At 59.8% G+C, this 42,294-nt stretch carries 47 protein-coding genes and 1 pseudogene (1 of these 48 only partly in view); 30 read left to right on the top strand and 18 right to left on the bottom strand.

The window, feature by feature from the left end; all coding sequences use genetic code 11:
* Positions 1-141 precede the first annotated feature (141 nt).
* The 3 genes from ABIB57_RS24020 to ABIB57_RS24010 form a co-directional block, all read right to left on the bottom strand.
* Entirely contained in the window at positions 142-987 is an 846-nt protein-coding gene (locus tag ABIB57_RS24020) for a hypothetical protein (RefSeq protein WP_354043803.1), read from the bottom strand.
* A 251-nt stretch (positions 988-1,238) separates the two neighbouring features.
* Entirely contained in the window at positions 1,239-1,910 is a 672-nt protein-coding gene (gene scpB, locus ABIB57_RS24015; protein WP_354043802.1) for an SMC-Scp complex subunit ScpB, read from the bottom strand.
* A gap of 11 nt (positions 1,911-1,921) precedes the next feature.
* Positions 1,922-2,839, bottom strand: a complete 918-nt coding sequence (locus ABIB57_RS24010) for a DUF1403 family protein (RefSeq protein ID WP_354043800.1) — start codon at positions 2,837-2,839, stop codon at positions 1,922-1,924.
* Positions 2,840-2,985: 146 nt separating this feature from the next.
* Here ABIB57_RS24010 and ABIB57_RS24005 point away from each other — a divergent pair, with 146 nt between their 5' ends.
* From ABIB57_RS24005 to ABIB57_RS23995, 3 genes are read left to right on the top strand one after another with little or no spacing between them, the layout of a single operon-like run.
* On the top strand, positions 2,986-4,599 hold the full coding sequence (locus ABIB57_RS24005; protein ID WP_354043799.1) for a TnsB C-terminal domain-containing protein: 1,614 nt from the start codon (positions 2,986-2,988) through the stop codon (positions 4,597-4,599).
* 12 nt (positions 4,600-4,611) lie between these two features.
* Positions 4,612-5,493 (top strand): TniB family NTP-binding protein, encoded by an 882-nt coding sequence (locus ABIB57_RS24000; RefSeq protein WP_354043798.1) that lies wholly within the window; start codon positions 4,612-4,614, stop codon positions 5,491-5,493.
* A complete protein-coding gene (locus ABIB57_RS23995) occupies positions 5,490-6,356 on the top strand; it encodes a TniQ family protein (protein ID WP_354043796.1) in 867 nt (288 codons plus the stop codon). Before ABIB57_RS24000 ends, ABIB57_RS23995 begins: the two co-directional genes overlap by 4 nt.
* A gap of 952 nt (positions 6,357-7,308) precedes the next feature.
* On the opposite strand, the pseudogene ABIB57_RS23990 reads toward ABIB57_RS23995, so the two are convergent.
* Positions 7,309-7,506: pseudogene (locus ABIB57_RS23990) on the bottom strand (ATP-binding protein); the annotation flags it as partial.
* Between ABIB57_RS23990 and ABIB57_RS23985 the strand changes: the two are divergent.
* The 3 genes from ABIB57_RS23985 (at position 7,483) to ABIB57_RS23975 (ending at position 9,608) form a co-directional block, all read left to right on the top strand.
* A complete protein-coding gene (locus ABIB57_RS23985) occupies positions 7,483-7,701 on the top strand; it encodes a TIR domain-containing protein (RefSeq protein WP_354043795.1) in 219 nt (72 codons plus the stop codon). The pseudogene ABIB57_RS23990 and the gene ABIB57_RS23985 sit on opposite strands and share 24 nt — an antisense overlap.
* A gap of 38 nt (positions 7,702-7,739) precedes the next feature.
* A complete protein-coding gene (locus ABIB57_RS23980; protein ID WP_354043793.1) occupies positions 7,740-8,576 on the top strand; it encodes a site-specific integrase in 837 nt (278 codons plus the stop codon).
* A 78-nt stretch (positions 8,577-8,654) separates the two neighbouring features.
* A complete protein-coding gene (locus tag ABIB57_RS23975) occupies positions 8,655-9,608 on the top strand; it encodes a hypothetical protein (RefSeq protein WP_354043792.1) in 954 nt (317 codons plus the stop codon).
* 15 nt (positions 9,609-9,623) lie between these two features.
* Here the strand turns inward: ABIB57_RS23975 and ABIB57_RS23970 are convergent, their stop codons facing one another.
* On the bottom strand, positions 9,624-10,544 hold the full coding sequence (locus ABIB57_RS23970; RefSeq protein ID WP_354043790.1) for an S-4TM family putative pore-forming effector: 921 nt from the start codon (positions 10,542-10,544) through the stop codon (positions 9,624-9,626).
* Complete coding sequence (locus ABIB57_RS23965) at positions 10,544-11,407, bottom strand: SMODS domain-containing nucleotidyltransferase (RefSeq protein ID WP_354043789.1); 864 nt, start codon at positions 11,405-11,407, stop codon at positions 10,544-10,546. The genes ABIB57_RS23970 and ABIB57_RS23965 overlap by 1 nt, the downstream gene beginning before the upstream one ends.
* Before the next feature lie 131 nt (positions 11,408-11,538).
* Between ABIB57_RS23965 and ABIB57_RS26885 the strand changes: the two genes are divergently transcribed.
* The 4 genes from ABIB57_RS26885 (at position 11,539) to ABIB57_RS23950 (ending at position 13,705) form a co-directional block, all read left to right on the top strand.
* Positions 11,539-11,931, top strand: a complete 393-nt coding sequence (locus tag ABIB57_RS26885; RefSeq protein WP_502914472.1) for a hypothetical protein — start codon at positions 11,539-11,541, stop codon at positions 11,929-11,931.
* Between the two features lie 129 nt (positions 11,932-12,060).
* Entirely contained in the window at positions 12,061-12,357 is a 297-nt protein-coding gene (locus ABIB57_RS23960) for a type II toxin-antitoxin system RelE/ParE family toxin (RefSeq protein ID WP_502914471.1), read from the top strand.
* Between the two features lie 11 nt (positions 12,358-12,368).
* Positions 12,369-12,701, top strand: coding sequence for a helix-turn-helix domain-containing protein (locus ABIB57_RS23955; protein ID WP_354043786.1), 333 nt, complete (start codon positions 12,369-12,371; stop codon positions 12,699-12,701).
* Between the two features lie 47 nt (positions 12,702-12,748).
* A complete protein-coding gene (locus ABIB57_RS23950) occupies positions 12,749-13,705 on the top strand; it encodes a toll/interleukin-1 receptor domain-containing protein (RefSeq protein ID WP_354043784.1) in 957 nt (318 codons plus the stop codon).
* A gap of 214 nt (positions 13,706-13,919) precedes the next feature.
* On the opposite strand, the gene scpB (ABIB57_RS23945) is transcribed toward ABIB57_RS23950, so the two are convergent.
* Both scpB (ABIB57_RS23945) and ABIB57_RS23940 read right to left on the bottom strand, forming a co-directional pair.
* Positions 13,920-14,609, bottom strand: a complete 690-nt coding sequence (scpB, locus tag ABIB57_RS23945; RefSeq protein ID WP_354043783.1) for an SMC-Scp complex subunit ScpB — start codon at positions 14,607-14,609, stop codon at positions 13,920-13,922.
* Between the two features lie 8 nt (positions 14,610-14,617).
* Entirely contained in the window at positions 14,618-15,556 is a 939-nt protein-coding gene (locus ABIB57_RS23940; protein WP_354043781.1) for a DUF1403 family protein, read from the bottom strand.
* A 549-nt stretch (positions 15,557-16,105) separates the two neighbouring features.
* Between ABIB57_RS23940 and ABIB57_RS23935 the strand changes: the two genes are divergently transcribed.
* The 3 genes from ABIB57_RS23935 (at position 16,106) to ABIB57_RS23925 (ending at position 19,383) form a co-directional block, all read left to right on the top strand.
* Entirely contained in the window at positions 16,106-17,035 is a 930-nt protein-coding gene (locus tag ABIB57_RS23935; RefSeq protein ID WP_354043780.1) for a recombinase family protein, read from the top strand.
* Positions 17,036-17,990: 955 nt separating this feature from the next.
* Complete coding sequence (locus ABIB57_RS23930; protein ID WP_502914474.1) at positions 17,991-19,043, top strand: tyrosine-type recombinase/integrase; 1,053 nt, start codon at positions 17,991-17,993, stop codon at positions 19,041-19,043.
* Positions 19,044-19,119: 76 nt separating this feature from the next.
* Positions 19,120-19,383, top strand: a complete 264-nt coding sequence (locus ABIB57_RS23925) for a hypothetical protein (RefSeq protein WP_354043777.1) — start codon at positions 19,120-19,122, stop codon at positions 19,381-19,383.
* Positions 19,384-19,702: 319 nt separating this feature from the next.
* Here ABIB57_RS23925 and ABIB57_RS23920 read toward each other — a convergent pair whose 3' ends face one another.
* Entirely contained in the window at positions 19,703-19,948 is a 246-nt protein-coding gene (locus tag ABIB57_RS23920; protein ID WP_354043775.1) for a hypothetical protein, read from the bottom strand.
* A gap of 398 nt (positions 19,949-20,346) precedes the next feature.
* Here ABIB57_RS23920 and ABIB57_RS23915 point away from each other — a divergent pair, with 398 nt between their 5' ends.
* Together ABIB57_RS23915 and ABIB57_RS23910 are read left to right on the top strand one after the other, a co-directional pair.
* A complete protein-coding gene (locus tag ABIB57_RS23915) occupies positions 20,347-20,544 on the top strand; it encodes a hypothetical protein (protein ID WP_354043774.1) in 198 nt (65 codons plus the stop codon).
* An 83-nt stretch (positions 20,545-20,627) separates the two neighbouring features.
* Positions 20,628-20,909 carry a DUF6894 family protein gene (locus ABIB57_RS23910; RefSeq protein WP_354043772.1) on the top strand — a complete coding sequence of 94 codons (282 nt, stop codon included), beginning with the start codon at positions 20,628-20,630 and terminating at the stop codon, positions 20,907-20,909.
* A gap of 29 nt (positions 20,910-20,938) precedes the next feature.
* On the opposite strand, the gene ABIB57_RS23905 is transcribed toward ABIB57_RS23910, so the two are convergent.
* The 8 genes from ABIB57_RS23905 to repA form a co-directional block, all read right to left on the bottom strand.
* Positions 20,939-21,160, bottom strand: a complete 222-nt coding sequence (locus ABIB57_RS23905) for a hypothetical protein (RefSeq protein ID WP_354043771.1) — start codon at positions 21,158-21,160, stop codon at positions 20,939-20,941.
* Positions 21,157-21,339, bottom strand: a complete 183-nt coding sequence (locus ABIB57_RS23900) for a hypothetical protein (protein ID WP_354043769.1) — start codon at positions 21,337-21,339, stop codon at positions 21,157-21,159. The genes ABIB57_RS23905 and ABIB57_RS23900 overlap by 4 nt, the downstream gene beginning before the upstream one ends.
* Positions 21,340-21,850: 511 nt before the next feature.
* A complete protein-coding gene (locus tag ABIB57_RS23895) occupies positions 21,851-22,096 on the bottom strand; it encodes a DUF6894 family protein (protein ID WP_354043768.1) in 246 nt (81 codons plus the stop codon).
* A 710-nt stretch (positions 22,097-22,806) separates the two neighbouring features.
* Positions 22,807-23,331: an RES family NAD+ phosphorylase gene (locus ABIB57_RS23890; protein ID WP_354043767.1), complete on the bottom strand. Its 525-nt coding sequence runs from the start codon at positions 23,329-23,331 to the stop codon at positions 22,807-22,809.
* Positions 23,324-23,689, bottom strand: a complete 366-nt coding sequence (locus ABIB57_RS23885; RefSeq protein WP_354043765.1) for an antitoxin Xre-like helix-turn-helix domain-containing protein — start codon at positions 23,687-23,689, stop codon at positions 23,324-23,326. Before ABIB57_RS23885 ends, ABIB57_RS23890 begins: the two co-directional genes overlap by 8 nt.
* Before the next feature lie 131 nt (positions 23,690-23,820).
* Entirely contained in the window at positions 23,821-25,164 is a 1,344-nt protein-coding gene (gene repC / locus ABIB57_RS23880; protein WP_354043764.1) for a plasmid replication protein RepC, read from the bottom strand.
* A gap of 158 nt (positions 25,165-25,322) precedes the next feature.
* Positions 25,323-26,330 carry a plasmid partitioning protein RepB gene (gene repB / locus ABIB57_RS23875; protein ID WP_354043763.1) on the bottom strand — a complete coding sequence of 336 codons (1,008 nt, stop codon included), beginning with the start codon at positions 26,328-26,330 and terminating at the stop codon, positions 25,323-25,325.
* Between the two features lie 71 nt (positions 26,331-26,401).
* Positions 26,402-27,586 carry a plasmid partitioning protein RepA gene (gene repA / locus ABIB57_RS23870; protein WP_354043761.1) on the bottom strand — a complete coding sequence of 395 codons (1,185 nt, stop codon included), beginning with the start codon at positions 27,584-27,586 and terminating at the stop codon, positions 26,402-26,404.
* Between the two features lie 299 nt (positions 27,587-27,885).
* On the opposite strand from repA, the gene trbB reads away from it, so the two are divergent.
* The 15 genes from trbB (at position 27,886) to ABIB57_RS23795 (ending at position 42,171) form a co-directional block, all read left to right on the top strand.
* Complete coding sequence (gene trbB / locus ABIB57_RS23865) at positions 27,886-28,908, top strand: P-type conjugative transfer ATPase TrbB (protein ID WP_354043760.1); 1,023 nt, start codon at positions 27,886-27,888, stop codon at positions 28,906-28,908.
* Positions 28,898-29,260 carry a TrbC/VirB2 family protein gene (locus ABIB57_RS23860; RefSeq protein WP_354043758.1) on the top strand — a complete coding sequence of 121 codons (363 nt, stop codon included), beginning with the start codon at positions 28,898-28,900 and terminating at the stop codon, positions 29,258-29,260. Before trbB ends, ABIB57_RS23860 begins: the two co-directional genes overlap by 11 nt.
* Complete coding sequence (locus tag ABIB57_RS23855; RefSeq protein WP_354043757.1) at positions 29,253-29,552, top strand: conjugal transfer protein TrbD; 300 nt, start codon at positions 29,253-29,255, stop codon at positions 29,550-29,552. Before ABIB57_RS23860 ends, ABIB57_RS23855 begins: the two co-directional genes overlap by 8 nt.
* 6 nt (positions 29,553-29,558) lie before the next feature.
* Positions 29,559-32,009: a conjugal transfer protein TrbE gene (locus ABIB57_RS23850; RefSeq protein WP_354043756.1), complete on the top strand. Its 2,451-nt coding sequence runs from the start codon at positions 29,559-29,561 to the stop codon at positions 32,007-32,009.
* The gene (trbJ, locus tag ABIB57_RS23845) at positions 31,981-32,781 is read left to right on the top strand and encodes a P-type conjugative transfer protein TrbJ (protein ID WP_354043754.1); all 801 of its coding nucleotides are present in this window, start codon (positions 31,981-31,983) and stop codon (positions 32,779-32,781) included. The genes ABIB57_RS23850 and trbJ overlap by 29 nt, the downstream gene beginning before the upstream one ends.
* Positions 32,782-32,942: 161 nt before the next feature.
* The gene (gene trbL, locus ABIB57_RS23840) at positions 32,943-34,094 is read left to right on the top strand and encodes a P-type conjugative transfer protein TrbL (RefSeq protein WP_354043753.1); all 1,152 of its coding nucleotides are present in this window, start codon (positions 32,943-32,945) and stop codon (positions 34,092-34,094) included.
* 18 nt (positions 34,095-34,112) lie between these two features.
* Positions 34,113-34,772: a conjugal transfer protein TrbF gene (gene trbF, locus ABIB57_RS23835; RefSeq protein WP_354043751.1), complete on the top strand. Its 660-nt coding sequence runs from the start codon at positions 34,113-34,115 to the stop codon at positions 34,770-34,772.
* Between the two features lie 20 nt (positions 34,773-34,792).
* Positions 34,793-35,617 carry a P-type conjugative transfer protein TrbG gene (gene trbG, locus ABIB57_RS23830; RefSeq protein ID WP_354043750.1) on the top strand — a complete coding sequence of 275 codons (825 nt, stop codon included), beginning with the start codon at positions 34,793-34,795 and terminating at the stop codon, positions 35,615-35,617.
* A 4-nt stretch (positions 35,618-35,621) separates the two neighbouring features.
* Entirely contained in the window at positions 35,622-36,086 is a 465-nt protein-coding gene (trbH, locus tag ABIB57_RS23825; RefSeq protein ID WP_354043748.1) for a conjugal transfer protein TrbH, read from the top strand.
* Entirely contained in the window at positions 36,083-37,372 is a 1,290-nt protein-coding gene (trbI, locus tag ABIB57_RS23820; RefSeq protein ID WP_354043746.1) for an IncP-type conjugal transfer protein TrbI, read from the top strand. The genes trbH and trbI overlap by 4 nt, the downstream gene beginning before the upstream one ends.
* A gap of 184 nt (positions 37,373-37,556) precedes the next feature.
* Positions 37,557-38,264: a LuxR family transcriptional regulator gene (locus tag ABIB57_RS23815; protein ID WP_354043745.1), complete on the top strand. Its 708-nt coding sequence runs from the start codon at positions 37,557-37,559 to the stop codon at positions 38,262-38,264.
* Positions 38,265-38,508: 244 nt separating this feature from the next.
* A complete protein-coding gene (locus ABIB57_RS23810; RefSeq protein ID WP_502914470.1) occupies positions 38,509-39,255 on the top strand; it encodes a helix-turn-helix transcriptional regulator in 747 nt (248 codons plus the stop codon).
* An 82-nt stretch (positions 39,256-39,337) separates the two neighbouring features.
* Positions 39,338-39,997, top strand: coding sequence for an acyl-homoserine-lactone synthase (locus tag ABIB57_RS23805; protein ID WP_354043743.1), 660 nt, complete (start codon positions 39,338-39,340; stop codon positions 39,995-39,997).
* Between the two features lie 75 nt (positions 39,998-40,072).
* A complete protein-coding gene (locus tag ABIB57_RS23800; protein ID WP_354043742.1) occupies positions 40,073-40,789 on the top strand; it encodes a response regulator transcription factor in 717 nt (238 codons plus the stop codon).
* A complete protein-coding gene (locus ABIB57_RS23795; protein ID WP_354043741.1) occupies positions 40,789-42,171 on the top strand; it encodes an amidohydrolase family protein in 1,383 nt (460 codons plus the stop codon). The genes ABIB57_RS23800 and ABIB57_RS23795 overlap by 1 nt, the downstream gene beginning before the upstream one ends.
* 22 nt (positions 42,172-42,193) lie before the next feature.
* On the opposite strand, the gene ABIB57_RS23790 is transcribed toward ABIB57_RS23795, so the two are convergent.
* On the bottom strand, positions 42,194-42,294 hold the end of the coding sequence (locus ABIB57_RS23790) for an MmgE/PrpD family protein (RefSeq protein ID WP_354043740.1). Its footprint extends 1,246 nt past the window's final position; the window shows 101 of its 1,347 coding nt (coding positions 1,247-1,347); its start codon lies beyond the right edge, outside the window — the gene reads right to left on this strand; its stop codon occupies positions 42,194-42,196.

Below are 42,294 nucleotides of genomic sequence, written 5' to 3'. Positions count from 1 at the left end.
TCCCCCGGCAAACAGCCTGGGAACGATCAAAACATGGGTCAAATCTCAGTGAAAATTTACGCCCTCAGAGGGTCAGTTCTCAGTGGCAATCAACACCCTTGGACTCCATTTTATAGAGCGCTGGCCGTGGCAGGGCATTGATCAATGGATCAGCCCGGCTTTTTGAGTACGCAATAGGTCCATGAGTTTCGAATATATGCTCACTGGCGCGTGGGCCCTAAGTGTCACCTCGGGGTTGGCCTCCGACCTATCATTCTGCCAAAACGCTACCCCTAGTAAAAGGCGGTCGGCAAGTGCCCCTCGCTCAGTTAGCGCCGAAACCCCTCCTCCACTCATCCCGCCATAATTCTTTAGGGGTGGGATCCCCATGTCTTCATTGATATGCAATATCGCGACATCTAGTTCTCCGGATTGAAAGCCTAGGTACTGGTAACGGCCGGTTGCATAGACGAAGTTGTGCCGAGTTGTAACAACATCCTCGGTACGATTTACCTCAGCGCTTAGCGCTGCGGGCATGCCGGCGACGACAATTTTGATTTCGCTCGTCGGCAGCGTGAAATTTCGTTCAATTTCGTCAAGACGCTGGTCAAGGTTGTGAAAGTTCCAATTATGCAATTGCTCAGTGATCAGCGAAGGAAGCTCAAGAAAACCGATGTCCGGTCCGTTCGGCGCATTCCTGTCCTCTCCTCCAATTCGAGTGACATTGCAGACCATAAGGTCAGCATCCACATATGTCGCCTCCCCCTTTATCGGGTGGACCAGTAACAGTTTAAAACCGCGACTGGCGTCCTTTTCGAGCTCGTAGAGCACATGTCCCGCGGTCAGAATGCCCTTCCTTCCTGCCATCGTGACGAAGGTCCCAGAGCCGCTTGGAACCCACTCGCTAGTGGCCGCGGCAGTGGGCACTTCTAACAGAAAACCGACAGTGTACTGGACCAAATTAGCAAGCGCTGGGTCATCCGAGATAGGGCGCAAGGTGCTGGGCATGTATCAATCGGCCTCTGGTTAAGCCATCGCTGTTCGTAAATTTGCTCTCATTGGAAGCACGGCTACGCAAAGCGGCAGGCCTTCAATCAGCGTGCTCGTCACCGCTAAGTCTTTGTGACAAAGCCGCAGCAGTCTGGTCAACGATTTTAAGGCGGAAGCATCGAGTGAAATGCGAATGACCCGACCGATGGCCACACGGGTATTCACCGTCTCAGTCCGGAAAGTCGATTTACTTTGACAATCACCCGGCATCACAAATCCTCGGCGGAAATGCCAAAATCTGCGACCTCGCTTCGAGGAAGCTGTCCAGCGTTGGCTTCGCCACTCAGCAATCCGGCGTCCTGCATCGCCTCTAGATCGGGCAAGTCGCGGAGCGTGTCGAGCCCGAAATGCTCCAAAAATCCCTTGGTCGTCACGTAGGTGAACGGCGCCCCCGCCGTCGGGCTGCGCGGCCCGGCCGCTATCATGTTCTTGTCCCGCAGGGCGCCAATGACGTCGCGCGACACCTCCCGCCCTAGGATTTCCGACACCCCGGCCCGAGTCACCGGCTGATGATAGGCGATCGATACCAACACCATGGCTTCGTTCTGAGTCAGATCAATACCTCGGTCCGGCACCGCAGCAGACGTGGCGATGGCATCGGCATAGGCGGTTCGGGTCCGAAACGCCCAGCCCCCAGCGACACCGACCACGTCATAGGGTTTGCCGCGCAGCGCTTCGCGGATGTCATCGATCAGTAGGTCAATGCTGGCGTCGCGGCCGATCACTCGCGCCAGGGCCTCACGTTCCAATGGTTTTGGCGCCGCGAACAGCACGGCTTCGATACGGTTCATCCATTCGCGCCAGCGCAGGCCGGCCGGCATATCGGCCAGCTCGGTATCGAAGATTGGTGGTTCAGCATCTGCCCGTTTGCGCCTGGCCATCTGTTTTGCCCTCACAACCCGTACAGCCGAAACGTCGGCCGGCCAGTGAGCTCACGCACCGCACCGAGCTCCCCCAGCCGATCGAACAGCCGCCTAGCCCCGCGCGCCGACAGTTTTGGACTCGACCAGGACCCCGGCACCGCGTCATCCGACAGCAGCAGTTTGATAACGTCGCCAGAACCCTTGGCGCGCAACTTCGGCACCACCGTCGTCAGTTTTGCCGCCCGCTGGGCCAGCTCTATCCCGAGATCGCAGGCCTCCGCCGCGGCGGCCGCATAGGCCAAAAACACCGCCCTGCCCCACCCTTCGCCTCCCGGCCGGATGCGCTTGCGGTTGTCGCCCGATTTGAAGACCGCCGAGGCCACCTGGCCCATCAGCAGCGGCACCGGAATGGGCCAGCGAAGCTTTTGGGCGAGCAGGGCATCGGCCAACCAGAACGCCAGCAGTTCCGCATCCGGCCGGGCCCGATAGACGGCGGCGGCGATCTCGGCCGCCAGCACCGGCGCCGGCCGCGACGACACCACCATATCTTCCGCATTGGCGATGACCTCGGCGAGTCCGTCATCCCATTGCAGAGCAAAATGCTGTTCGGCGACCGGGCGCACGATCTCCGCGTCACAGCCGGTCGTGCGGTTGGCCAATCGTCGCCAGGCCATTAGGAACTGACCGGAGGGGCCAGGATCGTCGCCGGCGCCGCGCAGAAAATGGGTATCGCGCAGCGCGGATTCGTCCTCGCGCCGACCCGTCAAATTCACCGCTGCAGTAGCACTCTGGAGGGCCAGCCGTTGGCGCCAGGCGCCGACCCAGACAAAGTCGCCGCGGACCAGATTATCCAACGAATTCAATGCCACCCCGGCCAAATAGGCCGCATCGGCATCCTGTAAAGTCACGCCACGCGGCCGCGCCCAAACCGGTATGTCGCTTTCCATTTAATTGCGAGAATCTGATCTCAACGATTTCAGATAGTTGAGCCAGCACTTAATTTGAGAATGGGCAGTTAATTTGATAATGCGGCTTGGGTTTTGGCACTTAATGTGAGAATTTTGCTCTTGGAGTTTTTTCTCGAGAGTCTGCCATGATTGACCCGTTTCCTGAAGAAATTGACGAGGCGCTTTGGGATGAAGCGTGTCGGCGGGCAGACGCTGTCCGTGAGTTTCTGAAGCGTCGGGCCATCAGCGCGACAACCAGCGACATTACGGACCTCGCTTCGGAGCTTGGCCTTAGTCAGGCAACAGCGTACCGGCTGATCAAGCTGTTCAGGACGGGCGGGACCGTTCTATCCTTGGTGGATCGCAAACGCGGGCGCCCGCAGGGACATCGCACGCTGGATGAGGAACTGGAAGAGATCGTCCGCGCAACGATCAACGTTTATTACCTGAAGCGAACTCGCCCACCGGTCTCACAACTCGTCCGTGACGTGCAGGCAAGTTGCATTTCGGTTGGGCTGACGCCGCCGCATCGCCGGACGATAGTCGCCCGGCTCGAGGATATTGACCTCCAGAAGCGCGCCAAACGCCGCGGTGAGCAGAAGATCGTAAAAGAGACAACGGCTGTTCCGGGGACCTTCGGCGCTGCCCGACCTCTGGATGTCGTCCAGATTGACCATACCAAGGCTGACGTCTTCGTCGTCGACGAAGAAACTAGGCAGCCGATCGGTCGACCGTGGCTGACACTGGCGATGGACGTCTGCAGCCGCATGGTCACCGGATTCTATCTCACGATGGATGCCCCGTCCCGACTGTCTACCAGCCTGTGCTTGCTCCATTCCGTCTTCGACAAGTCGGCATGGCTGAGAGAGCGCGAGATCACGGAGCCCTGGCCCGTCGCCGGCTTGCCGAGCATTGTGCATGTCGATAACGGCGCCGACTTCCGCAGCCGGGCGTTCAAGCGCGGATGCGAAGACGCCGGCATCGCCATTGAGTGGAGGCCACCGGGTGAGCCGCGCTTCGGTGGTCACATCGAGCGTCTAATCGGCACGCAGATGGGAAAGTTGCACCTGCTACCCGGAACGACATTCAGCAACGCGCAGGAGCTAGGCGAATATGACTCGAAGCGGCACGCAGCTTTGACACTGCGTGAGCTGGAGCAGTATATCGCACTCGACATTGTCGGCTCCTACCATCAGTCGATCCACGGCACCCTCGGGCGACCGCCGATTGCTGTATGGCGGGAGCATGAGGGCGAGATTCCACTCCGGTTGCCGCAGGATCGCCTGCGCTTCTGGCTGACCTTCCTGCCTGAGCAGGAGCGGACATTGCGCCCGACTGGCATTCATCTTTTCGGCCTGCGCTATTGGTCTGCAGCGCTCAGCGCCGACGTGGGGCGCTCCGACCGGCGCCTGCTTGTCAAATACGATCCGCGCGATATGGCGCGTATCTTCATCAGACGGCCTTCGGGGAACTTTGTGGAGGCCCGCTACGCAGATCTGACGCTGCCTTCAATCACCCTGCACGAGGCAGTGACCGCCAGACGCACACTTCTGGCAAAAGGCCGCCGTGAAGTGGACTCGCGCGCTATCGTCAGCACCGCCATAGCGCAGCGGGAATTGATCGAGGCGGCAACCAAAAAGACTGCCGCCGCACGACGCGGCAAAACCTCGTCGAAATCGAAAGTGGATGATCGGGGATGGGGCTCGCTCCGCGGTGTCGACTCCAGCAAACCTGTACCCTTTGTTGAGGATACAGATTGAACCGGAGTGACCATGAACGATGCAATTGCCCATCTGACCACCGGCGCCGCTGCGCTGCTTAATGAAAACGACGAGCGACGCGTTCGTGCGATACGATCACGTCGCTGGGTGCTCTACCCTCGCGCCAAACAGGCGCTCGACCGGCTGAGCGCGCTGCTCGATCACCCCCGAGGTACGCGTATGCCCTCTGTCGCAATTTATGGCGATAGCGGTATGGGCAAGACCATGATCATGAAGCGGTTCCGTGACAAGCATCCACCGAGCTTCAACACGGTGACCGGCACCTTGAAGACGCCTGTTCTTGCCATGGAAATGACCAGCCGACCCGGCGAGCGGCGCTTCTATGCCGAACTGCTCACCCTGCTCGGTGCACCGCAACGGCCGCGCGCCGACATCGCCCAGATGGAGCAGGCTGCTCTGCGCATCATGGACGCCATCGGCGTGCAGGTGCTGGTCATCGACGAGGTCCACAACATCCTCGCCGGAACCTATCGCGAGCAGCGCATTGTGCTCAACACCCTGCGGTTCCTCAGCAACCGTCTCCAGATCTCGCTTGTCTGCTTCGGTGTTAACGACGCACGTGAGGCCATCGGAGGCGACGTCCAACTTGCCCGGCGGTTCGAGCAGTTCACCTTGAATAGGTGGGCGGCCAACGAGCAGTTCGAGACCCTGATAGTCTCGATTCTGCGCAATACGCCCCTGCGCAAATCCTCAGTTCTGGCGCCGAAATCGCTGCGACGAATTTTGCAGATCACCGAGGGTATCACCGCCAATATCTTTCACATGACCAATAGTCTCGCCGTCGAGGCCATCGAGAGTGGCCGCGAGCATATAACCGACGAAGCGGTCGAGAACTGGGAGCCGGAGTTCGATGCCGAAGCGGCATTCGCATGATGGATATCACGCTGGCCGGGCGATTGCCCGTGCGGTTCCGGCCGCACTTTGACGAACTCCTATCGTCCTGGATCAGAAGGCACGCAGCCTTCTACGCGGTTCCACCCCTGGTCATGCTGCGGCATTGCCTGCCGGAGGCGTCCTCGCTTCGGGCGGCCGATCTCAATCTGAGCAGTGATCAGGAAGCCCGCCTGGCCAACATATTTGCTATGGAGCCGACTGAGGTGCGTCGAATGACATTCACGAAAGTCGCACAATCATCGCTTCGCCTCATCGCTACGCGGCCCACCCAGTGTTGTTTGCACTGTGCTCGTGCTGTCGATGAGACGGCGCCAATCTTGCGAATCCAGCTACTGGGATGGCGCATCACATGCCCATTGTGTGGCGACCAATTGCTGGAGGTAGGCGGCCGCCACCTCCCCTCCCCCTTCAAGCAATATCGCGCTGCAGCTGTTCACGGCGAAAAGCTGCTCGATGATGAAGCCGAACGCAGCATCCGCACCTGGGCATCGCCAGCGGACATTGCTCGACTTCTGCTAATGCGCAGGATTCCAAGACCGATACCCCGTGAGCATGACCTTTGGCGGTTCCGCGTGCTCGGCGCCATCATCCCCGATCTCGACCACGTCGTTGCCGAGCTAGAAGAAAATCTGCCCACACCAGCCAATCCGATCCTGCCGCTTCATCTGCGGCCCGCACTTCTGGCAGGGGTTGCCATGGTGGAGCGTGCCGGCCCGGAGATGCTCCGAATGCTTCAAGGTCAGATGATGGGAGACAACCGGGTCCGCTTTGCCGACACCGTCAAAGATATGATAGCCCGATCGTGCGTGACGAAGGCGGCCACTCAGATCCAGCTAATGTGAGAATCCTGCCACTTAAATTCTCATAATTAACTGCCAACTTCGAACCGAACCGGCGCATTCTCACAATTAAGTGCCAAACGACACCCGTTCAGTTATTTCGGCTGAAAGCGTATCGTCATCCAGCACCACGATGACGTGTCCTCGATAGTAGCAAGCACTCGGCACCTCGTTCGCTGTTGCACGAACAGGATACGGAGAATTAAAGGCAGGGTTTCGACCGTGCTGAGCAATGCGAAAACGTTGTGTTAACGCGCGTTGGTTCCATGCGCTGGCCACATTCGGACTATTGCTATGGCAGCATTCACCTGTCCAAGCGTCGATTCACCTTTAGCCCGTTGAGCGACTGCTTCAATTCTCGCTGGAGCTCCGCCTCTTTCGCGCGGCACTGAGGGCTGTCCGCCCCTTGCCCCGTGCAACCTGCGTACGTTCCAGCCCGTCACCGCAGGCGCCCTGCATTGGCACTTAGTCCGCTTGGATTGTGTCGAGCCTACCGAGCGTTCGGAAAGACGCAGTTGTGGTTCAAGGGCTGCGCGCAACCTCCCCCACGTCAGCGCCGTTGATCGACGAATCCGCAAACGGAGAACCCCATGTCCTTCCCACCGCTTGAACCAACCACACCAGTTCCTGGCCCCGGCGAAGATATGCCACTGCCCCCAACTTTCCCGGTACCGGGTATTCCCGATCCAGATGACGTGCCCCGCCCACCGCTGCCAGGCGGTGATGATCCGCTAGATAGCCCACCGAGGGGCCCGCGTGACGATCCAATGCCAGCGTAGTTGCCCATGGCTAGATTCCTCCGGATCGCATCTTTAATTGAAATGCGGCTTCAAGTTCCGCCCTGACCGCGAACTACTGATATTGAGGCGTCGATGAGTGAACCGTATTTGCTGGAGCGAGCATTACTCGTCGCGACAAATGCGCATGCAGGGCAAGTAGACAAAGCCGGCGAGCCCTACATCCTGCATCCGCTCCGCATCATGGCGAGCATGTCGACCGAGACAGAGCGGGTAAGCCGGTCGAGTAGCGCCGTGGTCATCTTGGCGTCGCCGAAGACGGACGGCCATTCCCCGAAGGTCAGGTTGGTGGTGACGATGACCGAGGTCTGCTCGTAGAGGCGGCTGATCAGGTGGAACAGCAACTGGCCGCCTGTGAGCTGGGCTACTTTATTGGCCGGCTAGGCCGCCCACGGGTATGTGCGTTGAAACGCGGGAACGTCGAAATTCCGAGCGATTTCACCGGCGTTGTGTGGACAGAAATGGACGCGGCGAACGCATGGCGAACATCGCTCGCCAAAGAGCTTGCGGCGGCAGGTTATGACATCGACTGGAATACGGTGATGAAATGAACGAGCTAGTCCTTAGCTCAGCTGCGTCGCTGCCAGCCATGGTACGGGCAGCCGGCCCGCAGCCATCCACCAGATTTCTTGAGTTTTTCGTCTCGCATATCCGCGACGCGAACACGCGCCGCGCCTATGGCCGCGCTGTGGGTGACTTCATGACTTGGTGCGCTGACGCCGGCGTGCCGTCGATCGCGCTCGTGCAGCCGCTGCATGTCGCGGCGCGGGTGGAAATGCTGTCCGCCAGCCATTCGGCGCCGACTGCCAAGCAGCGTCTCGCAGCGGTGCGCATGCTCTATGACTGGCTCGTTGTGAAGCAGGTCGTGCCGGTCAATCCGGCCGCATCGGTGCGCGGACCCAGCCACAGCGTCAAGCGCGGCAAGACGCCGGTGCTGGACCCGTCAGAGGCCCGCTCCCTGCTTGATGCTATTGATTGCACCACCATCGTGGGTTTGCGCGATCGGGCGCTGATCGGCCTGATGGTTTATTCGTTTGCCCGCATCGGCGCCGTTACAGGCATGAAGGTGGAGGACGTCTGCACGCAGAGCCGCCGCCTATGGGTGCGGCTGAATGAAAAGGGTGGCGAACGGCATGAAATGCCGTGCCATCACAACCTCGAGGAATACCTGCACGCCTATATCGACGCTGCAGGCATCGCTGACGACACCAAAGATGCTTTGTTCAGGACGGATCGACCGGTCCACGAAAACGCTGTCCAAGCGCCCAATGCACCAGGCCAATGCCTACTCTATGGTGCAGCGTCGCGCCACGGCGGCCGAAATTGGCACCAAGATCGGCAACCACACCTTTCGCGCGACTGGCATCACGGCTTACCTCAAAAATGGAGGTACGCTCGAGCGGGCCGCCACGATGGCAAAGCATAGTTCGACCAGGACAACGCAGCTTTATGATCGTCGGTCGGACGAAGTGACATTGGACGAAGTGGAAAGAGTGTTGATCTGATGGGCACCGGCAGCGACCGATCTGCGGATAGTCCCGAGTGGGCCGCCAAATATCAGAGCGCTGAAGCGTGCGCGTTTTGCAAAAAAGAGGCTGCGCTCCAGTCTAGCCACATACTTCCAGCATTCGTGTTCAAGTGGCTCAAGGACACTGGCGGCACCGGCTACCTTCGTAGTGCCAAAATGCCCAATCGGCGAGCCCAGGACGGGCAAAAAATGCCCATGTTGTGCAGAGACTGCGAGCAGCTGTTCAGCAAGTATGAGCGCGAATTTGCCGGGAAAGTTTTCCAGCCGTATATCGCTGATGACGGGCTACGGGTGGCTTATGGGGACTGGCTTAGCCGGTTTTGTGCGACGATTTCTTGGCGCGTGCTGGCGTTGATGGTCCGCGAAGGACACTTAGCGCAACTGGACCCTGCAAGGCAGGAGGCATCAAAGCTAGCTCTGGAGCATTGGGAGCAGTTTATCACTGGCGAGCAACCCACCCCGGGGCGCTATGAGCAGCATCTGCTTCCTTTCTCAGGGGTAAGCAGTTCCACCGTATCCAAGATGCCGACCAACATGAACCGGTACTTGCGCAGGTGCGTCGAGATCGACCTACCCCAAGGAACCGACAGCGGCATGGCGATGACCTATGCCAAAATCGGCCCCATGATGATTTTTGGCTATATCGCACCTCCAGCCGATAAATGGCTTGGCACCCGCGTGGCTGTGAATTTCGGCCGCTTAGAGCCTGGCAAGTTCGTCTTGCCTGTGTCTCTGATGGACTATTTTTTCTTCCGAGCAGGAAAATACGGTTCTGCTCACGCCGCTATTTCACAGACGCAGCGGCGCAAGATCGAGGCAGACGTCACTAAGAACATCGATCGCTTCAAATCCTCTGACCAGTTCAAAGCCATCATGGAGGATCTCGAAATGTTTGGCGAAGAGGCCATTATCGATCGAGATTTCGACTAGGGCCCAGCCGGCTGCTTAAGCGGTTGCTGCAGCTGATTTCTGATACTGCGCGAGGAAATCATTTGCTGCATTGTTCATTTCGTCCTCAAGGTACGGCCTCGAGAGCTGGTAAATGAGTGGAACGATCAACGGGCTCGACACCCGCCGCGCATAGATAGCATCCTGAAATTCCCGGGTCTTAAGAGTGCATTCCGGCTCGAGACATTGACCCGACAAAGCCTGTTCCCACAGCTTTTTGGCAGACTTCATCAGATCTTCCAGCTGGTCGGCCGTGTCCTGCTGCCGGTAATATTCGCGGATCGACCAGCTGAGCAGCGGACTGAGCGACGCCAGAGTGAGAACCCACTGCGGGAACATAAGAGACTGGAATAGCCCGATTGCCCCCACCAGGACGGCCACGGCGGCCGCCAGCCCTATCAAAAGGCCGCTGTAAAACCGCCGCAGCTGACTGTCATAGCGCAGATTGGTCCGCTGGCAGATCAGCCGGGCCAGATGCAGAGGTGCCTCACCGGCCGCGACAGGATACCAGTCCACAAGCATTTCATCCGTGTGACGCGCGCTATATTTCGTCGCAGCACGATGGATGTCCTCGACGTCGACCGGGTCGCTGGCGACAAATTGGTTCCACCTCATCTCCAGCACGGTACAGTCAAAGCGTTCGCAGATGCGCGCCGCACGCTTCAAAAGCGCCTTGTAGCGCCGGTCTAGCCATAGAGGATCGGCGATCAGTACAAGCAGAGCCAGGGCGGCGAAATTCGTGCGCACACCGGGATCAAATCCCGCCCATATTGCTCCCACCACCGGAATTAGGACTGTCAGGCACAACTGCACCACCATGTAGCGCGTGGCCAGGGAATAGGTCCGCGTGCGGGCGCGCAGCAGCTTGAGCTGCGGCTCCAGCATCTGGACAATCGGAATCTGGTTGAGCATGGCCATTAGCCGAAGCTCGGGAAATGGTTAGGTGCGATCAGCTTCCAGCGTTCGATCGCTTGAGCAGTCTGGCCAGCCTTAGCAAAGGCCTCTGCCTCGAGTGCCCTTTGATGGGCCCAGCTGAACCAGCTCGCCAGATACTGTATTTTCTCAGTGGTGTTAACGTGCGCGGCGACGTCGTCACTGTACCCGGCCGGATCGGCCAGCTTAACCTTCACCAGCTCGACGCCCTTGCCGAAAACGTAGCGCATGCCGCTCGGAAAATCGCTGATTGTGATGCCTTGCAAGGATTGCAGGATCAAGGTCTCCAGATGAAACGACTTGATAAAGTCCCTGCCCTGATTGCAGCTTTTGATCATCTTGATCAGCGGCACCAGGTTGCCGTTGTGCGCCTTATTGGAGGCGGTCCACAAATCAACGTGCTTTTTTGGGTCTGTACTGATCCACCTAGCCATCTGTCCGTCGGGGATGAGGTAACCGCCGCCCTGGCGATTGAAGCTTGGTACGACGTCCACCTTAAAGTCGGTGAAGGTAATCGTCACAGCGGACCCGTCAGGCCGAATTTTGGGCGTGGACTTATAGGTTTTCAGCAGCGTCGTCCGAACCTGCTCAAGCAGTTTTTGCTGGTTATTGGCTGCAAAATACTTGGGGTCTAGGACGATGAAAATGTCCACGTCCGCTGTCGAAAGCGGAGAAATCATAGTGTGCCGGCGGTAAGAGCCGGTCAGGAAGCTGTCGAGTACAGTAAAGTCCTGTGCTACCGCCGCTCGCACGTTAGTCTGTCGTTTCGACACGGTTTGTTCCTGCAGGTCTGTAATCCCCAGATTGCTCCGGAAATCTCGAAATGCCTGCTCTATCGTTCTTGCCATGCCTCACACTAACCGAATGTAATCATACGTCCAATACTTGCATGACTTTTCCACGGTCTGGCAGCTAAGGGGCCCTGCCCCTCGCGTCGGTCAAGGGGTGTCCCCACCCTTCCGCGCTGCGCTTGTGCAGGGTGAGCGATCCCCCTCCCTATGACCTCTACACCCCCGGTCTCGCCGACGGGCAAGGTTTCTGCGTGACAGAAACCAAACCCAAAGGAGAGACCACCCATGAGCGAACGCATCAACATCGTCTGGCACGGCATTGCCGCCGAAATCCACTGGCGCCGCGACTACAACATCATCAAGAGTCTGGGCTTCCATATCTCCCACCTCGAGCTGCGCCAGGACGGGACGCCCCCCTGCCCATCACGGCAACCGGCTACCTGTCGCACTTCGTCTATCCCGAAGAGGTCGACGCGTGGGGCGGGCCGGAAGCCTACGTACAGGCGTGGCTGGACGCCGAGGGCGGCAAACCGGAATGGCAGCAGGTTGAGGAAGACTTGCGGCAGCCGAGCATGTTTTAGATACCCTGTCAGTCAGACTGCTTGACAAAATATGAGTACGTACTCATAATATCAAGTGTAATGGAAAACTTGCCACACCCCGAACATCCTCTTTATTGGATAGCGTCCAGCAGGAAGGACTACGGGGAATTGCCGCCCGAAGTGCAGGAATTGTTCGGTTTTGAACTCTTTCTCGCGCAGACGGGGCAGTTTCCGCCATCCGCCAAACCCCTCAAGGGTCTGGGCAGCGGGGTTGTGGAGCTTGTCGGAAACTTCGACGGCGACACCTACAGGGCCGTTTACACAGTCCGCTTTGCGCGGGCCGTCTATGTGCTGCACGCTTTCAAAAAGAAGTCGAAGGCCGGCATCAAGACCCCCCAGAGCGATATTGACCTCATCAAGCGCAGGCTTCGCGACGCGGAAGCCCATTACGCTTCGATAGAATAGGAGAGCAAACGATGACCGAGCATACCGACGTTCACGTCAGCGCCCCGAATATCTTTGCGGAATTGGGGCTTCCGGACGCGGGCACGCACTACCTGAAAGCGCAGATCGTGGCCGAACTCTACCGGCTCACGACCGCCGATAAACTGACCCAGGCCCAGGCGGGCGACCGCATGGGCATCAGCCAGCCCGAAGTCTCACGGCTGTTCAAAGGCAACTTCCGTGAATACTCCGTAGAGCGGCTGATGGCTTTTCTCACCGACTTTGACCAGGATGTCGAAATCGTCGTCCGGCCGAAAAGTGGTGGCGACCGGGGACACATCACCTTCAAGCACGCGTTAGCGTAAAAATCGCAGGGCCCCCCGGGCTCTGTTTTTAAAGGGACGGAAGATCCATGACCGACTTTTTTATCAGCTACACGGGCGTCGACGAATCTTGGGCGGAATGGATCGGCTATGTGCTCGAGGAGGCCGGCTTCACGACCATCATCCAGGCCTGGGACTTCCGGCCGGGCAGCAATTTCATCCTCAACATGCAGACGGCCGCCAGTTCGGCCGACCGCACTATCATGGTGTTGTCACCCGATTATCTGAAATCGCAGATGGCCGCGCCTGAATGGGCTGCCGCCTTCTTGCAAGACCCGCAGGCCGTTGAAAACCGCCTGTTGCCTGTGATGGTACGGGCTTGCCAGCCAAGCGGCATGCTCGCAGCGATCGTGCAGATCCGCATCCACGAACTCGAGGAGCCAGATGCCAAAAAGGCTCTCCTCGCAGGGGTGAATAGCAAACGCGCCAAGCCCTCGAACCCGCCAGCGTTTCCCGGCCGGCCGGTTGCCGGAATTGCACACAAGGATTTCCCGGGCACCAGTGCGCCTGCAGCTGCAGCACCCCCTGCCCCCCGCGCATCCATCATTCCCAAGCTGCGCCAGGCACCCACCGACGTCGACCGCCGCCGCTTTCTAAAACAGGGCATCGAAACGATCCGGCAGACGTTTGAAGCCAACTTGAAGCAGGCCGCGCAGGACGAACCACGGCTCGAGCCGGACTTCACAGCAGCCACGTCGGTCGACTTCACGGCCGAGCTGTTCCTTGACGGCCAGAGCAAGTGCCGCACCCGTATCTGGCTGTCTAGCGAATCCAGGTCAGAAAGTATCGCCGTTCAGGAAGGCCGGGCATCCGGTAACGCGATGACCGAAATTCTCTATGTGTCCAGCGAGGGCGACCTCAGCTTTTCCTCCACTATGCCTTCCGGCTATAACGGTGACGAACAGAAATTCGATTTGAAGCACCTCAGTGCCGAAGATGCTGCCGCTTATCTATGGCAACGCTTCGTGCGGCCGTTGTCCTATTAAAGCCTTACCATCAAGTGCCGGACGAGGATCAATGCCATCTGCCTGAATACCACGCCCCCAGATTGACCTTCATCTCGGGCGTTTGGGACGCCTTCGCGCGATGTGCATCTAGGGGCATATTGGAGGCAGTGTCTGAGCGCTCTCCTTGGCGCGTTTGAACCCTTCACGGATGCCGGGCGTTTTAACTGCGATACAAAAGGGACAGCGCATCGCCTCAGTCTTCGTCGCCGAAGCTCGTCTCGATGCCAACTTTATCAGCGAGGGACTGCCCAAGCTGCCCCGGACTTTCAGCACCTTGGCCGCCGCCCAGCATTCCCGCGTCCTGCATCGCCTCTAGATCGGGCAAATCCCTTAACGTATTAAGGCCGAAATGCTCCAAAAACCCCTTGGTCGTCACATAGGTGAACGGCGCCCCCGGCGTCGGGCTGCGGGGACCCCCAGTGATCATGTTCTTGTCCCGCAGCGCCCCGATCACGTCGCGCGACACCTCTCGCCCGAGGGTTTCCGACACCCCAGCCCGCGTCACCGGCTGGTGATAGGCAATCGACACCAGCACCATGGCCTCGTTCTGGGTTAGATCGACCCCGCGGTCAGGCACGGCAGCAGAAGCGGCAATCGCATCGGCATAGGCTGTCCGGGTGCGGAACGCCCAGCCCCCAGCAATACTGACCACGTTATAGGGCTTGCCGCGCAGCCCGTCGCGGATGTCATCGATCAGCAGGTCGATGCTGGCGTCGCGACCAATGACGCGGGCCAAGGCGTCGCGATCAACCGGTTTGGGCGCTGCGAATAGCACTGCCTCAATCCGGTTCATCCATTCGCGCCAGCGCAGGTCGGCCGGCAGATCGACCAGCTCAGTATCAAAGACCGCCGGTTCAGCCCCTGCTCGCTTGCGTCTCGCCATGGTTGCTCTCACAACCCGTAGAACCGAAACGTCGGCCGGCCGCTGAGCTCGCGCACTGCACCCAACCCGACCAGCCGCTCAAACAGTCGCCTGGCGCCGCGCGCCGACAGCTTTGGGCTCGACCAGGATCCCGGTACCGCGTCATCCGACAGCAGCAGTTTGATGACGTCGCCAGATCCCTTGGCACGGAGTTTTGGCGCCACCCCCGTCAGTCTTGCGCCTCTTTGCGCCAAATCGGCGCCGAGTTCGCACGCATCCGCCGCCGCGGTCGCATAGGCCAAGAACACCGCCCTGCCCCAGCCCTCTCCTCCCGGCCGGATGCGCCTGCGGCTCTCACCTGGCTTGAAGACCGCCGACGACACCTGCCTCATCAGCAGCGGCACCGGCAGTGGCCAACGGAGTTTTTGGGCCAGCAAAACGTCGGCAAGCCAGAACGCCAGCAGCTCGGCATCCGGCCGGGCCCGATAGACGGTGGCGGCGATCTCGGCTGCCAGCACCGGCGCCGGTCGCGCCGACGCCACCATATCCTCAGCATTGGCAACGACCTCGGCGAGACCGTCATCCCACTGCAAAGCAAAATGCTGTTCGGCGACCGACCGCACCATTTCTTCGTCGCATCCGGTGGTCCGGCTGGCCAATCGGCGCCAAGCCATCAGCAGGTGCCCAGCGGGCCCAGGATCGTCGCCGGTACCACGCAAATAGTGGGTGTCGCGCAGGGCGGATTCGTCCTCGCGCCGGCCGGTCAAATTCACCGCTGCCGATGCGGCCTGGAGCGCCAGCCGCTGGCGCCAGGCGCCGGCCCAGGAAAAGTCCTGGCGCACGAGATTATCCAGCGAATTCAAAGCCGCACCGGCCGCGTATGCCGCATCGGAGTCGTGCAAAACAAGACCACGTGGTCGGGCCCAAACCGGCACTTTGGGCACCGGTGGGGGATCGAAAATCAGCAAATCAGCGCGTGATTTCATGCCGGGAGGCTAACATGCAACGGCGCTTCGTGCTATCAATAGCGCACATAAACGCCTCACCTGTCGACACTTAATAATGAATGATAAGATTGCATTATCATTCATTTTGCTCATTATAGAGAACATGGCCCATGTCGTTCGGCCGAGATAGCCGGAATAGCCCGGAAACCCGTCGTTTTCGGCCTTGGGCGGCGCTGGATCGATGGATTCCTCTGCCTAGTTGAGTGGAGCATGCTTCCTAGATCGGCGGATAGGCGACGCTGATAGGCCCTTCGGCCGGCGCGCCGGCGGCGACTGGGAGCCCAAGCCGGCCGAGACCACGTCTCGGCGGCTCTTAAGGCCCCAAACTCGGCCATTTTCCGCATAAACGCCCGCAGAGGGCCTTCCGGGCGCTTTTGGTACCTTGGCTCATCCGGAACCCTTCATCGGCCTCCACGGCCTTCTGGCGCGACCCATAAAACACGTCTGCAAAGGACCGTTTACTCCAACCTGTCTTGATTGTACAAAGGCCCGAAAACACCCGGGAACACCATGGCCAGCTCCTATGCCTCCCCTGCCCCAACGGCACGCCGCCAGATTGGTTATGCGCGCGTCTCGACCGAAGAGCAGGCGACCGACGCCCAGATGGACGAACTCAAGGGAGCCGGGTGCCACATCATCCACCAGGAGCACGGATCCGGCGCCTCCCGCGCCCGGCCCGTCCTAGCCAAACTCGTGCATGACATCCGCCCGGGCGATGTGCTCGTCGTGGTGCGCCTGGACCGGCTGGCGCGCTCCGTCAGCCATCTGCTCGATGTGATCGAGCGCCTCGAGGAGAAAGGGGCGCACTTTCGGTCACTACGCGATCCCATCGACACGTCGACGCCGCAGGGCATGTTTTCACTGCAGGTGCTTGGCGCCGTCGCCCAGCTAGAGCGTGCCCTCATTGCGGAACGGACCAAGGCCGGCATGAGAGCAGCCAAAGCGCGCGGCAGGTTGGCAGGTAATCCCGGCCTGCGGGAACGCCGTCCCGAGGCCATCCGGGCTGCCTCAGCGGCGCGTCAGCGGGTGTATGTCGGCGACCTCATAGCCTCGGCCTCCAACTGGCTGCCGATCGTGCGACGCATGCGACCGCAGCACAGTTGGGACGACGTTGTGCGGGTGCTCAATCACAGGGGGCAGAATTGGACGATCGAAAAGCTCCGACGGGCGGTACACCGCCTGGTGCGCGAGAAGATGGCGGAGCCAGGATTGTTGCAGCGCTCGCCGCGGCGCCCGCCCGAGGATCGACTGATGACTCTTGTCGCCGGCATTGCCATTGCCGACTCGGAGCTCAGCCTGCGCGACATCGCCGCTCAGCTCGAACAAATGCGGGAGCGCACGCCACGGGGCGGCCGGCAGTGGGCCGCCTCCTCCGTGAAATCGCTACTGGATCGGGCCCGCCGCCTGGGGCTCGTCGTGGCCGAGCTGCGGGAGGCCTAGCCCGAGCCCTGTGCAGCGAAGGGAACACGTTGCCCGCAGGGGGCGACTGATGGCAACTATCGACCCATTGCGGTCTTTGGACTTTCCAACTCGATCTCCTGGAAGCGGACGTTGCGTCAAGTATCGGTCGACAGATGGTTCCGACAGGCTGACCGCATGAACGCGTCCCATAAGCATAGCTTCCGCAAAGTGATGCCCAACGATCTCGCGACGCCACCAAGCTGGCAGGCGAGCCCGCATGTTCGCGAGTGGTGGGGCCAAGAACCTTATAACGATGCTGGCTTGGCTGACCCGAGGGTGCCACGCTGGATCGTCCTGAATGGAGATGGTCTCTTCGTCTATATGCAGGATTGCTCCGTCCACGGGTGGGAAGACACCCGTTCTCCTGCCTTCCACCGGGCGCGCATCGCCACCAGCGGCAGAATCAGGTCGCGGGCCTCGAAGCCCTCGAACTGATGCATTCCTCGGCGAGCAAATGGCGTGAGCCTTTCTTAGTCCCAGGCGTCGCGAAACCAGCGAGCTGGTGACTGGGCATCCCTATACCGCTCGAGGAGTGCGTAGAGGCGACTTCGCCCAAGTTCCAGTATCTTGGCCGTTGCGACATCGATTGGAGAGAGTTGCCCGGGCGTGGCCGGCGGGCGGATGATCGCTCAAGCGGGACCTGCTCGTCGGCGACGTTGAGCTTGTCTGGCTTGTGTCCCCTCGCTCCCCGCCCGATAGTGACGTCGGAGTCCAGTCATTTATGGCCCGATTCCTACTAGCTTGGTAGCATCCATCGAACTACGGTGAGCCAAACGGATGGGAAATCAACGCAATGCAGTCCGTTGAAAAAGGCACAGCGACAGCCCAACAACCCGACGCAAACACCGAAAACGACCTCCAGCACGGCTCTGCTCGACCACAGGACACGCCTGTACCCGTCGGAATTTCGTCAGCATTAGACGGCGACACCGAAATGGTCGAAAACGAAAATCCCTCGGCCGAAGCGCCCTCCCCTGCCCCGCTGAACGCCTCTGCCCTGCCGGCACATCTGGAGATACTCGCCGATCGCGCCAGGGAATATGTCGAGGCGGCTAGCGCGCCGAACACGCGCCGCGCTTACGACTCGGACTGGAAGCATTTCGGTTCCTGGTGCCGGCGCCAGGGTCTTGATCAACTGCCGCCCGATCCGCAGATCGTCGGCCTGTACATTACAGCCTGCGCCTCCGGCGCCGCGACGCGCAATCGGAAGTCGGCAGCCGTCTCCAGCATTGAACGGCGGCTATCCGCGCTCTCCTGGCATTACCGGCAGCTGGGCGAACGGCTCGACCGCGGCAATCGCCACATCGCCACGGTCCTCGACGGCATCCGCAACACACACGGCCGCCCACCGGTACAGAAGGAAGCCGTGCTGCCCGAGGACCTTATCGCCATGTTGGAAACGCTTGATCGCGGCTCCCTGCGGGGGCTGCGCGACCGGGCCATGCTACTGATGGGGTTTGCTGGCGGCCTGCGACGCTCGGAAGTCGTCGGTCTCGACGTTGCCGCCGATCAAACCGAGGACTCTTCAGGCTGGATCCAAATCCTTGAGCGCGGCGTGGTCTTGACCCTCCGTGGCAAGAGTGGCTGGCGAGAGGTAGAGATTGGGCGCGGCTCCTCAGACAGCACCTGCCCCGTGGCTGCGCTGGAAACCTGGCTCAAACTGGGGAGTATCGCACACGGACCGTTGTTTCGACGGGTGACTGGAGAAGGCAAGTCGGTCGGCCCCGACCGACTGCGAGACCAGGAAGTCGCCCGCTTGGTCAAGCGTGCGGCCCTTGCTGCTGGAGTGCGGGGCGATCTCTCAGAGAGCGAACGGGCGAGCAAATTTGCCGGGCACTCGTTACGGGCTGGCCTCGCCAGCTCGGCGGAGGTGGACGAACGCTATGTGCAAAAGCACCTCGGCCATGCTTCAGCTGAGATGACCCGGCGCTATCAGCGGCGCCGCGATCGATTTCGTGTCAATCTCAGCAAGGCGGCCGGCCTGTAGTCAGCCCCCTCCCCTGCTGGCCCCGCACTGGACCTAACTTGCCGCAAGGGGTCAAACTGACTATGGAATTGCCACTATGAGCAAGCATCTGATTTCCATGCTGACCACCGTAAACGCGCCCTACAGCAAACAGCTGGACGGCGCCGGGCTTGCCCATTGCCTAGCCAATCTTGAGTTGGCCAAGGCTTATTCCGGACAGGTATCGTCATTCCTGAGCGAAGTGCCGGTCGAATGGCAGTTGGAATATGCTGCGGCGTACGACATTTCCAGCCTCGACCTAGCAAAATTTACGTCAACCTTTTCCAAGTGGACAGGCGAGACCTATAAGCTCGCCGCATGATCAGCATCGGTGCCGGCCGTCGACCTTCCGAGTGGCGGCAACTGTTCCCTATCGCCATCGGGCTGATTGATCAGCTTCGCGAGCTGACCGGGGCTACGACTTCGTGTGGTCATTCGGTGGCGGAACCGCCATGATGATCCAAATCGAGTCACGACGTCGATATCTTCCTCGATGATGCGCTGCTGCTGGGTTTCCAGACCCGTCCAAAAGCGGCCTGATCGTTCCGACCAATCTGGCAGACTATGGCGGCGACGGTGCGAGATTTCAGAAGTTCTCCTTTGGAGACCTGGGAGAAATCGATTTCATACTGGCCGGTGCACTAACCGACGAGCCCTTTCGGATCCGCGGTGTCGAAGATCGCCCTGTGAAGCTCGAGACAATCGCGGAAATCATTACCAAGAAGATCTATCACCGCGGCGGCCAAATCCAGGCCCGCGATATTTTTGACCTCGCAGCGGCGACTCGAACGCATCGAATCAACGTCGTTCACGCGCTGCGTAAATATCCCGATCATGTTGCTGCTACCAAGCACGCCTGCAGCAGCTAAACCCGGAATTTGTCGCATCGACGATCGGACAGTTGATGGTTATGCCCGACTATGTGGACATGGCGCCCTAGAGCCTCGAAATCGCCAATGAAGTCCTTGGCGACGTGATGTTGGGTGAATAGACGCGGCTACGAGTGGGGACCTTGGCAGGCAAGTATCCTAATTGAGGCGCGACGGTAATGACTGTTACCGACCCCATTTCGGACCTTCGACATGACAAGTCGGAATCCTGACAGATGGTGTATCGCGGCGGCTGCGGCGCGATCCGAGATCAAGAAGCTGCAGCCCTTTCATGTTCCCCGCATGGTTCCCGCAGATGTCCCGGGGAGGCGTACCGTTGTACCTGATCGGACCCATCTGGACTCTTCACCGGGAGCCGGAGTAGAACATAAAGAGAACGCAATCGGAGGTCCATCATGAAAACTTTCACCATGTCGGCGGCAGGTCGCGACCCCCGCAAGCCCAAGCTCAGCTTGGCGGAGGCGTCGCAAATGGCCGAGGCGGGCTTCCGGTTCTCGATCTTCCAGCCAGCGACCGACGAATATGTGATCAGCATTCCTTACCAGCTTGCCGAGGACCGGTTGCACGGCACCATGACCTTTATGCAGTCGTGACGCGCCGAGGTCGCCCCGGTCCGTCCGCAATGGAACTGCAACCCGGTATCACATGATCACGTTTCGCGATCTGGAGGTGCGACATGGCACTCTATTTCTTCGACATGATCGATGGCCACGACGTGCCCGATACCGAGGGGCGCGAGATTGATGGCGGGCTTGCTCGGGTCCGAGACGAGGCTCTGGAGGATGCGCGAGAAATGATAGCAGACGCGGCCCGTATCGGCATCGATGTCATCGGGCGCCGTTTCGAGATCAGGGACGAGCAACGCAACGTCGTGTTGACGGTGCACTTCGCGGAGGCCATCGAACCGGAGCATTCCGTTAGCGCCGAGCGTTCGAGCACCGGTCACTCAGGGCAGTAACGCGCAGGCTGCCCTCGTAGCCAACCGCCCTACGGCGCGGGTATTGGCCGGATGGACGCTTCGAGCGTGGCGCCAGTGATCGCGATGTCATCGATCCACATCTTGACCAAGCGGCGCTCGGTCTCGGGAATGTGAAGAGCGATCCAGTCGCTCGTCGTCGCGAGGTCGGGGAAGCTCTGCTGCTGGTACTTGCCCGTTTGCTCTTCGTGCTCGCTGATCTCGGGACCGCGGAAGGTGATGCGGACGGTCATGACTGGCCCCTCATCTTCGCGACCGCAATCGTGCCGGCCTCGAGGCTGGTCGCGTTGGAAAGTATCGCCGCCGCGACGGCCCGCGATATCTGGTGGGTTCTTGCGAAAGACGTGATTGCATGGGAATCGAAGCGCGCTTCGGGAAGAAGCCGCCCTGCTGGCATGGTATCGAATGTCATGGGGTGGCCCCTCGATAGGGCCTGGCGATCGGGGCGCGCAATTGCACCCCGTGTCAGGGATCGTACAATTGTCACCGTAGCTTAGATATAGATTTCCAGCATTTAATCGCTGCCGATTGTACGAATCTGTAACTTGAAATCTTCCGCAGCGCGCACAGATTCCGCTCGTTTTTCGTCCCCTGTTGACCAACGCGAGGTGACCTGTGAACCCCATTGCCCTGCTTCTCGAAGACGAACCCCTCATTGCCATGGACCTGGAAGCCACGCTCGAAAAGGCGGGCTTCGACGTCGTCACATTGCTGTAGTGCGCCGCTGCCAATGCCCGGCTAGAAGGCCATCGTCGCGATCGTCGATGTCCAGTTGGCTGACGGCGACTGCCACGACAGACGGTAAGTTCGTACGGTTCAGGACCGAAACTACAGGGCGGCGAGAGCATTGCGTAAGGGTCGCGGTGGTTGACGCTCCCGTGGCATACCCTGGCCCCAACCTCCTGCCCGAGGTTGGGGCTTTTTTATTCGCGGATTCGTCGCGTGTCAGGCTCGAAATGGACGTGGGCTTGAGCGACAGGGCGGTGCAGATCGTCCGCAACCAGCATGCGAATATCAAGGGTGCCATTTTCGGGAATTTTCTCGGCCGCTATCTCGGCGAGAGCCAATATGGCTTGACGGTGCGCCTCGCGCTTCGTCGCGAACTCTTCGCCATGTTGGTCGAGCGACAAATCCCCGTTGACGTTCAGGTCGAAGTAGAAGCGCGGCATGTCTTTCTCCTGAACTTCGGGACGCAATGCGCCAAATATCCCGATGGTTGCCGCTGAAATGTACAAAAAGGACAATAGGCTATGACCTTTTCGGCCGATATTTTTGCCGCTTAGAAGGGGATTACAATGCGAGCCGGGAATTGCCGGCGCAGCGCCATCTCGACGGGGTCAGCAAATCAGTGGACTGAATAGGCTTGCCGACGAGTGGCGGACGAGATGGCGCTCCGGCAGTTAACGGGCCAGGTGGCCGCTAGAGATAAGGGGATCCCGCGCTCCTCCAGCCGATCGGCGATATCATAGCCCCCGGCAATGTCGGTCAGGCTGAGGTATGTGACTGCAAATGCCGGCGTAGGCGTCGATCTCGAACAGGGCCTGCATCTTTTTGTAGGCCATGGAAATGTCGGTACATCCCAGCCGCCTGATGCCTCCTCAACCGCCATATCGGTTATAGCCATCGCGCAAATTCCACATCAAGTGCCGAGGCCTCGGAGAGGCTGTGCGCTCAGTGCCTCCTGCACCAAACACGGCAATCACTGCGGTCTGCTTTTCCCGGCCGCCGGACACTGTCGGCAACCCACCCCATTTCAGCCTGGGCCAGTGATAGTCAATCTCCTAACGTCAAACCTGCGAGGCTGACGCGATAGAACAGCAGTTTACGATTGGAACAGGAGACAACAAGTCCCCTGCCCTATTCAGCCTTCGGGCCGTATTCAGGACTTTCGCCAGGATGCCGGCGACGTTGGAAGTCGGCCTTCGGGATCAACGATACCAAGAACAGGACCTCCCGCCACGTTCCAACGCCAGAGGGCAACGCAGCTTCCGCCGGGAGACATGAAAGAGGGATACATGACGCCGTCAACGCCGGCCTTGACGAACCTCTGATGGGCAACGTGCGTGCTCGGAACCGCGCCATTATCAAGATCCGACCGCCACTCCGATTGGTGGATGCCCTCGTGGATACCCCATTCTCGGAGGACATCGGGTTCAGTCGTATCAATGAGGCGGGCGCCCTTGAGCTCGAGTTGAGCGATCAATGCGGGGTGCTGCACGAATCCCTGATTGTATTCTGCCCACGCGGAGGACAATTCCCTCGCCGCGTAGATGGTCGGGACACCGACCGGGTTCCAGCGGCCGCCGAAGCGGGCAGACCCCTCCCCCGACAGCGGCAGATATGACCACTGCGGAACATAGGCCCGCCACAGAGTAAGCGGGTTGGCATCGACCAGTTCAGGCATAAACGCCAGATCGAACAGCCTCTAGATAGGCTAGGACCTGGTCAGCCTTGCCCTCTGCGACCAGATCGTAGGCCGTTTTGCCAGCCCAGCCTGGGATCGGTTGGTGTTTAAACCAGATTACGGCACGGTTCGCTTCGCCGGCCATCTCCCCAGCCATAGTTAGAATACGAACGACCGGACTTAAAGCGGCGTCCACCTTTCGGGTCGCCGACTTCGCACTGAGCGTGTTGCGGGCAACTCCTATGAGCTTGGCAAGTTCAGCCTGCGTGACCCCAAGCTGCTCGGACAACCGATGTGCCGACAGGAAAGGCGAACCTTCCTCACCGTACCAAGCAGCGCCAATCTCTAGACCTTGCATCACTCAATCCGATCACAGTTTGAGCACGATGCGTTCAATATGCGCTCAGTGCATGCTCGTTTCAAGCAGCCGCACGTCCGCGGATCGAGGAAAACATCTCTGGTGCCGTCGATAAGCGATGTCGCACCCAACTAGGTCTCCTCGTCCCATTTGTCGATGCTTCTGCGAAGCGTATCGCTGATTTCGAGGCGCTTGCCGGTTCGATCGAGCCGCTGAGCAGCCGCAAACTGGGTTTCCACCTCGTCCGCACCCGTCCCGCCAGCCTTTGCGGCATCGAGCTTGGCGCGCAGCAATGCCATAATCATCGGCCAGGTCGAGAATTTGCCCTCCTTTGCCCGCTCGGTGAGATTGCGCAGGTAGCCGCCCGGCGATTTGATCTGATCGACCCGCTGGTGGATTGCCGCCAGGGTAATGCCCGCTTGCTGTTCGCCCATTGCGACCTTCGCTTCCTCCCAGGCGCTCGCGCTGATGCCGAGGACCGGGCGCGCCGTTTCCACGGCAGCGAGGAATTCGCGCCAGTTGCGGATCCCGCCGCCGCCTTTGACCAGCCAAAGCATATTCGGGCAGGCATCCAAGACGATACCCAGTGGGAGCTCGCGCTTGGGCATGCTCCTCACGTTGTTATCTACGCCGCCGCTGCCGCTCTCTTCTTCTTTGTGTCCTAAGCCGCGTTCAGATTCTAATTTAGCTTCGGTGTTTGAATTCTGTATGTGGCGCTCATCCTGAGACTCATTGGCGCTCGGATTCACGGATTCCACAAAGGATTCCAACACACCGCGGATCTCTTCCCATAGCTCGTCGAGCTCGTTGGTCACCGCCTCAAGGACTTGGCGTGGCGCCGTACGGGGCAGCCGTCCAACGATCGCCTGATAGGCTTGCTGCACCGTCCCCCAGTTTCCGGGAACACCCTCCTCGATACCGGTTTCAATCATCTTGACGATGTCGCGGCGGCAGATGGTTAACCGTTCCTTTACGAGCCGATAGGCCTTCTTCTCGGCCTGAAGCGCTGCTGCAAGTTCTTTAAACTCGCTTGCGCGCGCGACAAGCGGGGATAGGTCAAAGCCATAAGCCTGTTCAACCTCCCCGCCCTGCCCTTTTCGGGCGTAACGTTTGCCATTCGGGCTGTCCCGCCGAACGATCAACCCGCACTCGACAAGGTTCGCCAGGTGTCGGCGCAACGTCGCCGGCGACATGCCGTTGGCGCGAATAGTGAGTTGCTCGTTGGAAGGCCACACGACCAAGGCACTGTTGCCGTAAAAGGCCGTCTCTGGATGGAAGGACAAAAGGGCGTCAAGGATCGCCAGGGCCCGATCAGAGGCGCCCAGAGCGATCCGCGCTTCCTTGATGTCCCTAAAGACATGCCATTTGTGCACAGTGGCATCTGGAGCGGCGCTCTTTGCCGTGACCTGACTTGCGATCATGGCAAGCGACATCGGTCGCCGCCCAAAGGGCGTCGTCGGGGTATGCGTCTGCATTGTCTTTCACCTTGCGTAAGGCAAAAGAATTCCGGCCGCCAAAGCGGTTGGCCTCATCGAGGCCTTGACTGAGATTCCGGGAAGTGCGATTCTCTCGTTACCACACGTAGAGAAGGGCTTCCGGAATTCGTTTTCGGGGGCCTTTTTTCTTTTGCGGGCTACTCTCCGTTGGACTGTTGGTCGGCGCGCTGACGAAATTCCTCGTAAAATCGATCGAGATGTTCCGTCAGGTAGTCTCCGAACGCTCGCGCGTCGGGCCCCCTCGCCTTGAGAGCGAGGGTGAACTTCTTTCCATCCGCAGTGACTTCGGCCACTAAGCGACCGTCCGTCGGAGCCCAACTGGCTCTGGTCGGGCTCGCCTGGGGCCGTGCAGTGACCTTCTTGGTCTTGAGATGGGCAATGAGGGCATCGAACCGCTGGTCGCTGGGCAGAGCGCCAACCTCAGACGTCGCGACAAAACTGAGAGCCTCATCAAGATTGCTCGGCTTATCGAGGAGCAGCTTGAGATCGTACCAGCGATCGCGGCCGATGCGCTTGGCTCGCCCGATGCCTTTTAGCAGCGCCGCCGGCAGGCCAGCTACGGCCAGCATCTTTGACAGGGTCGACTTGTCGGCGCCCAGTGCCGCCAGGACAGTGGAGTTGTCATCGTCAAAATGGCGATTGGCTATCTCAGCGGCGAATACAGCCTTTTCGATGAAGGACGTATTGGCGCGGCCGTTGTTCTCCTGGCCTTGGGCGATGACGTGGTCCCGGTCGGTCATCTCCTTGATGACGGCACGGACCTTACGTCCTAGTTCAACCGCGGCGCGCCGACGCAGATGGCCAAAGACCAGCATATAGCGGCCGGCGTGTTTGGGGTGCGGGCGAACCAGCACCGGAGAGTCCTGTCCACGCTCACGCACTGCGTCAAGCACACGCTGGAATTCTTCGGCGTAGTCATCCTCGTCGAGGGCGAAGCGGTCCTTGGCGAAGGAGTCGTCGATGACAGCAGGGTCGAGCTCGACGATCGTCTCGCCTTCGAGCAGCTTGTCCGCTTGGGCGGCCATCTCGTCTATAGAGCTCAGCAGGGAGCGCGTCGCGCCCTTAGTGGCATAGTCAAGCGCCCGGTTATCCGAGACCTGCTCTTCGTGGCCCAGCAAATTGGCAAAGGGGTTCTTGCGGGCCATCTAGCACCTCCGCCAACGGGTTAGGCTATTGTTTTTACGCCACTTTTTGCCTGTTTTTACGGCCGTCAACTTCATGACCGCCCCCATGCCTGATGAATGAGGCCCTGGACCTCAAAATTCACTGCGTCGAGGCTTTCGATTGCCCGATCATAAGTGTCGCGGTTGAAATTGGCCCGCTCCACCTCATAAAGAGATTGCTTGGTCAGGCCAGCGTCGGAGATCGCCGTGGACTTGAGCATATTGTTCTTGAGAATATCCTCGGCCAGCATCGATTGCATGAAGCCAAGCATCTGCGCCTGGGGCACGTCCATCGGCTCATAGCGCGTGATCAGGTAGCGCAACCAGTCGAGGTGAAAGTCGGCTCCGGCCTTCTTGATCGTCCTGGCGATATTCCCGAGCATCAAAAGGAACTGGCTCATCGACATAAGATCGAGCATCTGGGGATGCACGGTAATCAGCACCGAGGTCGCCGCACTTAGCGCCGTCAGGGTCAGGTAACCCAGCTGAGGGGGGCAGTCGATCACCGCGACATCGTAACGGTCGTCAACGCTTTCGAGGGCCTTTCCGAGCCTGGTAAAGAAGCGCTTTCCCTCTTGGGAAGTTTGCATCGCCAAGGGCGTCTCGTACTCATATTCCTGCAGTTCAAGATTGGCCGGCACGATGTCGAGAAGCGGAAAGTTGGTTGGGCGGATGACTTCCGAAAGCGCCCGGGGCTCGTCATAGCGAATGGCGTCGTAGAGCGAGGCGTTCTTATCGAGCTCGGGCTGAAAGCCATGCAACGCCGATAGGGAGGCCTGCGGATCGAGATCGATCGCGAGCACGCGATGTCCGGTCAGCGCCAGATGTTGGGCGAGGTGGGTCGCGGTGGTGGTTTTGCCGGATCCACCTTTGAAATTGACCACGGCGAGGACCTGAAGCTTTTCGCCGGGTTTGCGACCTGGGACATAATTTTTAGCGTCCGATCGGCCATTTTTATCGAGATAGTGCCGAAGCTCGATCATCTGCTCGGCGGTATAAAACCGCCGTCCGCCGCTGGCAATCTTTGGCAGGGGGCCTTTGCCTTCCAAGTGGAGGCGCTTTAGATTGTTCGGACTGACTCCAAGATAATGTGCCACTTCCGACATACCGAACAGTCGAAGAGTTTTCTGAGCATTTGGAGGAAATTTCTCCATGCGCAACTGATCGAGCTTGCGCGATATTTCTGCTCCCTGAGCCAATATCTTGTCATCAAATTGGAACGAGGGAAGGGGGGGCATCTGAGGTCCGAAGCTAGAGATAATAGCGCTAACTTGTCGGTTTGCGTCTATTTAGCGCTAGTATGTCCGATTCCGACGCTCTGACAAGGATTATAAGGTTAACGACTTCTTTCGCACCGCATTATCTGTGACTCCACGGCCCTGCACGCCTTTGTAAGCAGGCCCGCTGCGCATTGAACTGCCTCGTTTAGACAAACTGACGCCACCGGTTAGGTCACCCCCTCATTTTTGACGGGGTGACCGAGTCGCGTCTGTGCGGCTTTATCAGGCGCAGTTGCAACCAGGAGGGCTGCCAATCCATGTCAGGCCAGGAAGAACAGAACCAATTGACCGAGGCGAGCAGAGGCAGGGTCTCAGTCCCATCGTCTGGCGATCGCCTGGTTCGAAAGCTGCGCGGGGCGCTTGGCAACCCGATTTGTGAAGCGCTCGAGGACGCGTCCGTCGTTGAAGTCATGCTCAATCCGGACGGAAGGCTGTTTGTCGAGCGGCTCGGGCAGGGGATTAAGCCGCTGGCCGAACTCGATCCCGGCGCGGCCGAAATCATCATCGGCGTCGTGGCTCATGCCTTGCGGACCGAGGCCGACAGCGAAAGACCCATCATTTCGGGCGAGTTGCCGATCGGCGGACATCGCTTTGAAGGCCTGCTTCCACCAGTCGTCGCAGCACCCAGCTTCACCATTCGCCGGCGAGCATCGCGCCTCATCCCCCTAGATGCCTACGTTTGCGAGGGGATTATGACAGCCCTTCAGGCGAGCGCAATCCGCAAGGCCATTGTTTCCCGATTGAATATCGTGATCTGCGGGGGCACAGGCTCGGGCAAGACGACCCTAGCAAATGCGGTAATCGCCGAGATCGTCTCAGCCGCACCGCATGACCGTATGGTGATCCTAGAAGACACGACCGAAATTCGCTGCACGGCGGAAAATGCCCTCGCGCTCCACACCAGCGACACCGTCGACATGGCCCGTCTCCTCAAAAGCACCATGCGGCTGCGGCCCGACCGCATCATCGTGGGCGAGGTGCGCGACGGTGCTGCCCTGACGCTACTCAAGGCCTGGAACACCGGACATCCGGGTGGCGTAGCCACCATCCACGCCAATGGCGCTCTGTCGGCGTTACGCCGCTTCGAACAACTCACCGCAGAGGTGAGCCAGCAATCCATGCAGGACGTCATCGGGGAGGCCGTAAATCTGGTCGTCTCGATCGAACGGGCAGGGCGCGGGCGCCGGGTGCGGGAGGTGATGCACGTCAACGGCTTTAACGGCGCTCAGTACCAGACCGTGCATTGCGCCCAGATCGAGGAGGGCACTCATGCTGCATGACTTTCGCATATCTCTGATTGTCGCAGCGCTGGGACTTATCCTCGTGACGCCAGCGATGGCCAGCTCTGGCGGCGGCCTGCCGTGGGAGGGACCGCTCCAGCAAGTCCAGGAATCGATCACCGGGCCAGTCGCCGGATTCATCGCGCTTGCGGCAGTGGCGGTCGCTGGCGGCATGCTGATCTTTGGCGGTGAACTCAACGATTTCGCCCGGCGCCTGATGTATATCGTCCTCGTCGCCGGCATTTTGCTGGGCGCCACGCAGATCGTCGGGTTGTTTGGCGCGTCTGGCGCCGCGATCGAAATTTCGCAGCAAGCCCCGCCGAGCCGGGCAGGGGAGGGCAACGATGGCTGAAGCCAGCGTTCCCCTCGCACGTACGCGCATCCATCGCGCACTGTCGCGACCGAACCTTCTGATGGGGGCCGACCGTGAGCTGGTGTTGCTGACGGGTCTTGCGGCAGTGATCCTGACCTTTGTGGTGTTGACTTGGTTTTCGGCGCTGTTGGGCATCGCCATCTGGATCGCTGTGATTGGTGCCCTGCGCATGATGGCCAAGGCCGATCCGATGATGCGGCAGATCTATCTGCGTCATGTCAGCTACAGGGCTAGCTACCGGCCGACGTCCTCGCCCTGGCGGAGGTATTGATCCACCATGGCTGCGCTTAAGCTGTTCCGTCACACGGGACCGTCCTTTTCCGACCTTGTGCCCTATGCCGGCCTCATCGCGGACGGCGTCATCCTGCTCAAGGACGGTGCATTGATGGCTGGCTGGTATTTCGCGGGACCCGACTCCGAGAGTTCAACCAATTTCGAGCGCAATGAGGTGTCACGCCAGATCAACACGGTCCTGGCGCGTCTGGGCAGCGGGTGGATGATCCAGGTCGAGGCGGTCCGGGTGCCCACAGTGAGCTATCCGACCCCGGAGCAGTCTTTCTTCCCGGACGCGGTGAGCCGGGCAATCGAGGCCGAGCGCCGCCGCCATTTCGAGGCCGAACATGGGCACTTCGAGAGCCAGCACGCTCTTATCCTGACATACCGGCCGCCCGAGCCACGCAAATCGGCTCTGAAACGCTATGTCTATTCCGACCGCGAAAGCCGATCGGCGAGCTACGCCGATACAGTCCTCGACAGCTTCAAGACGTCAATTCGAGAGGTCGAGCAGTATCTGGGCAACGTTCTGTCCATTCGCCGCATGGTGACGCGCACCGTGCGTGATGTCCCCACGGGACGCGATGCAAGATATGACGAGTTGTTCCAGTTTATCAGGTTTTGCATTTCCGGCGAAAACCACCCGGTCCGCCTCCCTGAGATCCCGATGTATCTCGACTGGATAGCCACAGCCGAGCTGCACCACGGCCTTTCGCCGGTCGTCGATGGCCGTTATCTCGCCGTTGTGGCGATCGACGGCTTTCCGGCCGAAAGTTCGCCTGGGATCCTCAATTCACTTGACCTGATGCCTCTGAGCTATCGCTGGTCGAGCCGCTTCGTCTTCCTCGACGACCAGGAGGCGCGCCAGAAACTGGAGCGCACGCGTAAGAAATGGCAGCAGAAGGTGCGACCCTTCTTCGACCAGTTGTTCCAAACCCAGAGCCGGTCGGCCGATCAGGACGCCCAGATGATGGTGGCCGAAACCGAGGACGCGATTGCTCAAGCAAGCTCGCAGTTGGTCGCCTATGGCTACTACACGCCCGTGATCATCATGTTCGGCTCCAGTGACACCAGGCTGCGGGACCAGGCGGAGGGGGTGCGCCGGCTGGTCCAGGCCGAGGGATTTGGCGCCCGCATCGAAACACTCAATACTACGGAAGCCTATCTGGGCAGCCTGCCGGGCAATAGCTATGCCAATATCCGCGAGCCGCTGATCCACACCGCCAATCTCGCCGACCTCGTGCCGGTCAACGCGGTCTGGTCTGGTCGTGCTACAGCGCCCTGTCCTTTTTACGCTCCGGGCTCGCCACCACTAATGCAGGTAGCCAGCGGCTCGACCCCGTTCCGTTTGAACCTGCATGTCGACGATGTCGGCCATACGCTGATCTTTGGTCCGACCGGATCGGGCAAGTCGACTTTGCTGGGGCTCATCGCAACGCAGTTCCGGCGCTACGAACATAGCCAGATCTTTGCCTTCGACAAAGGCCGCTCGCTTTTGCCGCTGACCCTGGGAGCGGGAGGCGATCACTATGAGGTTGGGGCAGGGGAGGGCGCTTCGTCTCTTTCCTTCTGCCCACTCGCACAGCTGGGAACCGATCAGGATCGGGCCTGGGCGGTCGAATGGATTGAGACGCTGGTCGCCATGCAGGGCGTCAAGGTGACACCCGACCATCGCAACGCCATCGCGAGGCAGATCGCTCTGATGGCATCGGTGCCCGGCCGGTCGCTTTCAGATTTTGTGAGCGGCGTACAGCTGCGCGAAATCAAGGATGCATTGCTGCACTACACTGTCGACGGCCCCATGGGACAGTTGCTCGATGCCGAGCAGGACGGACTGCAATTCGGCACGTTCCAGACGTTCGAGATTGAGGAACTGATGAACCTGGGCGAGCGCAACCTCGTCCCGGTCCTCCTTTATCTGTTCCGGCGCATCGAAAAGCGCCTGACCGGAGCACCGAGCCTTATCATCCTTGATGAGGCCTGGCTGATGCTCGGTCACCCCACCTTCAGGGACAAGATGCGCGAATGGCTCAAAGTTCTGCGCAAGGCCAATTGTGCCGTAGTGCTCGCCACCCAGTCGATATCGGACGCCGAACGCTCGGGCATTATCGACGTGCTGAAGGAAAGCTGCCCGACCAAGATCTGTCTTCCCAACGGCGCGGCCCGCGAACCCGGTACCCGTGAATTTTACGAGAGGATCGGCTTCAACGAGCGGCAAATCGAGATCGTGGCAACGGCTACACCAAAGCGGGAATATTATGTGGCCTCGCCCGACGGGCGCCGCCTGTTCGACATGGCCCTGGGCCCTGTTGCTCTCGCCTTTGTGGGCGCGACGGGAAAGCACAATCTACAACGTATTCAAGAGCTTATAAGCTCATTTGGCGGACAATGGCCGGCCGCCTGGCTAACAGAAAGAGGAGTGGAAAATGCCCAAGCGCTTCTTGCTGACAAATAGGCTGCTCACGACAACTTTGCTGATAAGCGGCACCCTTGTGCCTGCGCCGGCTAATGCGTTCCTCTTTACCGGGCAAGCCACCGAGTGGACGCAGTTGCTGAACAATGCCGAATTGGTCGGGCTGGCCGGGCAGTCGGCAGAGCAGATCCAGAACCAAGTGACCCAGATCGGTCAGCTTGCCGAGCAGATTCAGAACCAGCTCCGCATCTACGAGAACATGTTGCAAAACAGTCGGCTCCTGCCCGACCATGTCTGGGGGCAGGTCGAGGCCGACCTGACGCGCCTTCAGCAACTCCAGGAACAAGGCGACGGCATCGCCTTTTCAATGGGCAATCTGGACAATGTCCTAAAACAACGTTTCCAGAGCTTTGCCGAATTCGAGACTGGCCTGGCCAACGGAACAAGTTTTTCGACGAGCTATCAGTCCTGGTCCGACACCAATCGCGAGACCATCGCTGCGACGCTGAGGGCCGCGGGTCTCACCTCCGAGCAGTTCAGTTCCGAAGAAGGAACCATGTCGCAACTCCGGACTCTGTCGGAAAGCGCCGTTGGGCAGATGCAGGCGCTGCAGGTCGGTCACGATATTGCGGCGCAGCAGGTGGCCCAGGCCCAAAAGCTGCGAGGACTAATGTCCCAGCAGGTGACCATGATGGCTACCTGGTATCAATCCGAACAAGCGGCCCGAGATCTCGCGCAGACCCGGCGCCGGGAGTTTTTTAACGCTACGGCCCCATCGACAGCGGACGGGCAGGACATGGAGCCGCGGTGGTGACCCGGGCCCGTATCGCCACTATCACACGGATCGTCTTCGCAGTCGGCATCGCCACGCCAAAATATCTGCTTTGGCTGGTGAGAGTGCGTAACCAGGGCCATTTGACACGACAGGCGGCGAGCAGTTGCGTCCCCGCTGGACCAGTAGCGGCGGAACGACCAATGACGCCACGAGCAACTCGACTGTTGCTCGCGGCCGTCGCGCTCTTGGTGTGTATCCAGCCGGCGCTGGCGCAGGACGGTGCGCTGTTGACCCAACTCGAAAACGAAATCGCGAGCTCAGCGGGGAACTGGGAATCGACGGTTATGGACGCCGCACGCTCCCTGTTCTGGATCCTGGCCGGCATTGAGGTGGGCATTGCCGCTGTCTGGCTCGCACTCGCCGCCGCTTCACTCGATACCTGGTTCGCCGAACTTGTGCGTCGCATCCTGTTCATTGGTTTGTTCGTCTTCATCCTCGAGCAGGGTCCATCCTTCGCCCGCGCCATCGTCGATAGCCTCTTTCAGATCGGTGCGGGTAGCGGCTCTGCCTCGCCGGCCGAGGTGTTCAATGCCGGCCTGCGGGTCGCGAGCGAGATGTCGGCAAAAGCGCAATTTGGTCTATTCGAAGACAACGCTTTGGCAATCGCTGCGGTCTTCGCGATGATTATCGTGGTGATCTGCTTCAGTCTGGTCGCCGCGATTTTCGTCGCGGTCATGGTCGAGATGTATGTGGGGCTGCTCGCAGGCATGATCATGCTGGGTCTTGGGGGCTCCAGCTTCACCAAGGATTTTGCCGTTCGCTATCTGGTCTACGCCTTTTCCGTCGGCATGAAGCTGATGGCACTGGTGATGATCGCCCGCATTGGCTCGGAGGTCCTGATCAACATGGCCGACGCGCCAGATGGCGCCGACGAGTTTCTGTCGACCCTTGCGATTGGGGGCATTTCGGTCGTGGTCTTCGTCATAGCCATGTATGTGCCCAATATCATCCAGGGCGTGGTCCAGGGTGTGTCGGTCACTGGAGGCATGGAAGTCATCCGCCACGGAGGCCAGGCAGCCAGTTTTGCCGCCGGCGGCGGGGCACTTGGGTGGGGTGGCGCAAGGGCCGGGGCCTCGGCCTTTTCGGATGCTCGTGCCGGCGGTAGCTCGTTTGGGGCAGCGGCCCTTAAGGGCATGGGCAGTGGGATGGGAGCCGCTGGGGGCGCCGTGGCGTCTGCGGCGCGCGACAAGGCCATTGGCGTGCCGGGTTCCTGGGGTGCGTCCACTCTGGGCCTTGCCAATGCCAAACTCGACCAGAGCCAGGGCCGATCGGGCACCAAACCCAATTTTTGACGAGAAAGCATAAGCATCATGGGCACTAAGCCGCCAGAGAACCCCTACATTGCCGCGCGCCAGGAATGGAATGAGCGCTATGGCTCCTATGTGAAGGCCGCGTCCGATTGGCGCATTGTTGGCATGGCCGGCATGGCAATGGCCACGATTGGCTTTTCCTACGCGCTCTATCAGAGCAGCCAGGTCAAGCTCGTGCCCTATATTGTGGAGGTCGACAGGCTCGGTAGTGCCGCCAATATCGGCTTCCCACAGCAGATCGAATATGCCGATCCGCGCGTGGTGCGCGCCACCCTGGGAAGCTTTGTCGCCAATTTTCGCTCGGTGACCCCCGATGCGGTGGTGCAAAAGCAATATGTCGACCGCGCCTACGCCCATTTGCGCAGCGGAGATCCGGGGACCATCAAGGTCAATTCTTGGTTCCGGGAAAATTCCCCGTTTGACCGTGCCCGAACGCTCACCGTCGCCATCGAAGTGACCAATATCGTCCCGCTCTCCAACCAGAGCTATCAGGTGGACTGGACCGAATATGAGCGGGACCGCCAGGGCAAGGAGCTCGCTGTGCGCCGCTTTCGCGGCGTGGCCACCGTTACCCTGACACCGCCACAGGACGAGGCGGTCATCCGCTTCAATCCCATCGGGCTCTACCTCACCGATTTCGACTGGACGGCGCAGTTGTGAATGCCGGAAAGGACCATGGCATGACTCGTTCTAGATTCCCGCGCGGCTGTCTTGGGGCCGCCCTGATAATGGCTGTTGCCAGCGCTCCAGCCGCAGCACAGCACCTCGGCGACAACGAGGTGCGGGGCGCCGCGCTTTCGGGCGAGTGGCAAAACGAGCAGGGCATCGTCACCCGCGGCCCCGACGGCAAAGTGATTTTCCTTTATGGTGAGGTACAGCCTTCAGTTGTGTGTTCGCCGCTACAGGTCTGCGATATTGAGCTGCAGCCCGGAGAGATCGTCCAGGACGTGCTGATCGGGGACACGGTCCGCTGGAAAGTCGAACCGGCGACGTCCGGGGCGATGGGCGCCCAGGCAGTGCACCTGATCCTCAAGCCGTCCGAGGCAGGCCTTGAGACCTCGATGGTCGTCACCACGTCGCGTCGGACCTATCACATCAAGCTGACATCCCATCACAGCCAGTACATGGCTCGCGTCGGCTTCGATTATCCCGAGAACATCAACGCGGCTTTTGCCGAGATCAATGCGCGGATTGAGGCGAGCATCGTGCCTGGCGCCGGCGTGCCGGCGGATCAGCTAAACTTCGCCTTTCAGGTGTCCGGCACAGCCGGCTGGCGACCGACCCGGATCTATAGCGACGGGCAGAAGACCTATATCCAGTTCCCCTCGGCGATATCAGGCCAGGATGCGCCAGTTCTCTTCGTGGTTTCGGGTGGTCAGAACCGCATCGTCAACTACCGCATGAACGGCACCATGATGGTCGTGGATTACTATATTGACCACGCCATCCTCGTGGCTGGGGTCGGCAACAAACAGCAGAAAATTGCCATAAGGCGGGGAGGCTAGGGCCATGGCGATGCTCTCTCCTCTGGCGCGCTTGGGCGCCCTGCTGCTCGTCACTACACTCGCCGCATGCCAGACCCTTGGTGGCCCGGGGCTTGTGACCAGCACGGTGACGACGGAGCTGACGCCAGAGGCGGCAGATGCCATTGCCAGCGATATGGCCGGCCGCCTCGCCGAGCATATTGGACCTGGCAAGACCACGATTGCCCTGGCGCTGGATGGCTCGATCTTCGGTCAGGCGCTCGAGGCGTCACTCAGGGGCGGGGGCTATGCGATTGTCACCGATCAGAAGGCCGGCGACACCGCGATAGTTCCGCTCGCCTATGTCGTCGATGACTTTGAGGGCCGTGTCCTGGTACGCGTGTCGACAGCTGCTGTCGAGCTGACCCGCATGTATGAGGTGTCCGGGACAGGTGCCGCCCCTGTCAGTCCGCTCTCGGTGATGGCGCGCAGCGCGGGAGAAACACCGTGACTCCATCGCTGCAACTGGGCGTCGACACCAGGCTCGGGCCCCGCATCCGACGTCTCAATCGGCTGCCGATCCTAGTGGCCATCGGGCTCGTGGTCTTGTTTTTCGGCGTCATCATCTACGGCCTCAGCTCGCGGGGCCTGCAGCTGGGGGGTGACGATAAAGATCCAGGCACCGTTAGGCCTGCATCGAGCGATGCTGACCAGCTCAAGCGAGGAATTCCGGATGGAATTATCGGGGAACCAGCTCCGATCATCATCCAGCCCACCCCAGCGCCGGCGCCGGCGATCGATACCAGTGCAAATCCCTTCCTGGGGCCCCAAACCGGCCCCCTTGCTGACCGATCAGCGCTCGAGTCTGAAGCGGTCTGGCGGGCACGTCTTGAGCGAGAACAACAGGAGCAATGGCTGCGCGAACTGCAGCGACAACGCATGGCAAGGCTGCAGGCGGACGGCGCCGCTATGGACTCGCCGATCGAGGTTGGCCTAGGCGATCTCAATGAGCATCTTGCCGACACCAACACCGGCACCCATTATGCCAATCCGAATGGGTCGACGCGGCCGCCGAACGCGGCCGATCCCTATGCCGCGGCCATGCAGACTGGCGGACAAAACACCGATCCAAATGGTCAGATCGGCAAGGAGCAGTTTTTCAACCAGGACATTGCCGAACTCGGCTACCTGCCCAATGCCGTGGTTCCGCAGACGTCGCCATTCGAACTCAAGCGCGGCTCGGTCATTCCGGCGACACTGGTGAGCGGGATCAACTCGGACTTACCCGGGCGCATCACGGCTCAGGTCTCACAGAATGTGTACGACAGTTCCACTGGTCGGCACCTGCTCATTCCGCAGGGAACCAAGCTTTTCGGTCGGTATGGTTCAGAGGTCTCGTTCGGCCAGAGCCGCGTTCTGGTCATCTGGACGGACATTATTTTTCCCAACGGCTCCACCCTGCAAATCGGCGGCATGGCTGGCACGGACAGCGCCGGCTACGGGGGTTTTACCGACCAAGTGGACAATCACTATTTTCAGACGTTTGGCTCGGCGGTCCTGGTGGCCCTGATCGGAGCTGGCACGGAGATGATGATCCCCCAGGATCGCAATGGGAGGGGCACATCAAACGGCACCGAAGATGCCGCACGACGCTCCTTTGCGGAGACCTTCGCTCAAATGTCGGAAGAGACTGTCTCGAGAAACCTCGACGTGCAGCCGACCCTTGAGATCCGGCCGGGATACCAGTTCAACGTCCTGGTCGATCAGGACATCGTTTTTCCACGCGCTTTCCAATGACTAAAAGCCATGCCAATGAGGAATGTTCGGAGCGTTCGAAAGACACCTCACCGGCGGTCAGCGAATTCCATTCCTGCATGATATCCCGATCGAGAAAGCGTGCCTAATATAGAACCTATATTGCCAGAACATCGACGTAACTGAATCAATACACTTAGGGAGGGTGATTTTGACTAGTTCTCGTTTGATCGACAATGCATTTGATAGCTTCATCGACGAGATGGAGCAGCAGCCTGATAGAAATGGCGTGCGGTTGGCGCTGAGGAAGCTGACCCGAGCCTGTGGCTTTGACGAGTTCACCTATGTCTGCAACGGCGGCACCGAAATTGTCGGCATATCCAGCTATCAGGCTCAGTGGCAGGCGTCTTACCTCGACCGCAATCTCACCCTTGTAGACCCTGTGGTTCGGCTGGCACGCCAGTATATGCGCCCTTTCTGTTGGAGCCGGACAGACGTCGCTTTCCAAGACAGCAAGACCCAAGGGTTCTTCGATGAGGCCGAGAAATTCGGCATCAGTTCGGGGCTGACCATTCCAATCCCGGCTAGCTACGGACGTTTTGCCATGCTGACCATGGTCAGTGCAAAGAGGGACTCGGCAGAAACAGTCAAGCTGGACAATCCTGTCCGCGCCATTACTGCCGCGGCACTCGTTCATGTCTGGCTCGCCAAACTCGTGGCAGGTGACCAGAATACGGCCAAGCCGATGCTGACAGGCCGCCAATTGGCGTGTCTGACCTGGGTGTCTTTTGGAAAAACGACGCCCGAAACTGCCATGCTGCTTGGAATATCGCCCAGCACAGCGCGGTTCCATCTGGACGACGCAAAGCAACGCTTGGGGGCGGTCAATGCCTCACACGCGGTGCGCGTTGCGCTGGAACGCGGATTGATTTGAGCAGCTAGACAGCCAACGGCTGATCCATGCAGCAATGCCTTGTTGATTTGGCTGTGCTGTGAAGGATCGGTGACACCGCAGCACCAAGCAGAAAACGGAGCAGCGGTATGTTGTTTATGGCAACTCTTGCCGGGGTCGCGGCGAGGAGGTTGAGACGTATCGACCGGATAAGGCACAAAGCCGAGCGGGGGGAGGCAATGGATAAAAAAGCAGCCGGAGTACCGGTCTATGCCGGTTCACTATCGTGACCTGGCGGAGCGAACCACGCGGCAGAAAGACTGAGGCGTTGTTCGAAACCATTGCGTCTACGACGATGGTTTCGGCAGCCTTGCATACTATGCGGGACTATTATGGCCTGACACATGTCACATATCACCTCGCCCAAACTGTCGTAGGTGAGGTCGACTCTCCCTTTGTGCGCACGACCTATCCGGATCAATGGGTAGCGCAGTACCTCCTCAAAGGGTATGTCGCGCACGATCCTATCGTTCGCGCCGGCTTTACGCGATCGCTGCCTTTCGACTGGAGTGAGGTCGAGATCGTCTCGTCAGACCGGGCATTCCTTGATGATGCAGAACGACACGGCATCGGGGGACGGGGGTATTCCATTCCCATCACTGACAAGGCCATGCGGCGTGCGCTCCTGTCGGTCAACTCGCACCTTCCGGTGACGGGCTGGCAGGTTCTGACGGCGCGCTTTGGTGAGGAGTGGACCGAACTTGCCCTATTGGTCCATCGGATCGCAGTTGGGGAGCTCTATGGTGCAGACGATCCTGTCCCGACGCTGGCGCGAAGGGAAATTGAATGTCTCCATTGGACCGCATTGGGGAAAGATCACAAGGACATCGCGCTCATTCTGGGCCTGTCTGAGCACACAGTTCGGGACTATACAAAATCGGCCCGGTTAAAACTGGGATGCGCAACCCTGTCCGCCGCAGTTACACGTGCCGGGCATCTTCGCATCATCAATCCCTGGCCGTGCCCCCCCTAAAATGAGGGGTCAATCGGCGGGATACCGCAATCGCTCATCCCAACGCATGGTTCCGGACCAACGTGCAGGGGAGCGAGCAACGGTGATCACCTCAATACAAGCATTCGAGCACGCGCAGTACCGCGATGTGTTGGTGCAGATGTTTCAAACGCGCAAGCAGGTCTTTTTCGACATGCTCAGTTGGGATGTCAGCATCCAGGAGGACCGAGAGGTCGACGCGTATGACGCGCTGCATCCCGTTTATCTAGTCTGGTGCAACCGGGAACGGTCCCGCCATTACGGAAGCATCAGATTGATGCCGACCACAGGCCCGACCCTACTGCACGACGTCTTCGGGAGCACTTTTCCGGATGCTGCGGCGCTAACGGCGCCAGGAATCTGGGAAGGCACCCGGATGTGTCTCGATGAGCAGGCGTTGAGAGACGACTATCCCGGCATGCCGGCAGGCCGCGCTTTCAGTCTGCTGCTTGTGGCCCTCTGCGAATTTTGTCTGTCTCACAACATTCATACGATGATTTCCAATTATGAGCCGCACTTCAAACGGATCTACACGCGCTCGGGGGCCCGCGTTCACGAACTCGGCCGCGCGGACGGGTTCGGCCGATCCCCGGTTTGTTGCGGAGCCTTTGAAGTGTCCTCCGACGTGCTCTCAATCATGCGCGCGCGGCTTGGGCTTTCCGAGCCGGTCTATGGTGCCGACGACGCTGCCGGCCGCATCCCCCAAGCGATCTGCGCAGCGTAGGCCAGGTCTGGAAGGGCGCAACTGCTGGCTGGCCAGCATGCCCAGCAGCATCGATGGGCTAGCAGGAGCCGGCACATGGCATCGATTTTGATCGCATCCACTGACGCAGACTACTATCTGCTGCTCTCCCATATCCTTTCGGAGGCGGGGTTTGTGGTGTCGCTGGCTTCAAGCGTGGCGGAGGTCGTCCAGCTCAGCCAGCAGACTAATCCGACAGCGATCCTGCTTGACTCCCGGCCGGGTGACCCGCTCGCCATCAGGGCCTGCCTCGAACTCAAGAATGAGGCTGCAACATTTGGCATCACTGCGGTGGCATTGATCGCTCCTGGCGCAGAGCAGCAATATTTGGATCTGATGAAGGCGGGAGTAGATGAAAGCTTTGTCCGTCCGATCACGCCCAGTAAGCTGCTGGACTTCCTTGAGGCGCTGGCGGGCCAGCCGCTGGGAGTAAGAAATCGGCGGGACGGGCGAGCAGGCTTGATCTACGCCGATATCGATATCGATCTCGACTTGCACCGCGTGTCACGCAAGGGACGGGCCATCCATCTCGGACCCATCGAGTTCAGGATGCTCCAACACCTTGTTGAGCACGCTGGGGCGATATGTTCGCGCGATGCCCTGATCCAGGCGGCATGGGCGCAGGGACGCTATGTCGATCGTAAAACCGTCAATGTCCATATCGGTCGGCTGAGGCACGCCTTGGGCGAAAGCGGGGGCGATATCATCCGCACCATACGCTGCGCCGGGTACATCCTTGAAACGCTCGACCGTCATCGGGAGGAGCAGGGATAATGGCCGAGGGAACGGGCTTCAATCTCGTCATAACCAACACGGCGATCATTACCGGGGATGGAAAGACCGTCCATCCCAAGGGACATATCGGGATTAGCAATGGCAAAATCGTAGCCCTGTCCTTGGGTTCGGAGGAGTTGCCGCTAAACGGCTCCCCCATTGTGGATGCGGGGGGCGCGACGAGCTTTCCGGGTGTGATCAACAGCCACGCTCATGGCTGCACTTTTGGACCGACAATGCCCAGCGGATCAAAACCATTTCGTCCTGAGGACGTCAGATATTTTCGCAATCGCCACCTCCTCAGCGGGACCTCGACCCTTCTCAATGTCTGCGGCCTCTGCCTTCCACAGGAAATTGCTGATCCATCAGGCGTGCGGCATCCTATGCGTGTGTTCTCGACGACAGCACACTCTGCCAGCTCCAAGGCCGCAGCTTTTGACATTGATGGCAGCGGGCTGCGCGCTTCTCATCTTGCAGTGTCGGCTGAGGGCGTCATCGAACAAGGGGCGGTTGCGCTGGGGGAAGGGGGAGGGGGTCAGACCCTTGGCGGCGGCGCGCAGGACTATGCCTTTTTGCCTCGCGCGATCGAAGATGTCACCGGGGTGTTGGTCGACGCGCGCGCGGCAAGGCGCCTCAAGGAGGTCCTACTCGGACGGGCCTTGCAAGATCGGGCGTCATCGCCAGATGCGCAGTTCATCGCGCTGTGCGACGAACTCGATCTCCTCAAGAGCGCTTCGGCGGACCACGTGGCCAACGCGATAGCTGCCTCGGTCTTGAGGCCGATGCAGAACGCAGTCCTGGGTCTTGGGGAATTGGCGGAGCTCTCGGCGCGGACGGGTTTGCCCGCAATCCTGCACAATGCCTTGCCGTCGGCACATCATATCCTGGCCCTGGCGCGTGCTATTCCCATGGCCCGCCTCATTGCCGCCCATTGCAACCACCCCTCGTTTTCACCTGAGGAAGCCGTTGCCAATGCCAAGCTTCTGCGTGAATGCGGCGTGCTAATCGACGTCAGTACGCTGGACTGCATCTCTACTCATTGGCGCAACAGCGCTGAAAACCTCGATGCATTAATCAGCGAAAGGCTGGTCGACACCATCACGACGGACTTTGCGGGCGGCCATTGGGACGGCATATTGGAGGCGGTCCATCGTATGGTCGTCAAGGGTCAGCTGTCCGCGCCCCAAGCGCTATCTTTGGCGACGGGCAATGTAGCGTCCATCTTCGGCGCATTCAACGATGCGGGGCGCATCGAGATTGGCAAACGAGCTGATGTCACCATCGCGGACAGCTTGAATCTCAGTCGGGTGCGTCATGTGATCATAGGGGGCCAACTGGTAGTGCGGAATGGCGCCATCGTCCATTCAGCGACACCAGTATGACCATGACCGCGGATGTGCGTGCTCAACGTTCGCTGGATGAGGCGGGCTGGGCGAGAGCGAGTTGCAGCTTGTTGATATTGCAGGTCTCGGGATCGGCGGTGCCCAATATCTGCTGGCAAAGGC

Source organism: Devosia sp. UYZn731 (assembly GCF_040546795.1).
In the GTDB taxonomy this organism is placed as follows: Bacteria; Pseudomonadota; Alphaproteobacteria; order Rhizobiales; family Devosiaceae; genus Devosia.
This window is presented reverse-complemented; position numbering and strand designations above follow the sequence as displayed.

Coding starts and splice junctions, on each gene's coding strand:
- ABIB57_RS24020 (WP_354043803.1), bottom strand. CDS start 987: ATGCCCAGCACCTTGCGCCCTATCTCGGATGACCCAGCGCTTGCTAAT.
- scpB (WP_354043802.1), bottom strand. CDS start 1,910: ATGGCCAGGCGCAAACGGGCAGATGCTGAACCACCAATCTTCGATACC.
- ABIB57_RS24010 (WP_354043800.1), bottom strand. CDS start 2,839: ATGGAAAGCGACATACCGGTTTGGGCGCGGCCGCGTGGCGTGACTTTA.
- ABIB57_RS24005 (WP_354043799.1), top strand. CDS start 2,986: ATGATTGACCCGTTTCCTGAAGAAATTGACGAGGCGCTTTGGGATGAA.
- ABIB57_RS24000 (WP_354043798.1), top strand. CDS start 4,612: ATGAACGATGCAATTGCCCATCTGACCACCGGCGCCGCTGCGCTGCTT.
- ABIB57_RS23995 (WP_354043796.1), top strand. CDS start 5,490: ATGATGGATATCACGCTGGCCGGGCGATTGCCCGTGCGGTTCCGGCCG.
- ABIB57_RS23980 (WP_354043793.1), top strand. CDS start 7,740: ATGGTACGGGCAGCCGGCCCGCAGCCATCCACCAGATTTCTTGAGTTT.
- ABIB57_RS23975 (WP_354043792.1), top strand. CDS start 8,655: ATGGGCACCGGCAGCGACCGATCTGCGGATAGTCCCGAGTGGGCCGCC.
- ABIB57_RS23970 (WP_354043790.1), bottom strand. CDS start 10,544: ATGGCCATGCTCAACCAGATTCCGATTGTCCAGATGCTGGAGCCGCAG.
- ABIB57_RS23965 (WP_354043789.1), bottom strand. CDS start 11,407: ATGGCAAGAACGATAGAGCAGGCATTTCGAGATTTCCGGAGCAATCTG.
- ABIB57_RS23955 (WP_354043786.1), top strand. CDS start 12,369: ATGACCGAGCATACCGACGTTCACGTCAGCGCCCCGAATATCTTTGCG.
- ABIB57_RS23950 (WP_354043784.1), top strand. CDS start 12,749: ATGACCGACTTTTTTATCAGCTACACGGGCGTCGACGAATCTTGGGCG.
- scpB (WP_354043783.1), bottom strand. CDS start 14,609: ATGGCGAGACGCAAGCGAGCAGGGGCTGAACCGGCGGTCTTTGATACT.
- ABIB57_RS23935 (WP_354043780.1), top strand. CDS start 16,106: ATGGCCAGCTCCTATGCCTCCCCTGCCCCAACGGCACGCCGCCAGATT.
- ABIB57_RS23930 (WP_502914474.1), top strand. CDS start 17,991: ATGGTCGAAAACGAAAATCCCTCGGCCGAAGCGCCCTCCCCTGCCCCG.
- ABIB57_RS23925 (WP_354043777.1), top strand. CDS start 19,120: ATGAGCAAGCATCTGATTTCCATGCTGACCACCGTAAACGCGCCCTAC.
- ABIB57_RS23920 (WP_354043775.1), bottom strand. CDS start 19,948: ATGCGACAAATTCCGGGTTTAGCTGCTGCAGGCGTGCTTGGTAGCAGC.
- ABIB57_RS23915 (WP_354043774.1), top strand. CDS start 20,347: ATGAAAACTTTCACCATGTCGGCGGCAGGTCGCGACCCCCGCAAGCCC.
- ABIB57_RS23910 (WP_354043772.1), top strand. CDS start 20,628: ATGGCACTCTATTTCTTCGACATGATCGATGGCCACGACGTGCCCGAT.
- ABIB57_RS23905 (WP_354043771.1), bottom strand. CDS start 21,160: ATGACCGTCCGCATCACCTTCCGCGGTCCCGAGATCAGCGAGCACGAA.
- ABIB57_RS23900 (WP_354043769.1), bottom strand. CDS start 21,339: ATGACATTCGATACCATGCCAGCAGGGCGGCTTCTTCCCGAAGCGCGC.
- ABIB57_RS23895 (WP_354043768.1), bottom strand. CDS start 22,096: ATGCCGCGCTTCTACTTCGACCTGAACGTCAACGGGGATTTGTCGCTC.
- ABIB57_RS23890 (WP_354043767.1), bottom strand. CDS start 23,331: ATGCCTGAACTGGTCGATGCCAACCCGCTTACTCTGTGGCGGGCCTAT.
- ABIB57_RS23885 (WP_354043765.1), bottom strand. CDS start 23,689: ATGCAAGGTCTAGAGATTGGCGCTGCTTGGTACGGTGAGGAAGGTTCG.
- repC (WP_354043764.1), bottom strand. CDS start 25,164: ATGCAGACGCATACCCCGACGACGCCCTTTGGGCGGCGACCGATGTCG.
- repB (WP_354043763.1), bottom strand. CDS start 26,330: ATGGCCCGCAAGAACCCCTTTGCCAATTTGCTGGGCCACGAAGAGCAG.
- repA (WP_354043761.1), bottom strand. CDS start 27,586: ATGCCCCCCCTTCCCTCGTTCCAATTTGATGACAAGATATTGGCTCAG.
- trbB (WP_354043760.1), top strand. CDS start 27,886: ATGTCAGGCCAGGAAGAACAGAACCAATTGACCGAGGCGAGCAGAGGC.
- ABIB57_RS23860 (WP_354043758.1), top strand. CDS start 28,898: ATGCTGCATGACTTTCGCATATCTCTGATTGTCGCAGCGCTGGGACTT.
- ABIB57_RS23855 (WP_354043757.1), top strand. CDS start 29,253: ATGGCTGAAGCCAGCGTTCCCCTCGCACGTACGCGCATCCATCGCGCA.
- ABIB57_RS23850 (WP_354043756.1), top strand. CDS start 29,559: ATGGCTGCGCTTAAGCTGTTCCGTCACACGGGACCGTCCTTTTCCGAC.
- trbJ (WP_354043754.1), top strand. CDS start 31,981: ATGCCCAAGCGCTTCTTGCTGACAAATAGGCTGCTCACGACAACTTTG.
- trbL (WP_354043753.1), top strand. CDS start 32,943: ATGACGCCACGAGCAACTCGACTGTTGCTCGCGGCCGTCGCGCTCTTG.
- trbF (WP_354043751.1), top strand. CDS start 34,113: ATGGGCACTAAGCCGCCAGAGAACCCCTACATTGCCGCGCGCCAGGAA.
- trbG (WP_354043750.1), top strand. CDS start 34,793: ATGACTCGTTCTAGATTCCCGCGCGGCTGTCTTGGGGCCGCCCTGATA.
- trbH (WP_354043748.1), top strand. CDS start 35,622: ATGGCGATGCTCTCTCCTCTGGCGCGCTTGGGCGCCCTGCTGCTCGTC.
- ABIB57_RS23800 (WP_354043742.1), top strand. CDS start 40,073: ATGGCATCGATTTTGATCGCATCCACTGACGCAGACTACTATCTGCTG.
- ABIB57_RS23795 (WP_354043741.1), top strand. CDS start 40,789: ATGGCCGAGGGAACGGGCTTCAATCTCGTCATAACCAACACGGCGATC.